The sequence below is a fragment of the Oryzomonas rubra genome (genome assembly GCF_008369015.1).
Lineage (GTDB): Bacteria > Desulfobacterota > Desulfuromonadia > Geobacterales > Pseudopelobacteraceae > Oryzomonas > Oryzomonas japonica.
Genome location: NZ_SRSD01000005.1, coordinates 1 through 57,671 on the forward strand (window position 1 = coordinate 1; position 57,671 = coordinate 57,671).

55 protein-coding genes and 1 riboswitch (1 of these 56 running past the window's edge) are annotated in these 57,671 nt (G+C 58.9%); of the genes, 14 read left to right on the forward strand and 41 right to left on the reverse strand.

What is annotated here, in order from left to right; all coding sequences use genetic code 11:
- Positions 1-283 precede the first annotated feature (283 nt).
- From ET418_RS08960 to ET418_RS08985, 6 genes are all read right to left on the reverse strand, one after another.
- Positions 284-667: a hemerythrin domain-containing protein gene (locus tag ET418_RS08960; RefSeq protein WP_149307275.1), complete on the reverse strand. Its 384-nt coding sequence runs from the start codon at positions 665-667 to the stop codon at positions 284-286.
- A gap of 28 nt (positions 668-695) precedes the next feature.
- Positions 696-1,010 carry a hypothetical protein gene (locus ET418_RS18650; RefSeq protein WP_246153010.1) on the reverse strand — a complete coding sequence of 105 codons (315 nt, stop codon included), beginning with the start codon at positions 1,008-1,010 and terminating at the stop codon, positions 696-698.
- The gene (locus ET418_RS08970) at positions 997-2,682 is read right to left on the reverse strand and encodes an FG-GAP repeat domain-containing protein (RefSeq protein ID WP_149307276.1); all 1,686 of its coding nucleotides are present in this window, start codon (positions 2,680-2,682) and stop codon (positions 997-999) included. The genes ET418_RS18650 and ET418_RS08970 overlap by 14 nt, the downstream gene beginning before the upstream one ends.
- Before the next feature lie 241 nt (positions 2,683-2,923).
- Complete coding sequence (locus ET418_RS08975; RefSeq protein WP_149307277.1) at positions 2,924-4,105, reverse strand: hypothetical protein; 1,182 nt, start codon at positions 4,103-4,105, stop codon at positions 2,924-2,926.
- Positions 4,106-4,245: 140 nt separating this feature from the next.
- Positions 4,246-5,784 (reverse strand): FAD-dependent oxidoreductase, encoded by a 1,539-nt coding sequence (locus ET418_RS08980; RefSeq protein ID WP_149307278.1) that lies wholly within the window; start codon positions 5,782-5,784, stop codon positions 4,246-4,248.
- A 126-nt stretch (positions 5,785-5,910) separates the two neighbouring features.
- Entirely contained in the window at positions 5,911-6,258 is a 348-nt protein-coding gene (locus tag ET418_RS08985; protein ID WP_246153011.1) for a cytochrome c3 family protein, read from the reverse strand.
- A 239-nt stretch (positions 6,259-6,497) separates the two neighbouring features.
- Between ET418_RS08985 and ET418_RS08990 the strand changes: the two genes are divergently transcribed.
- The 3 genes from ET418_RS08990 (at position 6,498) to ET418_RS09000 (ending at position 9,920) form a co-directional block, all read left to right on the forward strand.
- Positions 6,498-8,123 (forward strand): sigma-54-dependent Fis family transcriptional regulator, encoded by a 1,626-nt coding sequence (locus ET418_RS08990; protein ID WP_149307279.1) that lies wholly within the window; start codon positions 6,498-6,500, stop codon positions 8,121-8,123.
- A gap of 103 nt (positions 8,124-8,226) precedes the next feature.
- A riboswitch (cyclic di-GMP riboswitch) is annotated at positions 8,227-8,302 on the forward strand.
- 77 nt (positions 8,303-8,379) lie between these two features.
- Positions 8,380-9,354: a DUF4382 domain-containing protein gene (locus ET418_RS08995; protein ID WP_149307280.1), complete on the forward strand. Its 975-nt coding sequence runs from the start codon at positions 8,380-8,382 to the stop codon at positions 9,352-9,354.
- A gap of 116 nt (positions 9,355-9,470) precedes the next feature.
- Positions 9,471-9,920, forward strand: coding sequence for a hypothetical protein (locus tag ET418_RS09000; protein ID WP_149307281.1), 450 nt, complete (start codon positions 9,471-9,473; stop codon positions 9,918-9,920).
- 110 nt (positions 9,921-10,030) lie between these two features.
- Here ET418_RS09000 and ET418_RS09005 read toward each other — a convergent pair whose 3' ends face one another.
- The gene (locus tag ET418_RS09005; protein ID WP_246153012.1) at positions 10,031-10,534 is read right to left on the reverse strand and encodes a type II secretion system protein; all 504 of its coding nucleotides are present in this window, start codon (positions 10,532-10,534) and stop codon (positions 10,031-10,033) included.
- A 72-nt stretch (positions 10,535-10,606) separates the two neighbouring features.
- A complete protein-coding gene (locus ET418_RS09010) occupies positions 10,607-11,533 on the reverse strand; it encodes a LysR substrate-binding domain-containing protein (protein ID WP_149307282.1) in 927 nt (308 codons plus the stop codon).
- 336 nt (positions 11,534-11,869) lie between these two features.
- Here ET418_RS09010 and pal point away from each other — a divergent pair, with 336 nt between their 5' ends.
- From pal to ET418_RS09035, 5 genes are all read left to right on the forward strand, one after another.
- A complete protein-coding gene (gene pal, locus ET418_RS09015) occupies positions 11,870-12,457 on the forward strand; it encodes a peptidoglycan-associated lipoprotein Pal (protein WP_149307283.1) in 588 nt (195 codons plus the stop codon).
- A 45-nt stretch (positions 12,458-12,502) separates the two neighbouring features.
- Entirely contained in the window at positions 12,503-13,114 is a 612-nt protein-coding gene (locus ET418_RS09020; RefSeq protein WP_149307284.1) for a hypothetical protein, read from the forward strand.
- Between the two features lie 264 nt (positions 13,115-13,378).
- On the forward strand, positions 13,379-14,134 hold the full coding sequence (locus tag ET418_RS09025; protein WP_149307285.1) for a TSUP family transporter: 756 nt from the start codon (positions 13,379-13,381) through the stop codon (positions 14,132-14,134).
- Between the two features lie 4 nt (positions 14,135-14,138).
- Positions 14,139-15,149 carry a glycosyltransferase family 2 protein gene (locus ET418_RS09030; protein WP_149307286.1) on the forward strand — a complete coding sequence of 337 codons (1,011 nt, stop codon included), beginning with the start codon at positions 14,139-14,141 and terminating at the stop codon, positions 15,147-15,149.
- A 73-nt stretch (positions 15,150-15,222) separates the two neighbouring features.
- Positions 15,223-15,525: a DUF2288 domain-containing protein gene (locus ET418_RS09035; protein WP_149307287.1), complete on the forward strand. Its 303-nt coding sequence runs from the start codon at positions 15,223-15,225 to the stop codon at positions 15,523-15,525.
- Positions 15,526-15,777: 252 nt separating this feature from the next.
- Here the strand turns inward: ET418_RS09035 and ET418_RS09040 are convergent, their stop codons facing one another.
- The 14 genes from ET418_RS09040 to ET418_RS09105 form a co-directional block, all read right to left on the reverse strand.
- A complete protein-coding gene (locus ET418_RS09040; protein ID WP_149307288.1) occupies positions 15,778-17,235 on the reverse strand; it encodes an NADH-quinone oxidoreductase subunit N in 1,458 nt (485 codons plus the stop codon).
- Between the two features lie 33 nt (positions 17,236-17,268).
- On the reverse strand, positions 17,269-18,888 hold the full coding sequence (locus ET418_RS09045; RefSeq protein ID WP_149307289.1) for an NADH-quinone oxidoreductase subunit M: 1,620 nt from the start codon (positions 18,886-18,888) through the stop codon (positions 17,269-17,271).
- Between the two features lie 37 nt (positions 18,889-18,925).
- Positions 18,926-20,932, reverse strand: coding sequence for an NADH-quinone oxidoreductase subunit L (gene nuoL, locus ET418_RS09050; RefSeq protein WP_149307290.1), 2,007 nt, complete (start codon positions 20,930-20,932; stop codon positions 18,926-18,928).
- Positions 20,933-20,993: 61 nt separating this feature from the next.
- Positions 20,994-21,296: an NADH-quinone oxidoreductase subunit NuoK gene (gene nuoK / locus ET418_RS09055; RefSeq protein WP_149307291.1), complete on the reverse strand. Its 303-nt coding sequence runs from the start codon at positions 21,294-21,296 to the stop codon at positions 20,994-20,996.
- 15 nt (positions 21,297-21,311) lie between these two features.
- A complete protein-coding gene (locus ET418_RS09060) occupies positions 21,312-21,815 on the reverse strand; it encodes an NADH-quinone oxidoreductase subunit J family protein (protein WP_149307292.1) in 504 nt (167 codons plus the stop codon).
- Between the two features lie 11 nt (positions 21,816-21,826).
- Positions 21,827-22,231 carry an NADH-quinone oxidoreductase subunit NuoI gene (nuoI, locus tag ET418_RS09065; protein ID WP_149307293.1) on the reverse strand — a complete coding sequence of 135 codons (405 nt, stop codon included), beginning with the start codon at positions 22,229-22,231 and terminating at the stop codon, positions 21,827-21,829.
- 43 nt (positions 22,232-22,274) lie between these two features.
- Positions 22,275-23,342 (reverse strand): NADH-quinone oxidoreductase subunit NuoH, encoded by a 1,068-nt coding sequence (nuoH, locus tag ET418_RS09070; protein ID WP_149307294.1) that lies wholly within the window; start codon positions 23,340-23,342, stop codon positions 22,275-22,277.
- 53 nt (positions 23,343-23,395) lie between these two features.
- Positions 23,396-25,864 carry a molybdopterin-dependent oxidoreductase gene (locus ET418_RS09075; protein WP_149307295.1) on the reverse strand — a complete coding sequence of 823 codons (2,469 nt, stop codon included), beginning with the start codon at positions 25,862-25,864 and terminating at the stop codon, positions 23,396-23,398.
- Positions 25,865-25,906: 42 nt separating this feature from the next.
- Positions 25,907-27,682, reverse strand: coding sequence for an NADH-quinone oxidoreductase subunit NuoF (gene nuoF, locus ET418_RS09080; RefSeq protein ID WP_149307296.1), 1,776 nt, complete (start codon positions 27,680-27,682; stop codon positions 25,907-25,909).
- 36 nt (positions 27,683-27,718) lie between these two features.
- Entirely contained in the window at positions 27,719-28,231 is a 513-nt protein-coding gene (locus ET418_RS09085) for an NADH-quinone oxidoreductase subunit NuoE family protein (protein WP_149307297.1), read from the reverse strand.
- Positions 28,232-28,262: 31 nt separating this feature from the next.
- On the reverse strand, positions 28,263-29,435 hold the full coding sequence (nuoD, locus tag ET418_RS09090) for an NADH dehydrogenase (quinone) subunit D (RefSeq protein ID WP_149307298.1): 1,173 nt from the start codon (positions 29,433-29,435) through the stop codon (positions 28,263-28,265).
- Positions 29,436-29,484: 49 nt separating this feature from the next.
- Positions 29,485-29,973, reverse strand: coding sequence for an NADH-quinone oxidoreductase subunit C (locus ET418_RS09095; protein ID WP_149307299.1), 489 nt, complete (start codon positions 29,971-29,973; stop codon positions 29,485-29,487).
- Positions 29,974-30,023: 50 nt separating this feature from the next.
- Positions 30,024-30,539: an NADH-quinone oxidoreductase subunit B gene (locus ET418_RS09100; protein WP_149307300.1), complete on the reverse strand. Its 516-nt coding sequence runs from the start codon at positions 30,537-30,539 to the stop codon at positions 30,024-30,026.
- Positions 30,530-30,886 carry an NADH-quinone oxidoreductase subunit A gene (locus ET418_RS09105; protein ID WP_149307301.1) on the reverse strand — a complete coding sequence of 119 codons (357 nt, stop codon included), beginning with the start codon at positions 30,884-30,886 and terminating at the stop codon, positions 30,530-30,532. Before ET418_RS09105 ends, ET418_RS09100 begins: the two co-directional genes overlap by 10 nt.
- Before the next feature lie 250 nt (positions 30,887-31,136).
- Between ET418_RS09105 and hemL the strand changes: the two genes are divergently transcribed.
- The 5 genes from hemL (at position 31,137) to atpE (ending at position 34,292) form a co-directional block, all read left to right on the forward strand.
- Entirely contained in the window at positions 31,137-32,423 is a 1,287-nt protein-coding gene (gene hemL / locus ET418_RS09110) for a glutamate-1-semialdehyde 2,1-aminomutase (RefSeq protein ID WP_149307302.1), read from the forward strand.
- A gap of 95 nt (positions 32,424-32,518) precedes the next feature.
- Positions 32,519-32,761 (forward strand): AtpZ/AtpI family protein, encoded by a 243-nt coding sequence (locus tag ET418_RS09115; RefSeq protein WP_149307303.1) that lies wholly within the window; start codon positions 32,519-32,521, stop codon positions 32,759-32,761.
- Complete coding sequence (locus tag ET418_RS09120) at positions 32,736-33,119, forward strand: ATP synthase subunit I (protein WP_149307304.1); 384 nt, start codon at positions 32,736-32,738, stop codon at positions 33,117-33,119. Before ET418_RS09115 ends, ET418_RS09120 begins: the two co-directional genes overlap by 26 nt.
- A gap of 4 nt (positions 33,120-33,123) precedes the next feature.
- Positions 33,124-33,813, forward strand: coding sequence for a F0F1 ATP synthase subunit A (gene atpB, locus ET418_RS09125; RefSeq protein ID WP_149307305.1), 690 nt, complete (start codon positions 33,124-33,126; stop codon positions 33,811-33,813).
- 203 nt (positions 33,814-34,016) lie between these two features.
- Positions 34,017-34,292, forward strand: a complete 276-nt coding sequence (gene atpE, locus ET418_RS09130; protein WP_149211401.1) for an ATP synthase F0 subunit C — start codon at positions 34,017-34,019, stop codon at positions 34,290-34,292.
- Between the two features lie 275 nt (positions 34,293-34,567).
- Here atpE and ET418_RS09135 read toward each other — a convergent pair whose 3' ends face one another.
- The 19 genes from ET418_RS09135 to larB form a co-directional block, all read right to left on the reverse strand.
- Positions 34,568-35,347, reverse strand: coding sequence for a fibronectin type III domain-containing protein (locus ET418_RS09135; RefSeq protein ID WP_149307306.1), 780 nt, complete (start codon positions 35,345-35,347; stop codon positions 34,568-34,570).
- Positions 35,348-36,067, reverse strand: a complete 720-nt coding sequence (locus ET418_RS09140; protein WP_149307307.1) for a hypothetical protein — start codon at positions 36,065-36,067, stop codon at positions 35,348-35,350.
- Positions 36,068-36,077: 10 nt separating this feature from the next.
- On the reverse strand, positions 36,078-36,941 hold the full coding sequence (locus ET418_RS09145) for an ExeA family protein (RefSeq protein ID WP_149307308.1): 864 nt from the start codon (positions 36,939-36,941) through the stop codon (positions 36,078-36,080).
- Positions 36,942-36,947: 6 nt separating this feature from the next.
- Positions 36,948-38,324, reverse strand: coding sequence for an argininosuccinate lyase (gene argH, locus ET418_RS09150; RefSeq protein WP_149307309.1), 1,377 nt, complete (start codon positions 38,322-38,324; stop codon positions 36,948-36,950).
- Between the two features lie 126 nt (positions 38,325-38,450).
- Positions 38,451-38,741 (reverse strand): BrnA antitoxin family protein, encoded by a 291-nt coding sequence (locus tag ET418_RS09155; protein WP_246153013.1) that lies wholly within the window; start codon positions 38,739-38,741, stop codon positions 38,451-38,453.
- A 345-nt stretch (positions 38,742-39,086) separates the two neighbouring features.
- Positions 39,087-39,923 (reverse strand): RipA family octameric membrane protein, encoded by an 837-nt coding sequence (locus tag ET418_RS09160; protein WP_149307310.1) that lies wholly within the window; start codon positions 39,921-39,923, stop codon positions 39,087-39,089.
- 17 nt (positions 39,924-39,940) lie between these two features.
- On the reverse strand, positions 39,941-41,374 hold the full coding sequence (locus ET418_RS09165; RefSeq protein ID WP_149307311.1) for a hypothetical protein: 1,434 nt from the start codon (positions 41,372-41,374) through the stop codon (positions 39,941-39,943).
- A 538-nt stretch (positions 41,375-41,912) separates the two neighbouring features.
- Entirely contained in the window at positions 41,913-43,133 is a 1,221-nt protein-coding gene (locus ET418_RS09170; RefSeq protein WP_420819519.1) for an argininosuccinate synthase, read from the reverse strand.
- 307 nt (positions 43,134-43,440) lie between these two features.
- Positions 43,441-44,352: an ornithine carbamoyltransferase gene (gene argF / locus ET418_RS09175; RefSeq protein WP_149307313.1), complete on the reverse strand. Its 912-nt coding sequence runs from the start codon at positions 44,350-44,352 to the stop codon at positions 43,441-43,443.
- A gap of 12 nt (positions 44,353-44,364) precedes the next feature.
- The gene (locus ET418_RS09180; protein ID WP_149307314.1) at positions 44,365-45,561 is read right to left on the reverse strand and encodes an acetylornithine transaminase; all 1,197 of its coding nucleotides are present in this window, start codon (positions 45,559-45,561) and stop codon (positions 44,365-44,367) included.
- Between the two features lie 132 nt (positions 45,562-45,693).
- Positions 45,694-46,572: an acetylglutamate kinase gene (gene argB / locus ET418_RS09185; RefSeq protein WP_149307575.1), complete on the reverse strand. Its 879-nt coding sequence runs from the start codon at positions 46,570-46,572 to the stop codon at positions 45,694-45,696.
- A gap of 238 nt (positions 46,573-46,810) precedes the next feature.
- On the reverse strand, positions 46,811-47,923 hold the full coding sequence (locus tag ET418_RS09190; protein WP_246153014.1) for a hybrid sensor histidine kinase/response regulator: 1,113 nt from the start codon (positions 47,921-47,923) through the stop codon (positions 46,811-46,813).
- Positions 47,924-47,949: 26 nt separating this feature from the next.
- Entirely contained in the window at positions 47,950-50,595 is a 2,646-nt protein-coding gene (gene alaS, locus ET418_RS09195) for an alanine--tRNA ligase (protein WP_149307315.1), read from the reverse strand.
- A 32-nt stretch (positions 50,596-50,627) separates the two neighbouring features.
- Entirely contained in the window at positions 50,628-51,110 is a 483-nt protein-coding gene (locus ET418_RS09200; RefSeq protein ID WP_188055449.1) for a regulatory protein RecX, read from the reverse strand.
- Entirely contained in the window at positions 51,097-52,251 is a 1,155-nt protein-coding gene (locus tag ET418_RS09205) for a type IV pilus twitching motility protein PilT (RefSeq protein ID WP_149307317.1), read from the reverse strand. The genes ET418_RS09200 and ET418_RS09205 overlap by 14 nt, the downstream gene beginning before the upstream one ends.
- Before the next feature lie 97 nt (positions 52,252-52,348).
- A complete protein-coding gene (recA, locus tag ET418_RS09210) occupies positions 52,349-53,356 on the reverse strand; it encodes a recombinase RecA (protein ID WP_149307318.1) in 1,008 nt (335 codons plus the stop codon).
- Between the two features lie 211 nt (positions 53,357-53,567).
- Complete coding sequence (locus ET418_RS09215; RefSeq protein WP_149307319.1) at positions 53,568-54,818, reverse strand: competence/damage-inducible protein A; 1,251 nt, start codon at positions 54,816-54,818, stop codon at positions 53,568-53,570.
- Complete coding sequence (larC, locus tag ET418_RS09220) at positions 54,815-56,002, reverse strand: nickel pincer cofactor biosynthesis protein LarC (protein ID WP_149307320.1); 1,188 nt, start codon at positions 56,000-56,002, stop codon at positions 54,815-54,817. The genes ET418_RS09215 and larC overlap by 4 nt, the downstream gene beginning before the upstream one ends.
- A 1-nt stretch (position 56,003) precedes the next feature.
- Complete coding sequence (larB, locus tag ET418_RS09225; RefSeq protein WP_149307321.1) at positions 56,004-56,753, reverse strand: nickel pincer cofactor biosynthesis protein LarB; 750 nt, start codon at positions 56,751-56,753, stop codon at positions 56,004-56,006.
- 221 nt (positions 56,754-56,974) lie between these two features.
- Here larB and ET418_RS09230 point away from each other — a divergent pair, with 221 nt between their 5' ends.
- Positions 56,975-57,671 carry the 5' portion of a LysR family transcriptional regulator gene (locus ET418_RS09230; protein ID WP_149307322.1) on the forward strand. Its footprint extends 194 nt past the window's final position, so only the first 697 of its 891 coding nucleotides appear in the window; the start codon lies at positions 56,975-56,977; its stop codon lies off the right edge, out of view.

Below are 57,671 nucleotides of genomic sequence, written 5' to 3' on the forward strand. Positions count from 1 at the left end.
GAACAGGCCCCGGAACAGGTTACGGGTCTTCATGGTCTTCGTTCCTTTTCTTGCAATGCGCTTTTTTATTCGTTCCTTTGGCGATATATGGGGCACGACTCGAAATCATCGCCGCACAAAGCTACTATCTTGGGAATACTTCTACTTGATAAATCCGAACAGTAGCATTCGGCAAAAGGCTTCATCATGAAACGACATATATCTGGCCGGATCAACTGGCTGTTTTCATCACTGGCTGAGCAATCTATTTCAGTTCTCATCGCTGTGGGCCCCTCTTACCCAGCTAGCAAGCCAGGAACACTTCGAAAGCCCGGTCATGGACATGGATGTGCTCCATCCAGAGCAGGCGAACATCACTCAACTCTTCGGGCGTTATCTCCTGCCCCTTGCTGATGCGGTAATGCAATTCGGCCGTTTTGGTGCAGATGAACTGGTGGTGGAGACCGTGCTGCGCGGCTTGGGGAAAGCCCACCATCCTCATGTAACCATTCTCGTTATCGATATGCTCCATCATGGTGTCCAGCAGCCGGTCAATGTCTGCTCCAAGATCTTTATCCGGCTTATGCAAAAGTTGTTCGAACATGGCATCCAGTTGACCGACTATGTTCCGGTAGCGGCTGTCGCTGACGGTCATGCCCCTACTCAGCATGCATGAATCATTGTTCATGGCCTTAAACTGTCTCTTGAATTGATGGTTATTTTGAACTTCCATACCACGTCCTCGTCTTACAGGTTTGCCAGCAGGTGGCCCAGTTTTCCCGTTTGGTCCTCATGTAGCGGATGCGGATCCCGGCGGACGGGATTTCCAGGGGGACCCGTTCCACAATTTCCAGGCCGCGGCCCTGCAGGCCAACCATCTTCTCGGGGGTGTCGGTTAAAAGCCGAATCTGGCGGGCGCCTGATTCCACCAGCCGGTACCGCGACCTTCCTGGCGCAGGTAGAGGACGATACCGTTCCCGTGGGCGCAGGTCAGTTCGCAGCCGCCGCACATCGGATTCAGGGAAGCTCATATACGTGCAGTACCGCCCTGCGAGTCGAAAAAGGGCTATAATCGGGAAAGGCAACAGCGGTTACAAGCGCCTTGACTCCTCGGTTATTCGCATCCGCCAAGCGAAAGTCGGCCACGTAGCTCTTTTCCTGTGTCGAGTGCCATGCCTCGCGCAGGGTCGAGCCGTCCCACGTCATGGCCTTCATCTCCGATTTCGAAAACACTCGCACACGCGAGAGCAAGCTGAAACCGCTGTTGACCGGAACCAGTATTTCCCCGTTTTCATTCACCTCGATGCGGGCAGGAATGTATGAAATCCGGCTTTCTCCCCCACTCGGTACATCTTCGTTCATCTCCAGGTATGATTCACTTCCGCCCATCTTGTCGACGCTGCTTCCCATTATCTGACCGTCCGGCGTGACGATATTCAGATAGCCGTCATCTCCTAGACAGGCAAACAGGTTCCGCTCTTTGGTGGGAAGGAGGACAAAAGCGTACAGATTCGTTTTAGAGGGCACTTCCACCGCCGGACCTTCAACGAGCTCGCCGCCGGCCAGTTTGACCCGGAATATGGGGCCGGCGAATTCACGGCCCTGGAGCCCCATCTTCTGGGCAAGCAGGACAAGGCCCTCGCCCGGCATCGTCAAGCGGCGCAGGTGCCAGGGGATGTCTTTCCGGGTGATGCGGTACTGGCCGTCCTGTGATTCTATGATGAGACCCGACAGGTTCCCGGCGTTTGTGACGGCTGAAACGAAGAGTTGCGATCGGCCATTTCCCTTCAGGTCGAAACCATCGAGATGATAGGCCCTGATCGCAGTGCCGAGTGGAACCGTGGCCAGTTGTTGATAGTTTTGACCGGCCAGGCGGTAGATTTCTATCCTGTCGCCGAAGGCCACCGCAATCTCCTGCTTGCCGTCCCCATCGAAATCCCCTGTTTCCACGCCGACCGGCATACCCTTCATAGGGGGGCTGGTCCAGTAGGTTTCCGAGCCCGGGGCGGACCCGCGGCTGATCATGGCGGTGTCCTGCTTCACCGATGCCGGCTCGATGGCTGAAGCCGGAGCGGTTCGGGCCTGGTGCAGGTCGAAAACCGGGTAACTATGAATAGTTTCGAAATCGGATGAGCGTACATCCAAACCCAGGTTGGTGAGGACGAAGTAGAGGGCGGGAGGCCTTCCCGGAGGAAGAGCCGGGGTTGCAGGCCTGTTCTTCTGGGATGCCGTATAGCCTTGCCATGGGAGTTGGGGCAGAGCCGCGTGTAATTCCTTGAAGAGCTGTTCCCCGTGGCCGGTATAGTCCCAAAAATCAACATCAATATTCTGGAACCGGCGAATGACATCTCCATTCCGGATGGCGGATACGGACCCGAGGGGGCGGCAATAGGAGTAGCCCGCCTTGATGCGGGTAACCTGCAAAATGCCTTTCACGGTATCCTGGGTTCCGAGCACCTCCTTTGTCACCGGGTGAACAATCTTTTCACCGGGGGTCACGACGCTGAAGATGTCGCCGACGGCAATCTGCTGCCGCGCATCCAGATCGATGATGAACTCGCTCCCGGCCGGTTGGATGACGTATCCCGAAACCGGCGCGAAATCACGGATCAGCGCCTCATTGATGGCCGCCGAAGCGTTCAGGGCGGGAATCAGCAGGAAAAAGGCGAGTACAAGGGAAGGTGCCCGTAGTGTAGGTGACATACCTGTTCTCCTTTTGGACAGCAGGGACGATGGTGTCTGTATGGTTTCTCTACCACCTGGCGGACTGGACGTGGACAACAGAACCAAGACATAGCGGGCATCGGCCCATAAAAGCTTTTGATGTCCAGATACTTAAACAGCAAAGAGGGCTAACCGCTAGCCCGGCTGCACGTAAAAAGCGGGGGGATTGCTCCCCCCCATTACATGAAGGAGGCCCTTGAGGTGAGCCGTGTGGAGCTGTTTAAAAGGCCATTTCCCATTTGGCGCCGGCGACGAATGTTCTGGGTTCTTTTGCACCGGTCGTGCTGGTCATGTCATTCATGAAGTCTATTTCAGGCACGATCTTGAAGTTCTTGCTGACTTGGTACTGGGCATTGACGAAGGTACCCAGGCGCTCGTCGGCGTGGGTCTTGCGGTTGTCGTCCGCGACATAGGATGCGCCGGCATAGAGCTTGAGTTTGTCGTTCACGGTATAGCCGACCTGGCCCCAGCCACCGTAGCTGAAGGCGTTTGCTTTGTTGGTGACATCATAATATGCGCCGGTGCCGGCACCGTTGGGGTTGGCGCCGCTCGTGACATAGGCGCTGGCGGCAGTGCTCATCAGATCGCCCAGGTTGCGGCCGGTAAAAACGTTATAGGATAGCTCCACTGGCGCCAGATCGATCTTGCCGTGGAAAAAGACCAGGTAGGAGTGGATGTCCGTTTTGACAGGGTTTGCCGTTGCCGTAGCGTATGTTTCTACGTTGTACATATTGTAGGACACGCCGCCGCCATAGGTCCACTTGTCCAGTTTGCCCTCGTAGCCGGTTACAATCTTTGGCATTATGGTGTTATAGTTGGTGTAAGCCGCGGTGGGATAGAGGTTCCCGGTTTGCGAGGCGGCGGCAGTGGCGTCGCTACTTGTGACGTTGCCGGTGTTGTTGGCTTGGGCGCCGACCCTTGGCTGCATGAGGGTAAAGTAGAAGCCGTTGTTCATGGTCAGCTTGATATTTGCATAACGGCCGTCCCACAGGGAACCGTAAGCGTTAAAACCGCCGTCGCTGTCCCATACCTGCTGGGTGCGGTAGACATAGGGGCTCGGGGTCTTGCCGATGCGTAGCTTGCCGTTGCCGAAATTCCATTCGCCGAACAGCAGACGGAGTTCAAGGCCTTTTGAATACGCCTTGGGGTTGTAGGCCCCAAGTTCCGCGACTGCGGAGAAGTCGCCTTCCTTTGCGCGCACGCCGACCAGACTGTCGCCCATCAGGTCAAGACTGAAGTCGCTGTCGCTTCTTTTGGCACCCGCAGCATTGTAGTACTGGTTCTGTTGCCAGAAGGTCCCCAGCCTGATTGCGCCGTACCCGCTAAAGTCGATGGCCATGGCGGGAACCGCAAGCGCCACCGCCGCACCAAAAGCTACCACTCCGATCATACCTCTCTTCATTCTTGTCTCCTTATGCTCATTTTACCGATTGGCTGGTGCCAATTGGGTCTACACGGGTAATATGCACCACAAATAATCCATGTCCGTCTGCTCAGGCTCCCCTCTTCCCCCAGTGGGGCGGGGGAGCCAAAGCAGAAGTGTTATTTGGTGATACCTGCGTATTTCAGGGCATTTTCAGCAGCGATCCGGCCGGAATTGATGGCATAGCCGGCGGTACCGCCGCCGAGCAGCAGGTCATAGCTGTCGCCGTACATACCGCCGGAATCGGTGCCGACGGCGTACAGACCGGGGATGGGGACGCCCTTGGTGTTGACGGCTTCAGCCTCGGCCGTCACCTTAACGCCGCCCAGCGTACCAAGGTGGCGGGGCAGGAGTTTGGTTGCATAGAAGGGAGGAGTGGCGACCGGGCGGAGGAACTTGGCCTGCTTGTTGAATTCGGTATCCTCACGGGTTGCGGCGGCCTTGTTCATTTTCTCGACGCTGGCCTTCAAGATGGTCGCGTCCATGCCGAGCTGCTTGGCAAGGTCTTCGATGGTATTGGCCTTGAAAACATTGCCCCGCTTGCGGGCCAGTTCCTTGTTGAAGGCATCTTCCCACTTGGTAAGCTTGGTCCCCTGGAGAACCCATTCGCCCAGGGGCATTTCAATGCCCTTTTCAACGGCAAACTTCCGGGTGGCATCATCGTAGATGGCGTATGTCGTGCCGCCAACCCTGGTCAGCGCATTACCGGCATAGGGCCAGTATTCGATGCTGGATTCGTCGGTGTAGCGTTCGCCGCGTGGGGTCACCCAGAAATAGGGCTGAACAGCCAGGGCGATCATCTGGTCCGCCGGGTGGAAGCCGGCCAGTCCGGGGCGGTACGCCTGGACGGTGGACATGCCCTCGAGGGAGGCGCCAACCGCTTCGGACATCCTGATGCCGTCGCCGTCTTTGCCTATTTGACCAACCGGGATGACGTCAGGATAATCCTTCACATATTTCTTCATCATCTCCTTGTTGTTGGCGAAACCGCCGGTAGCGACCACAACTGCTTTGGCGTTGATTCTGATCTTTTCGCCGGATTTGTCCTTGGCTACGACGCCGACTACCTTGCCATTCTCGGTGATAAGCTCCGTGCCCGGGGTCTCAAGGAGGATCTTGCCACCATGGTCGAGGACGTATTTGTTGAAGACGTTGATCATCCTCTGGCAATGGAAATCGCGTGGATCTTTGACCAAGTCCGGGCCGGGGGCGATGACATGCCAGGTCAGAGGACCGCCAAAACCGCCAACCCCCACATACTCGATCTTGACACCCAGGTCATCGAGCCAGTCGATGGTTTCGGCCGACTTGTCCACAAAGGCCTTGGCCAGCGCGCCGTTCGCCTTCCAGTGGCTGTAATTCATGATGAGTTTGAAGGCGAAGGATTTGGACACGTCAATGCCGATACGTTTCTGAATCTTGCTCTCTGCTGCGAAGACCCCTTCGCAGAAGCTACCGGTACCGCCGACCTTGGGCTGCTTCTCAAGGACAATGACCTTGGCCCCGCCCTGCAGCGCCTGGACGGCGGCGGCCAGGCCCGATGTGCCTGCCCCGATGATGGCAACATCGGTGTCCATGGTTTTTTCCGCCAGAGCCGGTACAGCCATGGCTGTCACCAGCGCCAACGCCAAGCCAATCTTTCCGAAAAATCCCTTCATTGCTTCCTCCTCGTGTGGTGTGGTATGCCCCTTAAGGGCACCCTGATCTCTTGTCTTCACCCCGAATCCGGCACCTGTCATCTCGAACACGATTAAATAATTTGGAATATGATTATTAATTGTTTATTATTTTATCTTGAACTCAAACTCGCTATGACACTCCAGGCATACGATCTCGCTCGGTTTGTGTATGCCGTGGCACTTGGTGCAGGCGAGTTGCCCCAAGTGGGAATCGTGCGGATTGGCGTGCAAGGACTTGGTCAGGGCTGCAACCTTGCCATAATCGCCATGACACTCCAGGCAGACATCCGGCGTCGCTGCCGAGACCGGCTTAGCCACCTTGTGGCAATCGACGCACTTCAGCCCCTCCTTGGCATGCTTGCCGGAAAGTTCGTGCGCTTGCGCACCGGCCGACATGAGGATAACGCCCGCGATAAGCGCAGCAGCGCATGTTCTCAGTTTCAGTTTGTTCATCCCCTTCACCTCCTTTGTCTTAATGGCTCCCAACTGTTGCGGCGGTTGCGGGATGGTTATCCGCCGTACGCTTGCTCCGGAAGTTGGTTTCTGTTCGTCACACAGACGTAGCATCCGCCATGCCATTTGTTAAAAAAATGTAACAATGTGTTATTATTGACTTTGCAAATGTATACATAGACAGGGGTTTCTCGTTTTGATACAGGGTTTATCATTATGAAAAAATGTGTGGGGGCGTCATGAAGATTGAGAGTCTGGACCTGCGTGAGCTGCTTTCGTTCGACCCCAAGGGCGGGGTGATACGGCTCATGGGACAAAGGGCGCTTTTGTTCGATGCTGCCGCCATGGGACTGCTCCGCAAGGAGCTGATCGATACCCTGGGAACGTTCGCCGCGCGGAGCATTCTCACCCGCTTCGGCTATGCCTACGGCTGGCGGGCTGCCGAGAACATCCAAGCGACGTTTCCGGAGGTATGGCAGGATGCACGGGGAAAAGCGGGACCGAAGTTCCATTCATTGACAGGCCTGGTCAATGTCACGCTCAACATACGAACCAATGGGGAAGGCGACGAACCGTTGGTCGACTCGACATGGGATGACAGCTACGAAGCCGAGCAACATCTTCTGCATATCGGGCGGGCGGAGGGACCGGTTTGCTGGACGCTGGTCGGCTACGCCAGCGGGTTTGTGTCCCAGATAGAAGGCCGGGAGGTGTATTTCATTGAAGACCGGTGCTGCGGCAAGGGGGATGCCGCATGCCACGTTATAGGGCGTTTCAAAGAAAAATGGGGGGCGGAGATCGAACCCCATCTTCTCTATTATCGAATGGAATCCTCTTCGGCAATCTTGAAGGAGTTGAGCGACAAACTGCGTTGTACGGAAAAACGACTGAAGAGGCGGCAAGAACAGCTTGAGTTTCTTGAGGGCGTGGAAGACACCTCTCCGTTCATCATGGCCCGGAGCCAGGCGATGCGGGATGTGGTGGATATCGCCCGACGTGTCGCCAAGGTCGACTCTTCGGTGCTCATAACCGGGGATAGCGGCGTCGGCAAGGAGCGCATGGCCCGTTTCATACATGACCAATCGGCGCGGGTATCCCGGCCATTTGTGGCCGTAAACTGCGGCGCGCTCACGGAAACGTTGCTGGAGAGCGAACTGTTTGGACATGCGAAAGGGGCATTTACCGGGGCGGACAAGGACCGTCTGGGACTCTTCGAGGCGGCTACCGGCGGAACGCTGTTCCTGGATGAGATTGGCGAGGTGTCCCCGGGCATGCAGGTTAAGCTGCTGCGCGCCCTCCAGGAGCGGGAGGTGCGGCGTGTGGGTGAGAACAGGTCCCGCGCCATCGACGTGCGGGTCGTGGCCGCCACGAATCGCAACCTGACCGACGAGCTGAACGCCGGACATTTTCGCAAAGATCTTTATTATCGCCTGAGAGTGATCGAGGTGCGGGTCCCCCCACTGCGTGAGCGCTATGAAGACATTCTTCCCTTAGCGCGTTTTTACCTCAGTAAGATCACTCGCAATCAAGGGTGCGACATAACCGGGTTCACTCCGAACGCCGCCGCTCAGTTGCTTCGTTACGAATGGCCGGGCAATGTCCGGGAACTACAGAACGCCGTCGAGTATGCCGTTGCCATGTGCCAGGGCAATCAAATCGATATCGCCGACCTGCCATGCGAGTTGCGGGCCCTGTCATTGAAACCGGTGGTCTCGGGCTGCATTCGTCCTCTGGATGAAATAGAGCGTGACTATATCCTGGGGGTGCTGCACGCCGTTGGCGACAACAAGGCACGGGCCGCGGAGGAACTGAATATCGGATTGGCCACGCTCTACCGGAAGCTCAAGGAGTACGAAACGCAGTGAACTGCCTGGTGCGATTCCAGGGGCATTGATCTATAAAGACAACGGGGTATAATTTTTTTGACTTTTCAATTTCATCGTGTAGAGTTATTCCTAGATTTGAGATAGACGATAATACTCAACCATCCGCGAGGATGGGGCGGAAAGCCCAAGGGTCTTACTGAGACAGCCGGGTTGCCGAAATATCACACGATATCGGCAACCCGGCTTTTTTCGTATGGTCTTTAGATGTCAAAAACAGTACGGAGGACTACAGCTCATGAATAAGAACTTCCTAACGTGCATTGTATCGTCGGTTCTTCTTGTGGCGGCTTTTCTGGGGCTGGGGCAGATGCAGGGATGCAGCGGAGGCGATTCCACATCCACATCCGCAAACACGGGAACGCTCAAGGTTGGGATCACGGACAGCCCCGCCTTCCCGAATTTAGACAGTGTCCACCTGACGATCGACAAGGTTGTGGTTGTCCCAACCGGCAAGGAAGGCTTGGCGGATAACGATCCCGGCCTGCCGGTGATCGCCACCTTCCCGGGAGGCGTAGGCGTTGACATCCTCAATCTGCACTTCCTGCCGCAGATCCTGGGGACCACCGCAATCCCCGCCGGCAGTTACAGCCAGGTTCGCCTCATACTGGCGCCCAACAGCCCGACGCTCAACAACTATGTCACCCTGTCGGCCACCCCCGCCCAGAAGCTTCCCCTGACCACACCGAGCGCCCAGGAGAGCGGGCTTAAGATCAAGGGCAACTTCACGGTAACGGCAGGGGCCTTGAATACCATCGTCCTCGACTTCAACCCGAATGACGCTATTGTCTTTGCGGGAAATTCAGGTAATATCAACCTCAAACCGACCGGTGTCCGCATCATCCAGGTTTTCAACTCCCTGACCAATGCCGGTTCACTATCGGGAACGATCCGCTCGCCGCAGTTCACTACGTGGTCGAGCGCCTCTGTTACGGTTGTGCCCCGCGACCCCGCCGGTAGCGCGGTCACCTCCGGGGTCGTCTTCAGCAACTTCAGCAGCCCGAGCGTCTGGAAGACAACCTTCAGCGCGTTTGTGCCGCCGAACAACAGCGCCGTCATGCCCTCGGCGCACTACAGGGTATTTGTGCGAGCGTTCAGGGACACGCTGTCGACGGTCCCCACGTTCAACCTCTACTCCTCGCCACTCCTGACCGTGACCGGGGGGATTGATACGGCTGTTCCGCCAAACGGCCTCATCCAGCTAGGGCCGTAGTGCAGAAAATTCGTTCCTTGAAAGGGGGCCTGCCGGAAGGGGCCCCCTTTCAAGGGGCAAAGACTCTATTTTATCCAGACCATCTCACTCCTAATCGACCGGGGAAGGAATTCACAATGAAAATGATTTACCTTGCAGCAGTGGCAGTTCTTCTCGCATTCAGCCCAGCTAGTGCATCAGGGGGCCTCGAAGGTTTTCTTTCCAACCTCAATATCCAAGCAAAGGCCGATATGAATGGTTTTACTGCCAGGCTTAGTACCCAGTTTGGCGTTCCCGGGGCCCAGGTCAGTGCCGTAATCAGCACGGTCAAGGAGCCGGCCGATGCCTTCATGGTCTATCAGCTCGGTCAAATGACCCGGCAGGCTCCTGATGCAGTTGTCCGCACCTATCAGAAAAATCGCGGCAAAGGGTGGGGAGTTATTGCCAAAGAAATGGGAATCAAACCGGGTTCACGAGAATTCCATGCCCTTAAACGGGGCGATTTTTCCCTTACCGGCAATCCTGAAGGAGGAGGGAGTGATGGGCCCGGCAAAGGGAAAGGGAGGGGAAAAGGACATAATAAATAGCGCCTGACAAGGTATCGGCATGAGACATAAAAAGGGGGGGCAGCATACGCCGCCCCCCCTCCGATTATCTTCATATCCATGAAAACGCCGTAACCCCGGCAAGCGCCCCCTCACGGGGACTGGGGAGTGACGGTTGCCAGGTTCGCCCCCGGATCGGTCCCGAACACGAAACGCCATTCGCTGTACTTCTTTTTGTCGGTAAAGGTGTCGAGGCCGGAATATTCCGAGAACGAGGTCTTGAGCGGGACATCGTTACTGGTGCTGGCCACTCCGATAATCCCCTTCACGCCGGTCGTGTCTCTAATGAGCGTCCACTCCTTGCCGGTCATGGGGTCTTTGTAGAGCTGCCGCAGATATTTCTTCTTCTCCAGGGAAGTGGGATCCAGCAACAGGAATTTCAAGTCATTGAGCGGAGTAACTTTTGCAGACTTTGCATTCCAGGCCGCAATGGCGCTCCTGATCTGGAGGCCGCGGAAGAGCAGTTCCTGTTCCCGCTCGCGCTTCATGATCGTTTTCCACGGCTGCCCGGTAAGACCGAGCATAATCCCCATGATGACCACGATCATCAGCGCGGCCAGGAAGGTAAAACCGTTTTGGTTGAGCATCTTTTTCATGGAAGAACAATACCACAAAGAGCCGTTTGTTTGCAAAACGTTAACCACGCCCCCACACACCGTGTCGTTCCGCTATCCGGGAGGACCGGTAGCGATCTTTGCAAAATCGGCACCATCCCACGTCCCCTCCGCGACATCGAGAAATGCGGATAGCAGCGGCGTGCGGAAACTTTCACGGCGCCTGATGAGCGCCAGGGAACGCGTGAGCGCCAACGGGCTCGCAATCGGAACGAGCCAGCCATGCTCGAGTTCGCGATGGACGGCCAGGCGCGAAAGGCAGCTTACCCCAAGTCCGGAGGCGACACCGTTCTTGATCGCCTCGGTATGGCCAAGTTCCAGCGCTATGGAATAGTGAATCCCAAGGCTATCCATTGCTGTTTCAAAAACTTCACGGGTTCCCGAGCCCCGTTCCCGCATGATCCAGGGAGCCGAAGCCAGCATCTCCGCCGTAGCCCGGCTCTCGCCGCCCCAGGCATGTTCCGGCCCGGCCACCACCACCAGCTCATCGTCGCGCCAATGGGTGGTGATCATCCCGCGGCTGTGGCACGGACCTTCGATAAAGGCGATATCCAACCGTCCCTCCTCCATCCAGGTCACCACCTGTTGGGTGTTCCCCACCCGCAGCTGAACCCTGGTTTTGGGGTACCTCCGGGCAAAAGTGCCCAGGAGCGCCGGGAGCAGGTAGTTGCCGATGGTTGTGCTCCCCCCAACCAGCAACTCGCCGGTAAGTTCCCCGCCATTTTTCTGGAGCAGTTGTTCCATCCGCCGGACCGCCTGGAGAATCCCCCCGGCCTCCGCAAGCAGCAAACGCCCGCGGTCATTCAGGATCAACCTCCGGCCGGAGCGTTCGAACAGGGGAGCACCGGTGAACTGCTCGAGCTGCGACACGGCCATACTGATGGCCGATTGGGTCAGCAGAAGCTCTTCCCCTGCCCGGGTGACATGCCCGGTCTGGGCGACCTTCTCGAATATTTCCAGCTGTCGAAACGATATGGCCATGGAATCAATAAGAACTATTTATTATTTTACAATTTTCATTCATTTCTATTTATATCATTCGCAAAATCGAATGGCAACAGATGAAGCCGGCGGAAAGAAAGGGGCACGGTGCGCCGCGATTCTTCCGGGCAGGATCGATTGCATCGCTTTCCGAAACGGTTATTTTGCCGACAACCACCAGGACGGCATCACCGGCACAGGTTCCTTCGACGCTCCGCACCCGTCAAGCGGTGCACATTTCTTTAAATATCTGATTGACTTATTAGTTAGTATACAAATATAATCAGTTAAAATAATGTGTACTAGAAACATTCATCATTCCCAAAGGAGAAGACAATGAAACCCGTTGTAGGAACTACAATGATGGCCTGTTGTGTGTCTGTGTTCATGATCGCTGGTTGCGCAAACAAAGAGGTCGTAAAGAGCGATGAGCCTATCGTTCAGAAGACCGAGGCAGCCAAACCGGCAGCCCCGGCAGCGGCAAAGGCGAACGCATCCGGCGCAGCCCAGAACCAGGCAGCGCAAAAAACGGCTGAACAGGCCAAGCAGAACGCAGGCCAGTCCGCGAAAGCAACGACACAACAGTCCAGCTTTGAGACGATTTACTTCAATTTCGACCAGTCTGACCTCAGCCAGGCGGCTCGCGATGTCCTGAGCAAGAATGCCGCGGCCATGCTGAAAGCGCAACCCAATGCAAAGATCAAGATCGAAGGAAATTGCGATGACCGCGGCTCTGCGGAATACAATCTGGCCCTGGGTGAGCGGCGCGCCAATTCCGCCCTGAAATACCTGGTGACCATGGGCGTATCTGCGGACAGGCTTTCGGTCGTGAGCTACGGCAAGGAACGTCCGGCAGTGGCTGGACATGACGAGGCGGCCTGGGCAAAAAACCGTCGTGACGATTTTGTCATAGCAACCCCCTGATAACCGGCGCCCGGTGGGCACACTCCGGGCGCAATGAGGGACCCAATGAACAAGGTACTGTCCAAATTTGTAGTGCTCGGCTTGGCGGCGGCACTCCTGCTGACCGGCTGCATGCCGACCGCCCACAAGGTCGATGTACTGTATAACCCGTTGGCGGTGTATCGCGGCGGCAGCGGGCAGGTGACCCTGGTTGCGGAGGCCGCGCACCAGGAGCAACAGGCTTCCAATCCCGCAATACGCTGGGTATTGGGCCAGATAAAGGATAGCGACGGCGCCGTACGGGGCGATGTGATCAGCGATTATTCGCCCCAAAGCGTGATCGCCGACGCCATGAAACGGGAACTTTCCGCAGCAGGTTACCGGGTGGACCAGACGGAATCGCGGAAAGACGGTCAGGGCAGGGTTATCGTCCTGACCGCCGTTACCGTGGCCCTGAATGAGGTTGTCTCCCTGGCCAAGCTCGAATCGTCGTGTAACCTGGTAGTGAAGGTGGAACTGTGGAATAACGGGCAGGTCATCAAGCGTTCCGAGTATCACTCCAAGCTGTCCGATATGGCCATCAAGGACCGGGACGTGCTACCGCAACAACTGTTTCAGGGAGCGCTCGGCGAGATAATGCAGCAAGCGGTCCCCGACATCATCCGGCAGTTCAACTAGCGCTGCCCTCCAATACTTTTATTTTTTGTCATTCCTTATCGGCGCGCCCCACGGTGCGCCGATCTTTTTTCCTCCACCAACAAACCAAACCGGTACAGCACGCCAACCGCCCTCAGTCGGGCAGAATAGCTTGACAATCGGCGCGGAATCGCGAGAATGGTTCCGTGCGGCTTCGCACCCCGGCGCAGCCTGCCCCCCCTGCCGAAAGCTGCAAAGCCGGCTCCCGCCGGCCGCCATCACTTCGAGAATCAGAGACGATACCCTATGCCTGCGTTACTCCTCTTGCCCCTCCTCTTCCTCACCGGCCTTGTCGCCGGACTGGTTGACTCCATTGCCGGTGGCGGCGGACTGATCACGATTCCGGTGCTGCTGGGCGTCGGTCTGCCGCCCCAGGTTGCACTCGGCACCAATAAGCTCCAGGCGAGCTTTGGCTCGGGCAGCGCCATGCTGACCTTTGTCCGTTCGGGAACCGTGCGCTTGAACGATTGCTGGACCGGGATCGCCTATACCGCCATTGGAGCCGCCCTCGGCACCATTACGGTGCAGATGCTCGATCCCGCGCTCCTGCGCCACGTTATCCCCTGGCTGCTGGTCGCCATTGTGCTCTACACCCTGCTGACCCCCCGCCTGGGGTATGAAGAGATCCGCCCCCGCGTGAAACCGGGCCCCTTCTTTTTTGCGGCCGGCCTGATCCTGGGCTTTTACGACGGTTTTCTGGGACCGGGCACCGGATCGTTCTGGGTGATGGCGCTCATGCTCGGCCTGGGGTTCACCATGACCAGGGCGACCGGCTATACCAAGGTGATGAATTTCACCAGCAATGTGGCTTCGCTGGTCCTGTTCATCTGCGGCGGTTCCGTGCTCTGGCGGGAGGGGTTGATCATGGGGATCGGCCAGTTCGTCGGAGCCCGTATCGGCGCCCGCATGGTAGTGCGCAAGGGGACGCGCTTCATCCGCCCGGTCTTCGTCACCATGGTCCTGGTCATCACGGCCAAGCTCATCTGGCAGAACGTTCGTTGACCCCATGAGCCGACCGCCCCGCGTTTCCATCCTCATGCCGGTGCGCAACGAGGCCCAATACCTGCCGGCCGCCCTCGACTCGCTGTTCCGGCAGACCCTCCCCGATTGGGAACTGGTCGTCATCGACGACGGCTCGACCGACGCTACCCCCGCCCTCCTCGCTGCCGCCGCCCTCCGTGACCCGCGCGTACGTGCAAAACGATGCGAGGGTGGCGGCCTGGTCGCGGCGCTCAACGAGGGGTTGGCCGCCTGCCGCGCCCCCCTCATCGCCCGCATGGACGGGGACGACATTACCCACCCCCGCCGTCTGGAGTTGCAGGCAAACCTGCTGGATGCCGAGCCGGGGACCGGACTTGTGGCCTGCGCCTTCCGCCACTTCCCCCGCCCTGCCCTCAAGCAGGGCATGCTGGCCTATGAGGCGTGGCAGAACGGGCTCCACGACCACGAGATCATCATGCGCGACCTGTTCGTGGAGTCCCCCTTTGTGCACCCCAGCGTAATGATGCGCCACGACCTGTTGGTCGGTGTGGGCGGGTATCGCGACTGCGGCTGGCCCGAGGACTACGATCTCTGGCTGCGCATGGCCGCTGCCGGCGTCCGTTTTGCGCGCCTGGAACAGCCGCTCTTCTTCTGGCGCGACCACCCCGAGCGGGCGACCCGCATCAAGGCCGAGTATGCCGCCACCGCCTTCCGCGCCTGCAAACTCCATCACCTTGTACCCGGCTTTCTGGCCGGCCGAAAAAGCGTCGTCATGGCGGGAGCAGGCCTGGAAGGGCGTGCCTGGCAGCGCCTGCTGGCGGCGGAGGGTATCGGGGTATCCCGCTGGCTCGATGTGGACCCCCGCAAGATAGGACGCCAGTTACACGGTGCGCCGGTCATCCATCCGCACCAGTTGTGCCTGTCCGGAGAGAAGATGCTGGTCGCCATCGGCGTTCGCGGCGCTCGCGAGGAGTTCAGGCGCCTGGCCAGCCCCCTGGGACTGCGGGAAGGACTCGACTTTATCTGCGTAGCCTGATACAAGTAAATCATCACTGAAGTACGACACATCTCTTACCGTGCACGAAGTGGTGCGGGGGAAAGGGCATCTAATGGTACTGAGCAAAGAGGAGCTGGCGCTTTCCATCGACGAGGCGGAATGGGACTGGCTGCGCGCCCACCTGGAGCGCGGCGGCATCATCCTCGTCAACGACAACATCGATCTGGCCGATGCCGCCTTGCGGGTGGCCGGCGACGATACGGAGATCATTGCCGACTGGATCAGCACCGGCATGATCGGCAAGCCGTCCGAGTCCCAGATTCAGGCCTGGGACAGCAATCGCCACAAGAAGTTTTCCATGCTGATCGTCAACCCTTACGTCCTTATTCAGGAGAAGACCCCTACCTTCCACTGATGCCCCGTTTGCTTTTCTGAATCCGTGACGCCGCGAGCGGCATGCCTGAGGCCAACGCCGCCCATGCGGCATCATGCCGGATGGGCCGTATCCCCTCCGTCACGATGCAGATACGACCGGCAACCGGAACGGAGGCATGGCAAGCGAGGGTAGCCGTGAAGGCGACACGGATTCAGATTTTTGCAACGAAAGGAAAAGGGCGGCCCCACATTGCGGGGCCGCCCTTTTCCTTTTCGTGACTGCAACCAGCAATCAGATCAGTTTTACCGCCTGCTCGGCGAACTGGAGGATGACCGACGGCACGATGCCGGGGATCAGCGTACCGGCCACGGAGATGAGCAGGGAGAGGGCGATGGGGGGGGTGACCCGGGTCCACTCGAAATCCTCGGTCGGCTCCTTCATATACATGTAGACCATCACGCGCAGATAGTAATACACCGAGGCGGCGCTGTTGAGAACGCCGATCACGGCCAGCCAGATGTACCCCTTCTGGACGGCGCTGGAGAACAGATAGAACTTCCCGATGAAACCGGCCGTGGGGGGGATGCCGGCCAGGGAGAACAGGAACACCGACATGGCCACCGCCAGGGCGGGTTGTTTGAAGCCGAGGCCGGCAAAATCCATGACCGTACCGTTGGATTCACCCTTTTTGCCGATCAGGATAATCACGGCAAAGGCGCCGATGTTCATGAAGGCGTAGGAGAGCATGTAGAACAGGATACCAGCGGCGCCGGTACCGTTACCGGCGGCGAAACCGACCAGGGCATAGCCGGCGTGGGCGATGGACGAATAGGCCAGCATGCGTTTGATGTTGTCCTGGCGCAAGGCGGTGATGTTGCCGACCGTCATGGTCAATACGGCCAACACCCACAGGAGCTGGCTCCATTCGACCTGCAGGGTGGGCAGGGCCACCAGGAAGATCCGCAGGAGGGCTGCGAAGCCGGCGGCCTTGGGGCCGGCCGACATGAAGGCGGTCATGGGGGTCGGAGCCCCCTCGTAGACATCGGGGGTCCACATGTGGAACGGCGCAGCCGCCACCTTGAAGGCAAAACCGGTGAGCATCAGCAGCATGCCGGCCACCAGCATGATATTGGCGGAAGGCACCGTCATCTGCCCCACGATTGCGGCGATCTTGGCAATGCGGGTGGTGCCGGTGGCGCCGTAGGTCAGGGCCATGCCGTAGAGCAGGAACCCGGTGGAAAAGCACCCCAGCAGGAAGTATTTGAGCCCGGCCTCGTTGGATTTCAGGCTGGCGCGGTTGAAACCGGCCAGGACATACAGGGCCACCGACATGACCTCCAGCCCCAGGAAGATGGTCATCAGGTCGGTTCCCGCCGCCATGAGCATCATCCCCACCACGGTGAAGAGGATCAGGGGGTAGAGCTCGCCATGGTTGCACCCTTCCCGCTCCATGTACTGGTCGGAGATCAGGATCGCCAGACCGGCCGAGACCAGGAAGATCATCTTGAAGAAGGTGGCGAAGTTATCCTGAACAACCGAACCGCTGAAGCTCTCAATCGGCACGCCCCAACCGGCGCCCACCAGAACCCCTGCCGCCACGACGCCGACGAAACTGATGTACCCCAGGTAGGACTTCTGGCCGCTGGGAATGAAGACGTTGATCAAAAGCAGGGCCATGGCGAGCACGGAGAGGAATATCTCCGGCAGGATTGGGGTCATGTTGACGGCTGGAATAGTAATCATGTCCATCTAAGAAATCCTCCGGTCGGTTGACTCGTTTTGTTACTTGACTTCATTCGGATCGGCAACAGCCGGTGCAGCCTGTTCAACTGCCGGTACAGCCATACCGGGTATCGCCGGATGCCCGGCGGGCAGTCCCTGCATCTGCATGGCCGGCATCTGCCGGGCCGACATCCCGAGAGGCTTGGTTTGGGCAACCAGCTTCTGGACGGCCGGGTCCATCTTCTCGATGAACGGGTTGGGGTAGACGCCCATGATGAAGATCAGGGCGAGCAGCGGCAGCATGATGGCGATCTCACGGGCATTCAGGTCGGCAAGCTTCTGGTTTTTGGGGTTATCCAACTCGCCGAACATGACCCGCTGGAACATCCAGAGCATGTAGACGGCCGAGAGGATCACGCCGCTGGAAGCGACCACCGCCCACCAGCGCAGACTGCTCTCAAAGGAACCCAGGAGTATCAGGAATTCTCCCACGAACCCGTTGGTGCCGGGCAGGCCGATGGAGGAGAGGGTTACGATCATGAAGATGGTGGCAAAGATCGGCATCTGCTTGGAGAGGCCGCCGAAATCGGTGATCAGACGGGTATGCCGGCGTTCGTAAATGAAGCCGACGATAAGGAACAGCGCGCCGGTGGAAACGCCGTGGTTGAGCATCTGCAGCATGCCGCCGGTGATGCCCTGGGTGTTGAAGGCGAAGACCCCCAGCATGACGAAGCCCAAGTGAGCCACCGAGGAGTAGGCCACCAGTTTTTTCACGTCCTCCTGCACCATGGCCACCAGTGCGGCGTAGATGATGCCGATCACCGCCAGGGTGGCGATCAACGGCGTGAACCGGTGGGCGGCATCGGGGAACAGCGGCAGGGCGAAGCGGACGTAGCCGTAGGTACCCATCTTCAGCAGGATGGCGGCCAGGATCACGGAACCGGCCGTGGGGGCCTCGGTATGGGCATCCGGCAACCAGGTGTGCAGCGGGAACATGGGGACCTTGATGGCAAAGGCCAGGGCAAAGGCCAAAAACAGCCAGGTCTGGGTCGCCGGGTCAAGCCGCAGATCGAAGAACTGCAGCAGGCCGAAGTTGCTGAAGCCGGCATCCAATCCCTTGAAGTAGAGGAAGATCAGGGCCACCAGCATGAGCAGCGAACCGACCATGGTATAGATGAAGAACTTGACGGCCGCGTAGATCTTGTTCTTGCCGCCCCAGATGCCGATGATGAAGTACATCGGGATCAGCATGACCTCCCAGAAGATGTAGAACAGGAACAGGTCCAGGGAGATGAAGGCACCCAGCATGCCGGTTTCCAGGAGCAGCAGACAGATCATGTACTCTTTGACCTTCTCCTCCACGGCGGTCCAGGTGGAGAGCACGGCCAGCGGCATGATGAAGGTGGTCAGGATGACGAGCCACAGGCTGATACCGTCGATACCCACATTGTAGCGCATGACGAATGGGCCGGCGGCAATCCAGGGTACGTTCTCCAAAAACTGGAACTCGGCATTGGTCTGGAAGCCGGTCAGGATCGGCAACGACACCAGGAAGGTCACCACGGTCACCGCCAGGGCGACGCCCCGCAGCACCCCCTTGCTGTCCTTGGGGATGAACAGCAGCAGCAAGACACCCAGTATCGGCAGGAATGTCGTCAAGCTCAGTAGGTGGTTACTCATGAATTCATGCTCCTTTATGCAAATTGCAAAGTGACGATTACTTGAAGACGTAGTAGCCGAGAATCACCACCACACCGAAGGCCATGGACCAGGCGTAGTTGTAGATATAGCCGGACTGCATGTACCGGAACACACCGCTGAAGGCCATCACCACGTTGGCGACGCCGTTGACAGCCCCATCAACCACCACCACGTCGAACCCTTTCCAGAGGAAGCGGCCCAGCGCCTTGCAGGGGTTGACGAACAGGTAGTCGTACAGTTCGTCGATGTACCACTTGTTGTAGACGGCGCGGTGCAGTGCCGGGAACGTGGCCACGAACCGCTTGGGCAGTTCCGTGTTCTTGACGTACATGGTGAACGCGATAGTGATGCCCACGAGGGCGACCAGGACCGACAGCCCCATCAGGCCCCACTCCAGGGTGGCGCTATGCTCGGCGGCATGGGCCGCATGCTGCGCCATATATTCTTCCGAATACTTGAAGACCGGCTCCAGGTAGTGCTCGAAATAGTTGGGGATACCGCCGAACAGTTCGCCGATCACCTTGGGCAGGCCGATGTAACCGCCCACCACCGACAGGGCGGCCAGCACGATCAGGGGGATGACGATCACCATGGGGGACTCGTGCAGGTGGTCCTTGGCCTTGGGGGTGATGCGGCATTCGCCGAAGAAGGTCATGAACACCAGACGGAACATGTAGAAGGCGGTCAGTCCGGCGGCCAGAGCGCCCATCCCCCACAGCAGGTAGTTCAATTGGCCGTGGTGCGGGTTGGAGAAGGCCTGCCAGAGGATCTCGTCCTTGGAGAAGAAGCCGGAGAAGCCCGGTATCCCGGCAATGGCGATGGTCGCCAGCAGGAACGTCAGGAAGGTCAGGGGCATCTTGGATCGCAACCCGCCCATATTGCGCATGTCCTGGGCGTCGTCATGGGAGTGGACGTGGTGCAGGGCATGGTGCATGGAGTGGATCACCGCGCCGGAACCGAGGAACAGGCAGGCCTTGAAGAAGGCGTGGGTCATGAGGTGGAAGATACCGGCGGCAAAGGCTCCGGTCCCCATGGCCAGGAACATGTACCCGAGCTGGGAGACGGTGGAGTAGGCCAGCACGCGCTTGATATCGTTCTGGGCCGTGCCGATGGTGGCGGCGAACAGGGCCGTACATCCACCGACCACGGCGACGACCATCAGGGTTTCAGGCGAGCGGATGAACAGGTAGTTCATGCGGCCGATCATGTAGACACCGGCAGTGACCATGGTGGCGGCATGGATCAGGGCTGAAACCGGGGTCGGGCCTTCCATGGCGTCCGGCAGCCAGGTGTAGAGCGGGATCTGGGCCGACTTGCCGGTCGCCCCCAGGAAGAAACAGAGGGTGATCGCGGTGACGATGCCGCCGGTGGGCAGGAGATGGGAGTTGGCGGCCAGGTCGGTGAACTTGATGGTCCAGACGTTGTGGGCCTGTCCCATGTACCAGTAGAGGGTGAAGGTGCCCAGCAGAAACCCGAAGTCGCCGACGCGGTTCATGACGAAGGCCTTCTTGCCGGCGTCGCCGGCCGACTTCTTGTGGAAATAGTAGCCGATCAGCAGGTAGGAGCAGAGGCCCACACCCTCCCAGCCGACGAACATCAGGAGCAGGTTGTTGCCCAGCACCAGGAGGAGCATGGAGAACATGAACAGGTTCAGGTAGGCGAAGAAGCGGTAGAACCCTTCCTCACCGTGCATGTAACCGATGGAGTAGACATGGATCAGGAAGCCGACGCCGGTGACGATCATGATCATCACGCAGGAGAGCGGATCGATCAGGAAGGCGATGTCGGCGTTGAAGCTGCCCGAGGTGATCCAGGTGAACACCTTGACATTGGCCACCCGTTCCTCACCCGGCAAGGAAAGGAGAGCAAGTATGGTCTTGCAGGAAACTAAGAACGAACAGAGTACGGCAAGTGCGCCGATACCGCCGATGACGGTCTCGTTCTTGATCTTTTTCCCCAATAGGCCGTTGATCAGGAAGCCGATGAAGGGGAAGAGCGGGATCAGCCATACGTTGTCAAACATGTAAGACTCCTTTTATGCAATCGTTAAACGTTGTCTACTTTCCGGTTGATGCGACGACCTGCTACCACTTCATGATATTGATGTCTTCCACGTCGATGGATTCCTTGTTGTTGTAGAAGGCGATCATCAGGGCCAGGCCGACGGCAGCCTCGGCGGCGGCGACGGTCATGACGAAGAACACGAAGATCTGGCCGTCCAGGTTGCCCAGGTGACGGGAGAGCGCCACGAAGGTCAGGTTGACCGCATTGAGCATCAGTTCGACGCACATGAAGATGACGATGGCATTCTTGCGCGTCAGCACGCCGATGGTCCCGATGGAGAAGAGGATGGCGCTCACGATGAGATAGCTGTTCAGGTTTTCCATTGTATATGCCCTCTGTTAGAGTTTTTTCTTTGCCAGGATGACCGCACCGATGATGGCCACCAGGAGCAGGATCGAGGTGATCTCGAAGGGGAGCAGGAAGGTGGTGAACATCTCACGGCCGATCAGCTCGGTGTGTCCCTGCTGCCGGATCATCTCGCCGGTCAGCGGCCCGTTGGGCATGGCGACGCGGCTCCTCATGATGATGAAGGCGGTGTTGATCAGGGTAAAGAAGCCGATGATGGACCCCAGCACGATCTTGTGGGAGTGCCTCTTGGTTGCATCAACCCTGATGTTGAGCAGCATGATGGTGAACACGATCAGGACCATGATGGCACCGGCATACACCATGACCTGCACGGCGGCCATGAAGGGAGCATCCAGCATGACGTAATAGGTTGCCAGGCAGAAGAAGGTCATTACCAGCGCCAGGGCGCTGTTGATCGGGTTCTTGCAGGTGACCACCAGAAGCGCCGACACGATGGCCACCAGCGTAATGATGAGGAAGAAAAGGGTTTCCATGCACTGCTCCTTTATTTCTTTTCTAAGAGGCGTTCCTTGTCATAGACAAAGTCCGAGCGATGGTAGTTGGCCAGTTCGAACTCGCCGGTCATCCTGACGGCGTCCACCGGACAGGCCTCCACGCAGTAACCGCAGAAGATGCAGCGCAACAGGTCGATCTCATACCTGGCAGCATACTTGTCGTGGTTGGCGTCCTCGCCCGCCTCTACCGTGATGCACTTGGCCGGGCAGACCGTGGGGCAGAGGTAGCAGGCCACGCACTTTGCCTTGTCATGGGAGACATTAAGGGCGTGCAGCCCTCGGAAACGCTGGGCGACCTTGGGGCGCTCGGTCGGGTACTGCAGGGTGACCGGCTTCTTGAAGAGGTGTTCCAGGGTGATCCTCAGACCATTTATGATCGGCGTAATCGGATTCATGATTCCATCCTTGTTCTTGGAATTACGTGGTGTCGTATGCTTCTTAGTTAATGAAGTAGCCGATGATGCCGGTGGCCACGATGTTCAACAGGGAGAGCGGCAACAGGACCTTCCACCCCAGGTGCATGAGCTGGTCGTAGCGGTAGCGGGGCAGCGTGGCGCGAATCCACATGCAGACGAACATCAGGAAATAGACCTTGGCCACGAAATAGACCGGCCCGAGCAGGGGTATGGCAACGGCCATCGGGCCATTCCAGCCGCCCAGGAAGAGTGTGGTGGTCAGGGCGCAGACCGTCACCATGTTGGCGTATTCAGCCATGAAGAACATGGCGTATTTCATGCTGGAGTACTCGGTGCAGAAGCCGGATACCAACTCGGTCTCGGCCTCGGGGAGGTCGAAGGGGGTACGATTGATCTCGGCCAGGGAGCAGATGAAGAACATGATCGCCGCCAACGGCTGTTTGAAGGCGAACCAATTGAACCCGTTGTAGGCGGACTGCTGGGAGACGATCTCGTTGAGAGACAGGGTGCCGGAGAGCATGAACACCGACACGATGGCCAGACCGGCCGAAAGCTCGTAGGAGATCATCTGGGCCGAGGCGCGCAGGCCGCCCAGGAGGGAGTACTTGCTGTTGGATGCCCAACCGGCCAGGACGATGCCGTACACCCCCAGAGAGGACATGGCCAGGATGTACAGGACGCCGACGTTGATGTCGAAGACCCGGCCGGCGGCCGTATCGAAGTAGCTGGCGATCTGCAGCGGAATCTTGTAGCCACCCACCTCGATGACGCCGCCGAAGGGGATGACCGCAAAGGTGATAAAGGCCGGGATGAGGGCGACCAGCGGCGCAAGAAGGTAAGCGAACGTACTCGCCTGGGAGGGGATGATCTCTTCCTTGAAGAAGAGCTTGACCCCGTCGGCGATCGGTTGCAGCAGGCCGTGCCAGCCGGTGCGCATCGGTCCAAGGCGTACCTGCATGTGGCCGATGATCTTGCGCTCGGCGTAGGTGGCGTAGGCCACGGTCAGGAGCACGAAGACAAATGCCACAAGGACCTTGGCGACCATGGCGATGTAGTACATCATCGGCAGTCCTAAAATCTCGATTCCCATCTGTCCCTCTTTTCTTGCGAGTATGAAATAAGTCCGAGAACGTTGGTGTCAGGCTACTTGGTCACGGTCACCCAGGTGACCGGAGCGCCGCTCCAGACCTGGTTGACGGCGGCCGCGCCGAAGTGGTACGGGCTGAACAGCACCCCCTCGGGCATGCGCGGGGTGATCCTGGCCTTCAGCTTGGTCGAGCCGATCGCGGAGGCCACGTTCAGCAGGTCGTTTTCCTGGATCTTCAGCTTGGCGGCGTCAGTGCGGGAGAGTTCCAGGTACCCTTCCGGGCAGACATGCATGGGGCCTTCGCCGAACTGGGACAGGGTGCCGTTGTGGTACAGGGCGCTGCCGGTAACCAGGGCCAATTTGCCCGCCACCGGTTCGACAGCGACCGTCTTGGGCACAACGAATGCGGCCGTGACGGCAACCGGCGCAAAGGCGCCCGTCTCTCCCAGGGAAGCGTAGGACATGCCGGCGTATCCCGGGGCAGAGGCCGCAATCTCGCCGAATACCGTCGCCGGCGTGGCGGGGGCCTGTCCGCCCAGCTTGGCGATCAGCTGCCCAAAGATCTCGAAATCGGTGCGGCTTTGGCCGATCTTCCCAATGGCCGGCTTGATGTGCTGGACACGGCGGTCGACGCTGGTGAAGGTCCCTTCCTTTTCGGCAAAGGAACAGGCCGGCAGCACCACATCGGCCATGGCCGCAGTCTCGGTCATGAACAGGTCGGAAACTACCAGGAACTCGACCTTGTCCAGAGCGGCCGAGATGGCGGTTCGGTTCGGGTAGGAAACCACCGGGTTCTCGCCGGCTACGAACAGGGTCTTGATGGCGCCGCTGGCGCAGCCGTCCATAATCTGGCCCGCATTCAGGCCGCTGGTGGCATAGAAACCCATGTCCACGGCACCCTGGCTGTTGTTCTTCTCGGCCATGCAGAGGACGCCGCTTCCCTCCGTACCGAGCTTGCCGGTCAGGAGGGCCAGGTTGGCCACGGCGCTGGCCAGGTCGGCGTTGTGACCGGGGTAGGCGTTGCCGATGGGGAACAGGATCAGTGCCTTCTCGGCCTTGGCGTAGTCGTTGGCAAGCCGCTTGATGGCGCTGGCCGTAAGGCCGCTCTGTCCGGCGACCGCCTCGGGGGTGAAACCGGCCAGGGCCTTTTCCAGGTCGGCGTAACCGGGGATCGCAGCGGCTGTGCCGGCGGCCAGTTTGTCGTCCAGGATCGTCTTGGCCAGGGCGTTGATAACGGCGATCTCGCTGCCGGGGGTATGCACCAGGGTCTGGGCGTCGGGCAGCTTGGAGAGCTTGCCCCGCTTGTCGGAGAGGATGTTCAGCTTGACGCCCTTGTTCTTGACCGCCATGTTGATCTCGAAGCCGATCACCGGGTGGGTCTCGTAGCTATCGGTCTTGATGACCAGGAGCAGGTCGCTCTTCTGGATATCCAGGATGGTCGCCGGTGAGGCCGCGGCCCCGAAGCTCCGGGCGAAGCCCTCGGTCAGGGCGGCATGGGCATAACCGGCCGAATGGTCGTAATTGGCCGAACCGGCGGTCTCCATCAGCCTCTTGAACAGCACCAGCTCCTCGTTGGTCAGGCGCGGCGTGGCCAGGGCGGCAGCCGATGAGCCGGCGTCTTTCAGACGGGCGGCGACCAGTTCCAGGGCCTCGTCCCACGTCGCCTCCGTCAGGGAGCCGTTCTTGCGCACCAGCGGGGTGGTCAGGCGCTTGTCCGAGTTGATGAACTGGTAGCCGAAGCGGCCGCGGCAGCAGAGCTGGCCGTTATGAAACCCCTGGTTCTCGTCGTAGACCGTGGTCAGAACCTTGTTGTCCTTGACCCCCAGGGTCAGGTTGCAGCCGGTGCCGCAGTACCCGCACACGGACTTTTGATTGGTGAGGGCCCAGAAGCGCGCCTTGAACTTGAAGGGGCGGGCCAGGAGCGAACCGACCGGGCAGACGGAGACGCAGGAGCCGCAGAACTCGCAGTTGAGCGAGCCTTCGAACTCGCAGCCGATCTTGGTTTCGATACCGCGGCTGATAAAGGTCAGGGCACCGAAGGAGACGATCTCGTCGCAGATGCGGGCGCACTTTCCGCACAACACGCAACGGTTCATGTCACGCTCGATCAGCGGGTTGCTGTAGTCGATCTCGTGGTGAAACTTCTCGTCGCTGAAGCGGTTGGCGTTCACCTTGTATTCGTAGGTCAGATTCTGCAGATCGCAGTCCCCACCCTTATCGCAGACCGGGCAGTCGATGGGGTGGTTGAGCAGCAGGAGTTCCAGCACCATCTTGCGGGCCTTGATGATGTCCGGGGTCGAGGTGCGGATGATCATGCCCTCGGTGATCGGCGTGGTGCAGGCCGGAACCTGCCGCCCCCTCATCTGTTCCACTTCCACCAGGCACATGCGACAGGCGCCGAAGGGTTTCAGCTTCTTGTCGTGGCACAGGATCGGGATCTTGATCCCGTTGATCTTGGCGGCATCGTAAATGGTGGAGTTCTTGGGAGCCGTAACCTGCTTGTCATCTATCGTCAGATTTACCATCTCAACCTCTATCAGTGAGTTTGACTCTGTAAGAAACCGGTTCTATTCGATCGCCATGAAACGGCAGGCGTCATAACAGGACTTGCACTTGGTACATTTTTCCTGGTCCAGGAAGGCGACCTGCCCCTTTTCCCAGACAATGGCATCCACCGGGCAGGCCTTCTTGCAGGCCCCGCACTTGACGCACTTGTCTTCCACGACCTGCCAGAGGAGCAACTCCTTGCAGCAGTTGGAGGGGCACCGCTTGTCGTTGATGTGGGCCTCGTACTCGTGGCGGAAATAGTTGATGGTGGAGAGGATCGGGTTGGGAGCCGTCTGGCCGAGGCCGCACAAAGAGGCCTTCTTGATGGCTGTCCCCAGATCCAGAAGGGTATCCAGGTCGGACGGTTCGCCGCGCCCCTCGGTGATGCGCTCCAGGATATCCAGCATGACCTTCAGGCCGATGCGACAGGGGACACATTTGCCGCAGGATTCCATCCTGGTGAAGGAGAGGAAGAAGCGGGCGACGTCCACCATGCAGGTGGTCTCGTCCATGACGACCAGACCGCCGGAACCCATCATGGCGCCGGCCTTGATCAGGGAGTCGTAGTCGACCGGGGTGTCCAGGATCTCGCCGGGAATACAGCCGCCCGAGGGGCCGCCGGCCTGGACGGCCTTGAACTTGCGATTATTGAGGATGCCGCCGCACACGTCGTAGAGAACCGAACGGACGGTCATACCGGCCGGAACCTCTACCAGGCCGGTGTGCTTGACCTTGCCGGTAACGGCGAAGATCTTGGTCCCCTTGGTGGTCTCGGTGCCGAGGGAGGCGTACCAGGCAGAGCCCTTGTTGATGATATGCCGGACGTTGGCGAAGGTCTCCACGTTGTTGATGTTGGTCGGCTTGCCCCACAGACCGCGCACGGCGGGAAACGGCGGACGGGGGCGGCTCATGCCGCGCTGTCCTTCGATGGAGGCCATCAGGGCGGTTTCTTCACCGCACACAAAGGCGCCGGCGCCCATCTTGATGCGCATGTCGAAGTTGAGGCCCCACCCTTTGATGTTCTGCCCCAGGTATCCCTGTTCGTAGCAGTCGTCGATGGCGCGCTGGAGGCGCTGCACCGCCAGGGGGTACTCGGCGCGGACATACACATAGCCGAAGTCGCAGCCGATGGCGTAGGCGGCGATCATCATGCCTTCGATGATGCAGTAGGGGTCGCCTTCCAGCAGCGAACGGTCCATGAACGCGCCCGGGTCGCCTTCGTCGGCATTGCAGATCAGGTATTTGTGGTCGCCCGGGGAGGCCTTGCAGAAGGACCATTTCATGCCGGTGGGGAAACCGCCGCCCCCACGACCGCGCAGGCCGGACTTCTTGACCTCTTCGATGACCTCTTCCGGCTTCATGGTCGTGATGCATTTTTCTATGGCCTTGAATCCGTCTTCCCCGAGAAATGCGTCCAGCGACTCGGGGTTTATCTGGCCGCAGCCGGACATGACGACCCGCATCTGGGCATCGACAAACGTGTTGTAGTACGGTTTCGCCTTCCGTTTTTCCAGGACCGTCTTGCCGACGATATGCTCGTTGACGAGCTGTTCGACCTCTTCAGGCTGAACGAAGTCGTAGGTGACCCGACCCTGCTCTTCGGTAATGATGTCTACCAGGACGTCGTTGGCGCACAGCCCGCGGCAACCGGTGTGGATGACCTCACAACGCTTGCCCACCACCGCGTCAACGCCCTTTTCCTGGAGCACCCGGCGAAATTCCGCCTCAACCTTTTTCGCACCGGCCGAAATACCGCCGGTCCCTTGACATATCAGAATTTTTATTGCTTCGCCCATAACGCTTTGTCCCCTGCTGGAATGGTTGAGTCGGTTCTATTTCATCGGCCGCTGGTTGTATTCGGCAATTATCTCGTCAACCTTCTGGACCGTCATCTTGCCGAAGGTGTCATCGTTGACCATGGCCAAGGGCGCCATGCCGCAGGCGCCCAGGCAGGCGACCTTTTCAAAGGTGTAGCGCAGGTCCGGCGTGGTCTCGGCGTGGCCGATGTGCAGTTTATCGAAGAAGGTTTCAACGATACGCGGAGCGCCCGAAACGTGGCAGGCGGTCCCGACGCAGACCCGGATGATGAACCGGCCGCGGGGTTTCAGATGAAACTGGGCGTAAAAGGTGAGGACGCCGTAGATCTGGCTGGGGTAGACGTTCAACCGCTCGGCGACATAGTCGGCAACCTTGCGGGGCACATACCCGTACGCATCCTGGACCCCTTGAAGGACCGGCATCAGGTTGCCCGGCAGATCGATGTATTTATCGATAACCTTATCGGCTATGGAGAGGTCTACTTCCGGTTCCTGTTCTTCTGCCTGTTGCGCAACTGCTTCACTCATTCGCGCCGTCTCCTTTGAATCGTTACGGGAGTTATCTGTCTATTTCGCCAAGAACGACGTCCAACGTTCCGATTACAGCCACCAAGTCGGCAATCATGGCCCCCTTGGCCATCTTCTCGATGGCCTGGAGGTTGACGAATGAGGGCGGCCGGATCCTCATGCGGTAGGGCTTGGAACTGCCGTCGCTGACGATGTAGTAACCCAACTCGCCCTTGGGGTTTTCAACCCCCTGGTAGACTTCGCCTTCCGGTACGGGATAGCCTTCGGAGGCGATCTTGAAGTGGTGGATCAGACCTTCTATGGAGTTGTAGACGTTTTCCTTGGGGGGGTAACAGACCTGAGGGCAATCGGCCAGCACCGGGCCGGGTTTGAGCCGGTCGAGGGCCTGGGTGACGATCTTGCAGGCCTCGCGCATCTCCACCAGGCGCACCTTGTAGCGGTCGAAGGTATCGCACTTTTCCCCCACCGGGATCTGAAACTGGTAGTTCTCGTACCCGGAATAGGGATTGTCGCGGCGCAGGTCCCAATCAACGCCGGAACCGCGCAGGGCCGGGCCGGTAATGCCCATGTCGATTGCGTCCTCGGCGGAGATCACGCCGTTGCCGACCGTACGCTTGAGCCAGATCGGGTTGGTGGTCAGGAGCCCCTCGTACTGGTCCAGATTACCGGGCATGGCATCGATGAAATCGCGCACCTTCTTCTCGAATTCGGGCGGCACATCCTGTGAGAGGCCGCCGGCGCGGAAGAAGTTGGAGGTCATGCGGGCGCCGGAGATCAGTTCATAGGTTTCCATGATGACCTCGCGCTCGCGGAAGGCATAGAGGAAGACCGTCATGGCGCCGATATCGAGGGCATGTGTGGCAAGCCATACCAAGTGGGATTCGAGGCGCGTCAACTCGGCCATGATGATGCGGATGGTCTGGGCCCGCTCCGGGACCTGGATATCCAGCAACTTCTCGACCGTCAGGATATACCCCAGATTGTTGTGCATGGGGGCCAGGTAGTCGAGGCGGTCGGTCAGCGGCAGGACCTGGTGGTAGGTGCGGTGCTCGGAGAGCTTCTCCACCCCGCGGTGCAGGTAGCCGATGTCCGGGGTGATCTTGGTGATCACCTCGCCGTCCAGTTCGAGAACGAGCCTGAGAACCCCGTGGGTGCTGGGGTGCTGCGGCCCCATATTCAGCGTCATCTTTTCCGTAGTAGCCATATATCGCCTCTTCTATGATCGTAGATACGAAGTACGTTGGTGCGGGAACTTACGACAGGCGGCCTTTATAGGGTTCCCGGTCCGGCCCCTGAAGCGGGTAGTCCTTGCGCAACGGATAACCTTCCCAGTCGGGCGTCATCAGGATGCGCCGCAGGTCGGGGTGGTTGTCGAACGTGATGCCGAACAGGTCGTAGACCTCACGCTCCAGCCAGTTGGCGGCAGCCCAGACTTGGGTCGCGCTCTCGATATGGCACTCCGCCTCGGAAACGGCCGTCTTGATGCGCAGCCGATCCTTGTTGGGGATGGAGTACAGCAGGTAGACCATCATGAAGCGCTCTTCCTTCTTGCCCAGATAGTCAATCGCGGTCACGTCGGTGAGCAGATTGTACTGAAGGGCCTGCTTCAGAAAGGCAAGAACGGCCAGAAGGTCTTCCTTTTTGATCGTTACCGTCACTTCACCGCGAAACTCGACGACCTCGATGATGGAAGAGGCGAATTTCTCTTTCAACTTGACTACTGCGCGATTGTTCTCTGCCATGGCATTCAACCCTTTGTCTGGGATTTGATATATTCAGTGTACCCGGTGACTTACGCTGCAGCCGACTCGATCCTGTTACCCAGGCCGATGGCGGAGCCAAACGAGTTCTTGTCATGCATGATCTTATCCTGTAGTTTCATAAGACCGTACAGGAGCGCCTCGGGGCGCGGCGGGCAGCCCGGGATGTAGACATCCACCGGCAGCGCCTCATCGATCCCCTGCACAACGCTGTAGGTATCGAAGATTCCGCCTGAACAGGCGCAGGCACCCATGGCGATGACCCATTTCGGCTCGGGCATCTGCTCATAGACAGTCTTGATGACCGGCAGCATCTTCTTGGTGACCGTGCCGGCGATGATGATGCAGTCGGACTGCCGGGGGGAGGCGCGGAAGATGATGCCGAAACGGTCGAGGTCGTAATGGGAAGCGCCGGCGGCCATCATCTCGATGGCGCAGCATGCCAGGCCGAAGGTCATGGGCCAGATGGACGACTTCCTCGACCAGTTGACGAGCGCATCCAGGGACGTGGTTATGATGTTGTCGCCAAGCGGATTGTCTACTCCCATTCCAGTGCTCCTTTTTTCCAGACGTAAATGTAACCGACAAAGAGAATGACGATAAAGGTCCCCATCTCGACCAGGCCGAACACGCCGAGCTTCTTATAGAGAATCGCCCAGGGATAGAGGAACACAGCCTCGATGTCGAACAGGATGAACAACATGGCGATCAGGTAGAACTTGATCGAGAAACGTTCCCGGGCCGTTCCGACCGGCGTGCAGCCGCTCTCGTACGGAGCCAGCTTGACGGGGGAAGGCTTCTTCTGGCCGATGAGCGAGGACAGGACGATGGAAACCAGCCCGAACAACACGGCGACTATGACCAGGAGAAGTATGGGGAGATATGCACCAAGCATCGGAAACCCTCCTAATTACTTGCGGTATACTGTATACAAAACGTTGTCAAAATAGGTTATTTGATTTTCTTTGTCAAGCAGATTTTTCCCCCTTTCTCAGGCCGCGCAAAATACCCCGCCATTACCCCCAACATACTAAAATCAAAATAAAAAACCTTCTTTGAGATTGACAAAATCGAGGATGGTGTGCTATTCAAAACACCCCATTGGCAAGCTCATTTCAAAATAAAGTATGAGGGGTCCTTCCACCATGAACCACACCCGTTCCAGCGCTCTCTTCCAGCAGGCCAAAGCAGCAATCCCCGGCGGTGTCAACAGCCCGGTCAGGGCGTTCAAGTCCGTGGGAGCAGACCCCCTTTTCATCAAAAAAGCGGCCGGGAGCGCCATCTACGATGAAGACGGCAATGCCTTTGTGGACTACGTCGGTTCCTGGGGGCCCATGATCGTGGGGCACTGCCACCCGCAGGTGATCGAGGCGGTCAAGAGGACCATGGACAACGGCGCCAGCTTTGGCGCGCCGACGGAGCAGGAGACCGTCCTGGCCGGCATGGTGATCGAGGCCGTCCCCTCCATAGAGATGGTGCGCATGGTCAGCTCCGGGACGGAGGCCACCATGAGTGCCATCCGCCTGGCCCGCGGCTATACCGGGCGGGACAATATCCTCAAATTTTCCGGCTGCTATCACGGCCACGCAGACTCCCTGCTGGTCAAGGCCGGCTCCGGCGCGGCCACCTTCGGCGTGCCCGATTCGCCCGGCGTGCCTGCCGATTTTGCCAAACACACCCTGACGGCGGAATACAACTCCCTCGACTCGGTCAGAAAACTGGTGGCCGAGAACAAGGGCACCATCGCCTGTATCATCGTGGAGCCGGTGGCCGGCAACATGGGGACCATCCCCCCCCGTGAGGGTTTCCTGGAAGGGCTGCGCGAGATCTGCACCAACGAAGGGATCATCCTGATCTTCGACGAGGTCATGTCCGGTTTCCGGGTGGCCTACGGCGGCGCCCAGTCCCTGTTCGGCGTCACCCCCGACATGACCACCCTGGGCAAGATCATCGGCGGCGGCCTGCCGGTGGGCGCCTTTGGCGGCAAGCGCGAAATCATGGAAAAACTTTCTCCGTCCGGCGGCATCTACCAGGCCGGCACCCTCTCCGGCAACCCGCTGGCCATGTCGGCCGGCATCGCGACCCTTACGCTGCTCAAACAGCCCGGCTTCTATGAAAAGCTGGAAGAGAAGAGCCGCCAGGTGGCGGAGGGCATCGCCGCGGCCGCCAAGACAGCCGGCTATCCGATCTATTCCACCCGGGTCGGCAGCATGTTCTGCGCCTTCTTCAGCAAGAACGAGGTCCACGATTGGCCGACCGCCTCCGCCTGCGACACCAGGGCGTTCGCCACATACTTCCTGGCCATGCTGGATGAAGGGATCTACCTGGCGCCGTCCCAGTTCGAGACCGCATTCGTGTCGGCCGCCCACAGCGATGCCGATATCGAAAAAACCATCGCCGCCGCGGCTAAATGCTTCCGGCTCATCGCCTAGGTCAAACGTTATTCTGTTATTTTGTTTGACATTACGAACGCTGCCATGCTAAGGAATATCGATTTTGGTATCAACTTCGGACGGGGGTTCTGACCATGGATCGTGACAAACGCGATCTGCTCAAGAGCCTGTCCATGGTGTCCAGCATGGGCATCTCGGTCGTCCTGGCGATCGGGATCGGTGTCTGGTCCGGCCTGGCGCTCGACCGGTGGCTTGGCACCAAGCCGTGGTTCTTTTATATCTTTTTGTTTATCGGGATTGCGGCCGGTTTCAAGAATATTTACGTGATAGCCGGCAGGGAGATCCGCAGAGATGACGACAGCGATCAACGAAGATAACCTCTTCGCCGTCATCATCAAAGGGAGCCTGGCCCTGCTGGCGGTTCTGAGCATCGGGGGATTCGCCCTCTTTTCGGCCAAGGCCGGGATGGGCATCCTGGCAGGCGGCATCATTGCCATTTGTAATTTTGCCTGGCTGCGCAACGTGCTCCAGCGCATCCTCGGCCTGATGCCGGTCAAACCGAATCTGTACGCCCAAATCCGGTTCGTGGGCCGCATGGCCGTCACCGGCTTGGTACTGTATGTCATCATCACTTCGGGATGGTTCTCGCTGGCAGGGCTGCTGGTGGGATTGTCCGTTATCGTTGCCAACATAATTGCACTTTCATTATATAGTGCCTTGCGCACGGGAGGTTAGCTCCATGGTTCATCCTTTACTGTTTCTCGAGTTTTTCCGCAACCTGCTGGCGCCGCTGCATCTCAACGAGGCCAGTGCCGATGCCATCGCCTACACCTGGCTGATCATCGTGCTGCTGCTGGTACTTTCCGTACTGGCCACGTCGGCGCTCAAAGCGATCCCCGGCGGCCTGCAGAACTTCATGGAAGTGGTTGTCGGCGGCATTGAAAACATGATCGTCGAGACCATGGGCGAACATGGCCGTCCCTACTTCCCGCTGATAGCCACCCTGGCGATCTTTATCCTGGTCTCCAACCTGACCGGCCTGATCCCGGGTTTCTTTCCCCCCACCGCCAACATCAACACCACGGCCGCCTGCGCCGTGATCGTCTTTCTCTCGACCCATGTGGTCGGGATCAAGCACCACGGCCTGCACTACCTGAAACACTTCATGGGCCCCATCGCCTGGCTGGCCCCGGTCATGTTCTTCATCGAGGTCATCGGTCACTTGAGCCGCCCGGTTTCCCTCACCCTGCGTCTCTTCGGCAACATGAACGGCCATGAACTGGTGCTGATGATCTTCTTCGGACTGGCCCCCTTTCTGGTACCGCTGCCGATGATGCTCATGGGCGTGCTGGTTTCCTTCATCCAAGCCTTTGTTTTCATGCTCCTGGCCATGATCTACATCCAGGGATCGCTGGAAGAGGCACACTAAGAGGTTGTTGAAAAACAGCCATCAGGCCTTCGTCCTCGAAAGCCCTTTTGTGCGGCGTAGCGCTGCTACACCTCCGCAGGGCTTTCTGCGGGTGCGACGATCTGACTATCTTTGAACAACCTGAATTTTCAACAGCCTTTGAAGAGTTTATAAGATCCTATACTGTTTAGGATAACTACCATAAGAAGAGAGGAGAAGTAACAATGAGCTTTTTCACAATGTGCGTTCTGGCAGCAGGTATCGGCATGGCACTGGGCACCCTGGGTACCGGCATCGGTCAGGGTCTGGCAGTTAAAAGCGCCGTAGAAGGCGTTTCCCGTAACCCCGGCGCTTCCGGCAAGATCCTGACCACCATGATGATCGGTCTGGCCATGATCGAGTCCCTGGCCATCTACGCCCTGGTTGTCTGCCTGATCATCCTGTTCGCCAACCCCTACAAAGAAATCGCCACCAAGCTGGCCGAAACCGTCGCCAAGTAATCTTTCCGGCACCGGTAGCGTAACAAAAAGGGCATCCCTGCGGGATGCCCTTTTCTGTTTCTTTCACCTTTCAACCCCGCTCTTATCAGGTTGTTCAAAAATAGTCAGATCGTCGCACCCGCAGAAAGCCCCGCGGAGGCGTAGCAGCGCTACGTCGCACACTTTCACTTGTGAAAGTGGACCGCGAAGGCGCCCGAGGGGTGAAGCCAAAGGCTTCAGTCACAAAAGGGCTTTCGAGGACGGCGGCGAGATGGCTGTTTTTCAACAACCTGCTATTATTCCTCTTCCTTCAAAGCCCCTTCCGCCTCGTTGGAGGCCCCGCTCTCGGCGACCCCACCCCACGGCATACGCACCACCGTCCTGACCACATAGCGGTAGACCGTCTTGCGCTCCAGCCCCGAATCGGTGTACGTGGTGCCCGTAAGCGGTTCCTTGTTCAGCGGGAGATAGGGCATGGGCTCGTTCTTGGCGGTACGGTAGAGGTTATACCCCACAAAGGAACCTTCCTCGGGCGGAATGGCCACGAATTCCAGCTTGATTTCCGTGGGTGCCGGCAGGACCTGGAGCACCGGGGGGAACGGCTGCAGCGTGACCCGAACGCGTACCGGCGCCGAGCTTGCCCCCACGGAGTTGTCACGGGCAAAGGGGACGACGTAGTAGCTGTAGGCGGTATTCCTGCGCGTCTCGCTGTCCAGGAGCACCACCTTGTTGCCGTAGATCTGGGTGGCATCGGGCAGATCGAGATAGAGCTTGCGAAACAGTCGGAAATCATCGGTGCAGGCGGGACAATCGGGTTGTTGCAGCGACGATTCCACCCGTTTGAAGACGCTTACGCCGGCCAGATCCCGCAGCGAACGCCCGGCCATGTCCTTATCCGGCAACTCAAAGGCGATCTTGACGCTGGCGCCGCTCTGGTTTGCCGTCAAGGCGGTCACAGCGGCCGGGACCAGCATGTCGGGATAGAGCAGCGGCCCCTTCTTCCCGCACCCGGAAAGCAGTGAAAACAGTATGAAAAGCAACAGAAAGCGCATGCCCACGCGAACCTCGATACCCATCTATTTCGGCGCTGCCGGCAACCCGGTGGCAACCAGATACACTTCGAAGGTGCCAGTGCCTGAACTGAAACGGACCTTGTTCTGGAAGATCTCCACAATCCTGGCGCCGGAGACCGTATTGCCCTCCCGCAGGAGGAAGCCATTCACCACCGCCCGGGACGCACCGCGACGTTCCTGCCAGGCGATGCCCGACACCTTGATATCGGCGGGAGCGGCGACAAGGGCAGCGGCCGCGGGCCGGGCAGGCTCCGCGGGGGCGTTTTCCTCGGCTGCCGGTGCAACAGGTCGTGCCGGCCGGGCAACCGGAGGGTGCCGGGGCACGGGCGGTTTCTTGACGGCTTTCGGCACCCGTGCCGGAGGTGGCGCGGCTTTCTGCGGAGCAACCGCCGCAGGCGGACCGGGCGGCGGCTCGGGCATCGCCGGTTTGGCGGGAAGCAACGGCGGTGCCGGCGCAGGGGTCACCGATGGCGGGGGCATCACAATTGGAGAAGCGGCATGCCTTTTCCCCTTGCCCCCATGCAGGAGCAGGAAGGTCGCGCCGAAGGTTATGAGCGATGCCAGCAGCACAAGCCCCAGGACAATGGGCCAGTTCCTGCGTTCCTTTTGGGGGGCCGGACCGTTTTTGAACAGTTCCCCGGCAATGTTGATCATGCCGCTGCCGCGGGCCTTCCGTTCCTTCTCGCTCTCCAGTTTTTTCAAGGCATCGAGGATATAACTCATAGATTTCTATTCACTTTCCCGAGAAGAATAGTCCGGTGATTCGTTCCCACAATCCCCTACGCGGGGCCACGGCCCCTGCTTCGGCTATGACCCGGGCGGCGATGTCCGGCGTTACCGTCAGGCTTTCCCGCGTCCAGGCCAGGAGTAGCGCCTGTTCGCAGGCAACGTTGATAAGGCGGGGGATACCGCCCGAAAAGCGGTAGATCTGTTTCACCGCACCAGGGGAGAAGAGACGGGGGATGCGGCTTCCGGAGATCTTCACGCGATGGCTGATATACTCCTTCGTGTCGTCCAGCCCCATGGGCGACAGCCTGCAGCGGACCGTGATGCGCTGGTTGAGCTGCCGCAGGTCGTGGCGGTTGAAGACGTCGTCGAGCTCGGGCTGCCCGGCCAGGATGATCTGGATCAGCTTGTCCCGCTCCGTCTCCAGGTTGGAGATGAGGCGCACCTGCTCCAGGACCTCCGGTGCCAGGTTCTGGGCTTCATCGACGACCAGCACCAGGGTGCGGCCGGCGGCATTCTGCTCCAGCAGGTAACGGTTGAGGGCCTCCAGGTAGGCAAAACTGTTCTTCTCGGCGGCCTCGATGCCGAAATCGCGGCAGATGCTGGCCAGGAGCTGCTCGCCCGAAAGACAGGGGTTGAAGATCAGGGCGCTCTTGTACTTTTCCGGGTCCAGTTGCGACAACAGGGTACGCAGCACCGTGGTCTTGCCGGTTCCCACCTCGCCGGTCATGGCGATGAAACCGGCATGACTGTCGATGCCGTACAAGAGGTGGGCAAACGCTTCCCGATGGTTGCCGCTCAGGTAGATAAAGTGGGGATTGGGCGTGATCGTAAACGGCTTTTCGGTGAATCCGAAAAAATCACAATACATCGGACGCTACTTTCCCTCTCGCGCGGCGCGAATTTCGCTCTCAACCCGCGCCCTGGCGGTGCCGCCGGGGACATTGCGGGCATTGACGCTGGCCTCGACGGTGATGGCCGCGAAGATATCATTGTCGACCTTGGCCGAAAACAGTTGCCATTCGGCCAGGGAGAGATCGGTGATGTCCATCTCGTTCTCCACACAGTAGGCCACCGCCTTCCCCACCACCTCATGGGCGTCGCGGAAGGGAAGCCCCTTGCGCACCAGGTAGTCGGCCACGTCGGTGGCGGTGGAAAAACCGTAACCGGCGGCACGGCGCATGGTCTCCCCGTTGATCCGCATCTCCCTGATCATGTCGGCAAAGATCTTGAGGCTCCCCTTGACCGTGTCGATGGTGTCGAAAAGCGGCTCCTTATCCTCCTGCATGTCCTTGTTGTAGGCCAGCGGCAAAGACTTCATCACCGTCAGGAGCGCCATCAGGTTGCCGTAGACCCTGCCGGTCTTGCCCCGGACCAGTTCGGGCACGTCCGGGTTCTTCTTCTGGGGCATGATGGACGAACCGGTGCAGAAGCCGTCCGACAATTCGATGAACCTGAACTCGCTGGTGGACCAGAGGATCAACTCCTCGGAAAAGCGAGACAGGTGCATCATCAGGATCGATGACGCGGCCAGGAACTCCAGGGCAAAATCCCGGTCCGAGACCGAGTCCAGAGAGTTGCGGGTAATGGCGGGGAAGTTCAGTTGCTCGGCCACGTACTCCCGGTCGATGGGAAAGGTCGTACCGGCCAGGGCGCCGGCTCCCAGGGGGAGGACATTGACCCGTTTCAGGCAATCCTCCATGCGCCCCTTGTCCCGCGTAAGCATCTCCACATAGGCCATCAGGTGGTGACTGAACAGGATCGGCTGGGCGGTCTGCAGATGGGTGAAGCCGGGCATGATCACATCCAGGTTCGCCTCGGCCTGCCCCAACAGGGCGTCGATCAGCAGATCCAGATAGGTGGCGATATCCACAATCTCGTCTCGCAGGTAGAGGCGGATATCCAGGGCCACCTGATCGTTGCGCGAGCGGCCGGTATGCAGGCGTTTGCCCGCCTCGCCGATCTTGGCGGAGAGCCTGGCCTCGATATTCATGTGGATATCTTCCAGGGCGATGGAGAAGTCGAACTCGCCGGCCTCGATCTGCTGCAGGATCTGCTGCAGGCCGTGGACGATCTGCTCCACATCCTCCATGGGGATGATCCCCTGTTTGCCCAGCATGCGGGCGTGGGCGATGGAGCCCCGGATATCCTGATGATAGAGGCGCTTGTCGAACTGGATCGAGGCGGTGAACTCCTCGACGAACTTATCGGTGGGCTGGGTGAAGCGGCCGCCCCACAGCTTGTCTTTGGACATGGTATCTCGGTTCCTCGTATTTGGGAGTAAAGTTGATGTCGGGCGCTACTATACGTGAAAAATGGACAAAATCAAAGCGGAGAGTCTTCGGGGGTTTTGATGGTGGGCAACGGAATATTGCGAGACTCACCTGGTTACACTGGCTCTTTTCTTTGCTGACTTCTCCTGCGATTCCATGACGGTGCGAAGAATCTTGTTGGTGCGGGTCTGGTAGCCTCTCCCGTTCCTTTTAAGCCATGCCACAACATCAGCATCAAGCCGGATCGTTACAAGCTGTTTGGCGGGAACAAAGGTGGCCTGTTCAAAAAGATCGTCGCCTAGTTCCGGGATGTCGGCATAGTCAATATCCTCGTCCGTCATGGCGTCAATCCGCGCCCAATCAGTTTTTGATTGTTTTTTCAAATCTTGCTTTTTCACGGCTGTTTGCCTTTCGTAGAGAAATTATCCTTATATTTCCCGATGGCCTTTGACCTCATCCCACTCGTATTTCATATAGCCTAATTGTAAATACATTTGTATTTACAGTCAAACAATTTTGCCCAACGGCTTCAACCCTTAACGGTTGCCAACGGACCAGATGTTGACCGGGTTCATCGGTCTGCCCGTTTGGTTGGAACCTCGCATTTATTTCCCATTTTCATTTTTGTCCTGTGTCAAGGGCAGACCCCGCAGGTTGTTCATGCAACGGCTGAGGAGAACACCGGCGGTTTTAAGGCCGGTGCCTCTGCCTGGTTGGGCCCTCTCAGTTCACTTATTCTCATGTCAGGGGCAGACCACTTTCGGAGGTTGAGGGCAGACCTCTTTGGATGGCTGAGGACAAGAGTATTTACCTGGTAGAATCTTCGTTTTTGTGGTTGTAGTTCTATTGATTGATGTGCTGTTGGCACTGATAGAGCGTTTTTCTACTACACTGGTCTTATCCGGAGTTGCTCCTCGCAAAGAAGAGCTATTGACAAATACAGATATTCGGGCGCTGGCAGGTAAATTCCCCGAGAAATTTATTGAATTGCTCTGCATCAGCGATGGAGGGTTATAATGAGAATATATCGCGAAGCAAGCACCGCAGAAGCCAACAAAAGCATAAACGACGAATATCATATTAAAACTTTTTGAATGGCTTATCTGTTTTTTCAAAAATGGTACATTTTTTTGGTCGTTTAATACATTTTCAGTTTGTGCTACTTCATGCAAAAACATTTGGATTGGATGTGGGTTATGTTGGCAGCACCCTTCAAGTTCATATTTTTTTTCAATTTCTTTTATTGCATTTTCACCTATCCTTGTTAAAAATTTGTTTCTTTCGTCAACCTTCCAAAATATAAATGACAAAAATACTTGCATAAACCCTATAGCAACACCTACTGCGTGAGCTCTGAATTGCGGATGAAATGTAGTTATTAGTCCTGTTGTCATAAATGATGAGAACAAAACAAAAAAATTAAAATAAGAAATACGCTGTGACGCATGTTGTTGGAAATATTTCCAGGCAATATCAAGAATTTCTTTTTCTGAAATACATGATTTTACTTTATTATTCTTTTCTTCTCTTCTTACAGTTCGTTTTGTAGATATGCTGCTAGTCAAACGGGCAACGTTCATTTCTGCCCCCCTCTTTTTTAAGCTGAAATTTTAGGGAAGGCACCATGATAGTGATTCCAAAACGTTTCACTCAATAGGCGATCACCTGACTGCAATCGTACTACTGAATCAGTTAACGCCTCTTTAAGGCGTATATTGCCAGGCTTTACTTGTTCCAACCGATATTCCATTTTGTTATGAAATATGCGGTACAAAAGTTCTGAAACATCAGAAATAGAATCTGTGACCATTGCCCCAACCGCCGCGCCACTTTTGAAATCAATCAACCGACTGAGAGGGTGGACATCCCGATAAAAACTACTTCGTTGTTCATGGTCGCAATAAAAAATTACTGGCTTGCCTTGACTCAGCGCCATAGCAGCTTCCGCATCTTTGCCATAACTTTCTTTTTCACCGGCGCAGTAAACAAGCACTTTTGCACACTTTACCATTAGACATTCAATTAAACCTTTGTCCTCATGGCCTTCTGCAGCGCTTAAGGTTGGGTCAAAATATCGAAGTTGAAGTTGTTTCAGGCGCTCATCCCCAAAAATTGTTTCGCATGCAGAAGCCATATTCCTAAAATCTTGGCGGGTACGCATGCTGGTAGCAACGTAGACATCAAGTTCACTAACCATCGAAAGGTAATAGCGTGTATTTACAAGTGCTGATTGCCTTGCTTGGAAAAAGTGGTGGGCTACTGATTCATACCGTTGCTCAAGATCATTCTGTGATTCAAGTGGCTGATCCAATAGCTCATCAGCAGAAAATACAAAACCTTGCTGCATATCGACATAACGATCAGTAATTACTTTCCCGCTTAAAAGGCTCTTTATGGTCGTTGTGCCACCACCACTTTTCTGATGATCTTTGTAGGCTTGAATCAGGGCCTTTTTTAGTTCACCGGGGGAGCCCTGTTTATCTCCGTATGATTTACAGGCCATTTCTGAAATGAGATATCTATGGTCTTTGGGAATATCATTTAACGAAAGTGCCGGACCGCGGCCTTTGATTTTTTCTGTGTCTAAACAAAGTTCAAGATAGAATGTGTTAAGCTCTTCCTTCGACATATTTCGTAAAGTTCTAAATGCTTGACGAACGTTTCCAAACCACAACATGCCATCAGTGAACAATCGGTAAAGCCCCCATTTGAGGTGTTCTAAAGAGACAATATGCCTCTGTTCATTGAACCATGTGGACTGGAATCCAGGTAATTTCTCGACATCATAAGGGTGAAGATTGGGGCACGATAGCCAATAGTAATCGTAGAAATCATCACTTACTGGGGCCTCGTGCCCCAGAACTAGCAATTGGTTGAATTGGACTTTTGTTAGCGGTTCTTTATCTATTTTACATAAACGAGTAAATACCACTTCGTCTGTATCTGGCGTTAACCAACCACCGATACCACCGATACCAATTGAAAATAGTTCGAATTCTTTAAGGATTATTTCTTTTGTAAGCTGCGCCACTCTGTCCTCCTTAACTCATCGGTTATCAATTATGGTTCAACTCGTTATTGACCGGTTAAAACCATGGAGGGCTTCAGGGGCAGGCATGAAAGAATGAAACATTCCTGATGCCTCAAGACCAGCCTTTTGCCTAATTTAATCCCAGCCTGTAACTACACGAAAAAAACTCCACAAACACGCTCGTCTCCTTTTCTACATGACAAAAACACAATTTTCAACGCAATTTCAAAGTGTTAATAAAATCAACACTCTTCGACTATTCTTTCCATCCTCCCGTTTTAACACAGAAAACAGCAGAAATGACACTGCCAAATTTTTCTAATTATATCATTTCGATACAAATATTTTTATATTGGAGTACAGACGGAAAGGGATAGATAGTTCAAGGTTCAGAGTTAAAAGTTCCAAGACTCATCAAACTCGGCGGAGGGAGCTTTGGGAGGACAGCGGACGGCGCGGGAGGGTCAACACAAGAAGAGAAAAGGGGCATACCATAGCATGCCCCCTCGTATCCAACAGACATCCTGTACCGGAAACCCTATTTCTTCCGGTTGGCCTGCATCAGCGACCTGATCCTGAGCCGCAGGGAATTGATCTTGATGAAGCCTTCGGCGTCGGCCTGGTTGTAGACCTGGTCCTTCTCGAAGGTGGCGAAATCCAGATTGAAGAGCGAGTCGGTATCGGACTTGCGCCCCACGGTGCGGCAGAGGCCCTTGTACAGCTTGACGCGGGCCACGCCGTTGACGCACTTCTGGGAATCGTCGATCAGGGTCTGGAGCATCTGGCGCTCGGGGGAGAACCAGTAGCCGCCGTAAATCTGCCGGGCGTACTCGGGGATCAGGCTGTCGCGGATGCGCAGGACTTCGCGGTCCATGGTGATCTGCTCCACCGCCGAGTGGGCTTCGCGCAGGATGGTGCCGCCGGGGGTCTCGTACACGCCCCGGGATTTCATGCCCACCGAGCGGTTTTCCAACAGGTCCACCCGGCCGATGCCGTGCTGGCCGCCCAGGAAGTTGAGGTGTGCCAGCAACTGGGCCGGCGTCATCTGCTCACCGTCCACGGCCACGGCGTTGCCGTTCTTGAACTCGATCTCCACGTACTGCGGCTTGTTGGGGGCCTTTTCCGGCGACGTGGTCAGCACGTACATCTCTTCGGGCGCCTCGGCCCAGGTATCCTCCAGGATGCCCCCCTCGAAGGAGATGTGGAGCATATTGCGGTCGGAGGACCAGGGGCGCTTCTTGGTGACCGGGATCGGAATGCCGTTCTTCTTGGCGTATTCGATCAGGGCCTGGCGGCTGTTCAGGTCCCATTCGCGCCAGGGGGCCACGACCTTGATGGCCGGGTTGAAGTGGTAGTAGGCCAGCTCGAAACGGACCTGGTCGTTCCCCTTGCCGGTGGCCCCGTGGGAGACGGCATCGCATTTTTCCTTGGCGGCGATCTCCATCTGGCGCTTGGCGATCAGCGGCCGGGCGATGGAGGTCCCCAACAGGTAATGCCCCTCATAGATGGCGCTGGCGCGGAACATGGGGAATACGAAATCCCGCACGAACTCTTCCCGCAGGTCGTCGATGTAGACCTTGTCGGCGCCGGTGGCCAGGGCCTTCTCGCGGATCGGCGCCAGTTCGTCGCCCTGCCCCAGGTCGGCCGAAAAGGCGACGACCTTGCAGCCGTACTCGTTTTTGAGCCATTTGAGGATGATGGAGGTATCCAGGCCGCCCGAGTAGGCCAGGACGATCTTCTTGATTTCCTGTTTCTGAATTTTTGCCATGTGCTTCTCCTTTAACGGATTAGTATGAATATCCCAAAAAACGTCGCTGTTTCGTCAGGCCAGGGTGCCAAGGGAAATCAGTGCAGGCGTGGCAGCGCCACATCACACAAGGGGTTCCCGCAGGGCAACGCCGAGATGGCGGAAAAGCGGTGTTTCTACCCCCTATATAAATTCCCCAAAGAAGCGTCGATTTTTCGTCAGGCCAAGGCGCCCAAGGGGACCCGCGGAGGCGTGGCAGCGCCACGTCGCACAAGGAGTTCCCGCAGGGCAACGCCGGCATGGCGGAAAAGCGGCGCTTCTACCCCATGAGTGTGGCCATGATCGCCTTCTGTATATGCAGCCGGTTCTCCGCTTCGTCCCAGACCACCGAGTTCTTCCCTTCGATGACCGAGTCGGCGATCTCCTCGCCACGGTGGGCGGGGAGGCAGTGCAGGACGATGGCGTCCGGCTTGGCCAGGGCCAGCAGGGCGTCGTCCAGACAGTAACCGGCAAAGGCCCGTTCCCGCTCCTTCTGCTCAGACTCCTGCCCCATGCTGGCCCACACATCGGTGTTGATCACGTCGGCATCCTTGACCGCCGCCTTCGGGTCGTCCGTCACGGTGATCCTGCCTGGGGCCTTGGCATCGGCCCAGGCCAGCACCGCCTGGTCAGGCCGGTAACCGGCCGGGCAGGCCAGGGCCAGGTCGAAGCCGAAGATGGCCGCCGCCTCGATCCAGGTGTTGGCCATGTTGTTGCCGTCCCCCACCCAGGCGAATTTGAGCCCCTCGTAGGTGCGCTTGTGTTCCAGGACCGTCAGCAGGTCGGCCATGATCTGGCAGGGGTGGAACAGGTCGGTCAGACCGTTGATGACCGGCACGGAGGCGTAGCGGGCGAATTCATCCACGATCTCCTGGCCGAACGTCCTGATCATCACGCCGTCGCAGTAGCGGGACATGACCCGGGCCGTATCCCTGATCGGCTCGCCGCGCCCGATCTGGGAATCCCGGTTGGAGATGAAGAGGCCGTGGCCGCCCAGTTGAAACATCCCCACTTCGAAGGAGATGCGGGTCCGGGTGGAGGACTTCTCGAAGATCATGGCCAGGGCCTTGCCGTCCAGAAGCCGGTGGGGGACGCCCTGTTTCTGCTTCTCCTTCAGCTCCCGCGCCAGGGTCAGCATGCCGTCGAGTTCTGCCTTGTCGTAATCGTGCAACGCCAGAAAGTGCCGCGCCATTCTCTCCTCCGTTTATGCCCCGACCTCGGCCAGAATGCCGTCGAGGATCGCTATCATTTGTGTTATTTCCTGTTTGGTGACCACCAAGGGCGGCACGAAACGCAGCACCGTATCATGGGTCACGTTGAGCAGCAGGCCGCGGCTGTGCCCCTTCTTGACGATCTCGGCGCCGGGGATCGTCAGGCTCATGCCGATCATCAGGCCGATGCCGCGCACCTCCTTGACAAAGGGATACTTCCTCCCCAGGGCTGCCAACTCGCCCAGCAGGTACTCGCCGATCTCCTCGGTGTGGTTGAGGATGCCCTCTTCCAGGATGGTGTGCACCGTGGCGATGGCCGCCGCGCAGACCAGCGGATTGCCGCCGAAGGTGGAGCCGTGGGTGCCGGGCACAAAGGCGGCGGCAAACTCGTCCCGGGCCAGCATGGTGCCGATGGGCGCACCGCCGGCCAGGGCCTTGGCCAGGGTCATGATGTCGGGGAGCACGTCGAAGTGCTCGTAGGCGAAGAGTTTGCCGGTACGCCCCATGCCCACCTGTACCTCGTCGAAGATCAGGATCAGGCCGTGCTGGTCGCAGATGCGCCGCACCTCCCGGAAGTAATCGGGTGACGGCATATTGACGCCCCCTTCCCCCTGGATCGGCTCCAGCATGACGGCGCAGGTGTTGGGCGTGACGGCCGCCTCCAGGGCGGCGACATCGTCGAAGGGGACGTGCTTGAAGCCGTGCAGCAGCGGATCGAAGAAACGCTGCACCTTCTCCTGGCCGGTGGCGGAAACGGTCGCCATGGTGCGGCCGTGGAACGACTCGGCGGCGGTAATGATCTCGTAGCGTTCGGGGCCGAACTTGTCGCGGCTATACTTGCGGGCCAGCTTGATGGCCGCCTCGTTGGCCTCTGCCCCGGAGTTGCAGAAAAAGGCCTTGTCGGCAAAGGAATGGCTGCACAACAACTCGGCCAGTTCGATCTGTTGCGGGATCTGGTAATAGTTGGAGCAGTGGATCAGTTCGGCGGCCTGTTTTTGCAAGGCAGCGACGACCGCGGGATGGCAGTGCCCCAGGTTGTTGACCGCGACTCCGCCGAGGAAATCAAGGTATTCCTTGCCGTCGGCATCCCACAGGCGGCACCCCTGCCCCTTGACCGGCACGATGGGGTAGCGTCCGTAGGTCCTCATGATGTATTTGTCCGACTTTTCTATCCATTGTTGTGTGTTCATTGCGTTTCCAATCTATGAAAAGCGATTTTTTCGTCAGGCCAAGGCGATCAAGGGATGACGAGGAGGCGTAGCAGCGCTACGCCGCACGAGGAGGACCGAAGATCAACGCCGGCATGGCGGAAAAGGCGCTTTTCACTTCACGATCTCCGTGCCGATGCCGCCGTCGGTAAAAATCTCCAGCAACACGGCGTGCTCCACCCGGCCATCGATGATATGGGCCTTTTTGACCCCTTCGTTCAGGGCGTCGGCGCAGCAGACCACCTTGGGGATCATGCCGCCGGTAATGGCCTCTTCCTCGATCAGGCGGTGCATGTCGGCCACGGCGATGCTGCCCAGAAGCGTGCCGTTCTTGTCCTTGACCCCCTCGATATCGGTCAACAGGATCAGTTTCTCGGCGTTCAAGGCGGCCGCCACCCGGCCGGCCACCAGGTCGGCGTTGATGTTGTAGCTCTCCCCTTCCGGTCCGACCCCCACCGGGGCGATCACCGGCAGGTACTTCCCGCTCTCCAGGGTCCTGATCAGGTCGGTGTTGACCTTGACCACATCCCCCACATAGCCGATGTCCACCAACTCGCGGGAGCCGTCCTCCGCCTTGGCCTCCAGAAGCAGCTTCTTGGACAAAAGCAGGGTGCCGTCCTTGCCGGAAAGCCCGACGGCCCGGCCGCCGTGATGGTTCAGGTAGCCGACGACCTCCTTGTTCACCTGGCCCACCAGCACCATCTCCACCACCGACATGGTTTCGGCGTCGGTGACCCGCATGCCGCGGACAAACTCGGACTCGATCCCGTAGCGCTTGAGGGTCTGGTTGATCTGCGGGCCGCCGCCGTGCACGATGACCGCGTTGATCCCCAGGGACTTGAGCATGATCACATCCAGGGCGAACGAGGCCTTCAGCCTTTCGTCCGCCATGGCATGACCGCCGTATTTAATGACAAAGGTCTTTCCCGAAAAACGCCTGATGTACGGCAGCGCCTCCATCAGCGTATTGGCCTTCCCTATCAGGTCTTCCATCATCATAGAGCCGTACCTTGATCCCCTAAAAATAAAACTGCCGACCGGAAAGGTGGCAGTTTACCGTAAAGCGGGCAAAATCTCAAACAGGTTGTTGAAAAACGTCATGAGGAAGGCCGGATGCCAGGCGCCCGGAACGGAGCAGCCGAGGCATAACAGCCAGTTATGCCTCTGTTGCGAGTACCGCGCAACGCCGCAGACGGCTCTCCGCAATAGTTTTTCAACAGCCTGCAAAAGGTTATTGCAGCGGCAACGTCACCGTAACCGTACTTCCCCGCTGGGGCTCGCTGTCGATCGTAATGGAGCCGCCATGCTGGTGCACAAACTCGCGGGCGTAGAACAGCCCCAGACCGAAGCCCCGCACCTGACCGGCATTATCCGGGTCGGCTTGATAGAACTTCTCGAACACCTTGGACAACTCCTCCCGGGGGATGCCGATGCCGGTATCGGCGACAACCACGTGCACGGCGTCTCCGGTGGTGCGCAACGTGATGGACACATGCCCGGTTTCGCCGGAAAACTTGTAGGCGTTTTCAATGACCTGCTGAAAGACGAAGGTAATCTTCCCCCGGTCAAGCCGCAGTACGGGCAGCGGCGATGGGTTGAACTCGGTTTCGATCCCCTCTTTGCGTTGCGTTCCCCCTATGACCTCCACCAGAATGCTGTTCAGGTCGCACGGTTCCAGGTTCAGCCCCTCACGCCCCTCCATGACCTTGCTGAAGGAGAGCAGGTCCGACACCAGACGCCCCAGATACTCGGCCTCGTTATTGACGAGCTTGATATTCTGGTGAAAACCCTGGTCGTTCTGATCGTAGATCCCCTTTTCCACATTCTGTAGAAAGAGCGAGATCGCGGTAATCGGGGTGCGCAGTTTGTGGGAAATCAGCGAGAGAAAGTTGCTTTTGAAGCGATCGAGCCGTTTGAGGCTGGCTAACTCCTCCCTGAGCCGTTTTCTGGCCAGGGACTTTTCCACGGCGGTCCGGAGCTGCAACAGGTTGAGGGGTTTGTTGATGAAATCGTCCGCTCCCTCCCTGAGGGCATTGAGGATAATCTCCTTCTGGGAAAAGCCGGTCATGATGACCACAACCGCGTTGGGGTCCAGCGTCTTCACCTGGCTGAGCAGGTCGATACCCGACCCACCCGGCATCATCACATCGGTCAGGATCAGGTCGCAATGTTCCTTCTGGTAGATTTGCAGCGCCTCTGCGCAACTGCCGGCCTGAAGGATATGATACTCCTTGAGGACCTTTTCGCACAACTCGCGGATAACCCGTTCATCATCCACGATCAGGACCGTTTCCGGCCTGTCCGACGACGGGGAGTCCCCGTTATGCAGCATCTGCAAAGTCATTCCGCGACCTGTCCATCCTGTTCAGATTATGACCCCACCAGCTCCGACAGCATCTGTGCGGCGGCAGACAAGGCTTCTTCGAGCTTTTCGGGCTGGGACCCGCCGGCCTGGGCCAACTCGGGTTTCCCCCCCCCGCTGCCTCCGATGAGAGGCGCCAGACGCTTAATTATATCACCGGCCTTTACGGTGGCAATCAGGCCTTTGGTGACCGCCACCAGCAGGTTGGCCTTGCCCCCGATGGCGGCGCCCAGAACCACGACCCCCTCGCCAATACGGTCTTTCAACGTATCGGAGAGATCGCGCAGCGCCTTGACATCCTCCACCGCCACCTTGACGGCCAAAAGCTTCATGCCCTGCACCTCCACGACCTGCGCGAGCAGATCGCCCGAGGCGGCGGCGTTGAGCTTGCCCTGCAGGGCCTCGATCTCCCGCTGGAACTCCTTCTGCCGGGCGAGGAGCCGTTCAAGCCGTTCCAGGGGGTTACCCCCCTCGGCCTTGAGCAGCGCGGCCATGGCCCGCTGTTCATCCTCCATCTGCCGGACAAAGGCAAGGGCTCCGGTGCCGGTCAGGGCTTCGATGCGGCGCACCCCGGCGGCGATGCCGGTCTCGGCGACGACCTTGAACAATCCGATATCCCCGGCAGCGCGCACATGGGTGCCGCCGCACAGCTCCATACTGACGTCGCCGACCTTGACCACACGCACCGTGTCGCCGTACTTCTCGTCGAAGAGCGCCGTAGCTCCGGCCTCGATGGCTTCCGCTATCTGCATCTGGTTCGTGACCACCTGGTCATTGCCCATGATGTAGGCGTTGACCATGTCCTCGACCCGGCAGATCTCGTCGGCGGTCATGGCCGAGAAATGGGTGAAGTCGAAGCGCAGGCGATCGGCGGAGACCAGCGACCCGGCCTGTTTGACATGATCGCCCAGGACCTGGCGCAGTGCCGACTGGAGCAGGTGGGTGGCGGTATGGTTGCGGGCCGTGGCGTTCCGGGTGGTCTGGGCCACCTTCAGGTCCGCGGCGTCCCCCTTTTTGAGCGCCCCCTCCTTCACCACGCCATGGTGCACGATCAGATCGGGGTAGGGACGGCTGGTGGCGCATACCTCCAGATGGGCATTGCCGGTGGAGATGATCCCCACATCGCCCTTCTGCCCCCCGGAGTCGCCGTAGAAGGGGGTCGTTTCCGTGATCACCCCGACCGAGTCGCCGGCGACCGCGGAGTCTACCTCGACCCCATCCCTGACGATGGCCACCACCGGCCCGTAGGCCGACATCTCGTCGTATCCCACGAAGGTGCTGCGCACCCCGCAGTTATGAAGTTCCTTGAACACCTGGGCGATCCCCTCTTCTCCCGACCCTTTCCAGTGTTCCCGGGCCTGTTCCCGCTGTTTTTCCATGCAGGCCTCGAAGCCGGCCTCGTCGATGGTAAAACCCTCGCTCTCCACGATGTCCGCGGTCAGGTCGGTGGGGAAGCCATAGGTATCGTACAGTTTGAAGAGCGTGTCGCCCGGTATGACGTTCTTCCCGGCGGCGCGCAGGGAGGCGACCTCATCGTTCAGGATGGCCAGGCCGCGGTCCAGGGTTTCCGCGAAACGTTGCTCCTCGGCCAGGACGACCTTTTTGATGTAGGCCTCCCGCTCCAGCAGTTCCGGGTAGGCGTCACCCATCATGTCGCGGACCGCATCCACCGTATGGTAGAGCATCGGCTCGGCAAAGCCTAACATCTTGGCATGGCGTGCGGCACGGCGCATGATACGGCGCAGCACGTAACCGCGCCCCTCGTTGCTCGGCAAGGCCCCGTCGCAGATCAGGAAGGTTGTGGCCCGCGAATGATCGGCGATGACCCGCATGGAGACATCGTCCCTCTCGTTGGCCCCGTATTTTTTCCCCGACAGCCGCTCCACGTGTCTGATGATGCCCTGCATCAGGTCGGTGTCGTAGTTGGTGATGACCCCCTGCATAACCGCAGAGATACGCTCCAGCCCCATCCCCGTATCCACCGAGGGCCTGGGCAGCGGCGTCAGAACGCCGTCGCTCGACCGGTCGAACTGCATGAAGACGTTGTTCCAGATCTCCATGTAGCGATCGCAGTCGCAGCCAACGGTGCACTCCGGGCTGCCGCACCCCGCCTCGGGTCCCTGGTCGTAGAAGATCTCCGAGCAGGGGCCGCAGGGGCCGGTGTCCCCCATGGACCAGAAGTTGTCCTTCTCGCCGAAACGGAAGATCCGCTCCCGGGGCACCCCCTCCTGGAGATGCCAGATGTCGGCCGCTTCGTCATCCTCCTTGTACACGGACACATACAGGCGGTTCTTGTCAAGCCCCAGATCCCTGGTCAGAAATTCCCAGGCATAGGCGATGGCCTCCTTTTTGAAGTAATCGCCAAAGGAAAAATTGCCCAGCATCTCGAAGAAGGTATGGTGGCGCGCCGTGCGCCCCACGTTTTCCAGGTCGTTGTGTTTGCCGCCGGCGCGCACGCATTTCTGCGAGCTGCACGCCCGGCTGTACTCCCGCTTTTCCATCCCGAGGAAGCAGTCCTTGAACTGGTTCATCCCGGCGTTGGTAAACATCAGGGTCGGGTCGTTCTTGGGGATGATGCCCGAACTGGGCACCACCGTATGCCCCCGATCGGCAAAAAACTTCAGAAAACGTGCGCGAATCTCATTCCCTGTCATCGGTCTCCTCATACACAGCACTCACGGTAATTTTAATAAATTTCTTCAACCTTCAAAATCTTCATGATCGCCCCGAGCCCGAAACCGCGGCGCTGCAGGAAGGCGATTACCCGGCGTTTTTCACGGTCGTCGGCCGCGGCAAAGGAGAAACCGGGATACCGGCGCTCCATCACGCTCCGCAGGTCGTCCTGTTCGTCGCGTTCCTGGCGCAGACGCCCCAGGGTCTCCTCGACCAGTTCGGCCGGAACCCCGTGGCGGCGCATCTCCAGGCGCAGGCGCGGGCCGAAAAAACGGCCGCCGTTCACGGCCATCTCGGCGAAACGCTCGGCAAAACGGCGATCGCTGAGCCACCCCTGGCCCTCCAGACGGGCCACAGCCTCCTCAATCGCCGCTTCGTCAAATCCCCGCCGGGCCAATTTCTCCCGCATCTTCGCTGAAGTATAATCCCGTGGGGCAAGCAGCTTCAGCGCGTCCTGAAAGGCCCGTTCCGGGGACGACGGTTCAGAACTTTTCAATGTCGAGCTGCCGGGGCTCACCGGCCTCTTCCTCCTGGGACTCGAAGCTTTCCCAGGATGCATCCGAGGTCGAGGAGATGCCGGATATCTTGAGGGCGAAATCGTCCGGGTTCGTGCTCTGGCGCAGGGCCTCGTCGTAGCTGATCAGTTTGGAGGTGTACAGTTTCATCAACGACTGGTCGAAGGTCTGCATGCCGTAGGTTACAAACCCCTGGGAGATGGCATCGTGGATCTGTTTGGTCTTTTCCTTGTCGTCGATGTACTCCTTGACCCTGGCCGTACCGAGCATGACCTCCACTGCCGGGACGCGCCCCTTGCCGTCGGCCCGCGGCACCAGCCGTTGGGAGACGACCCCCTTGATGATCCCGGACAACTGGATACGCACCTGGCGCTGGTGGTACGGGGGAAAAACGCCGATGATACGGTTGATGGTCTCGGCCGCATCCATGGTGTGCAGGGTGGACATGACCAAGTGGCCGGTCTCGGCGGCGGTCATGGCGGTTTCGATGGTCTCGTAATCGCGCATCTCCCCCACCAGGATGACGTCCGGGTCCTGGCGCAGGGCGCCTTTGAGCGCCGCGGAGAAGCTCGGCGTGTCGGTGCCGACTTCCCGCTGGCTGATGATGCTCTTATTATCCCGGTGGAGAAACTCCACCGGGTCTTCGATGGTGATGATGTTGGCGGTGCGGTTCTGGTTGATGAAATCGATCATGGCCGCCAGGGTGCTCGACTTACCGGAACCGGTGGTGCCGGTCACCAGGATCAGGCCGCGCTCCTCCTGGCAGATCTTCTTCAGGACCGGCGGCAGGTTCAGGCCATCCAGCGACGGTATGGTGAAGGAGATGGTACGGAATACCATGGCCACCGTGCCGCGCTGGCGGTAGGCGCTGACCCTGAAGCGTCCCAGCCCCGGCACGGCATAGGCCAGGTCCACCTCCGAGTTTTCCTCGAACAGGCGCCGCTGACGGTCGTTCATCATGGCCTGGCACATATCCACGACCAGATCCGGCGAGAGGCGCTGGGTGTTGGGAATGGGGTGCAGTCGCCCATCGATGCGCACGATGGGAGGAAGGCCGGTTTTGATATGAATATCCGAGCCCTTGGCCTTGACGGCGATAGTCAGAATTTCGTCCAGATCCATGCGTGTCTCCCCAATTCAGGTCTGCCGTGCCGGCGTGGTTTGAAGCCGATGAGCAGCAGGCGAAGCCAGCTATCTCAGCACACGAATGCCGGCCGTATCAGGCGGCCTCTACAGGCGCCGGCCCCTTGACCAGTATCAGCAGTTTCCCTTCGATCTCGGCCAGGGTTTCAGGGTGTTCGGTCAGCCAGGTGCGGGAATTCTCCCGGCCCTGGGCGATCCGCTCCTTGCCGTAGGAAAACCAGGCGCCGCTCTTTTCGATGATCCCTTTGTCCACCGCCAGGTCCAGCACGTCGCCGGTGCGGGAGATCCCTTCGCCGTAGAGGATGTCGAATTCGACCTCCTTGAAGGGGGGGGCGACCTTGTTCTTGACCACCTTGACGCGGGTGCGGGAGCCGATCACCTGGTCCCCCTGCTTGAGGGTGGCGATCTTGCGGATATCCATGCGCACCGAAGCGTAGAATTTGAGAGCATTCCCGCCGGTCGTCGTTTCGGGGTTGCCGAACATGACGCCGATCTTCATGCGGATCTGGTTGATGAAGATGACGCAGCAGTTGGACTTGCTGATGATGCCGGTCAGCTTGCGCAAGGCCTGGGACATGAGGCGCGCCTGGAGCCCCACATGGGAGTCGCCCATCTCGCCCTCGATCTCGGCCTTGGGAACCAGGGCCGCCACCGAGTCGATCACCAACACGTCGATGGCGCCGCTGCGCACCAGGGTCTCGGTGATTTCCAACGCCTGCTCGCCGGTGTCCGGCTGCGATACCAGCAGGTCATCGGTTTTGACCCCCAGTTTGCGGGCATAGCCGATGTCCAGGGCGTGCTCGGCATCCACAAAAGCCGCGATACCGCCGGTTTTCTGGGCTTCCGCCACAATATGCAGCGCCAGGGTGGTCTTGCCGGACGATTCCGGGCCGTAGATCTCCACCACCCGGCCACGGGGCACCCCGCCGACCCCCAGGGCCAAATCCAGGGATATGGCGCCGGTCGAGATCGCCTCCACGCCCGGCAACGCCTCGTCATTACCCAAACGCATGATGGCGCCCTTGCCGAACTGCTTCTCGATCTGGCTCAGGGCCAGTTCAATCGCCTTGTTTTTTTCCTGCATGGTTGTATGTCTCCTGAAAGTGGGATGAACGTGGATGAATGGGGGGTGTTACGGTAGCATATCCGGCGGTTTTCCCGCAAGGTTTTATACCGATTTCAAATCAAGGATGAAATCAAGGCGGCGAGGCTTGTGGCGACGAAGGCGTACAAAGTAGTACGTTGAGGAGCCGAAAACGAGCCAACGAAGATAGCGCCTTGATTTGGAATTGGTATTATACGGGAAACGGACTGCCGTCGGCCAGATAGCGCCTCACCCAGTCCAGGGCCGTCCAGGCGGTCAAGGTGCGCACATCCTCCCGGTTGCCGCCGAACCGGAACCCCTTGGTCCAGCAGCCGTCCGGCGTTGCCAGGGAGATGAAGACCGTACCCACCGGTTTGTCCGCCGTGCCGCCGTCCGGCCCGGCAATGCCGGTCACGGCCAACCCCACAGCGCTTTCCGCCGCCGCACGCATCCCGGTGGCCATGGCGACGGCGCACTCGGAACTGACCGCTCCCCGGGTATCCAGGACCTCCTGCGGCACCCCCAACAGGCGCTGTTTGGCGGCATTGCTGTAGGTCACCGCCCCCTCCAGGAAAAAGGCGGAACTGCCGGGCACATCGGTGAGCCGCTTGGCGATCAGGCCGCCGGTGCACGACTCGGCCAGGGCCAGGGTCAAACCGCGCCGGCCGAAGAGTCCGGCCACGACCTGCTCCATGGTCTCGTGCCCTTCGGAAAAGATCGCTGCCCCCAGCCGTTCCCGCACCAGCTCCACCGCATCCTGGAGACGGGTCCGGGCCGCTGTTTCCGTATCCCCATCGGCCCGCAGGGTTACGCGTATCCAGGGAAAGGTGACGCAGATACTCATCTGCACGGCATGGTTGCCGGAGAAGGCCCCCTTCAGCAGCCCGTCCACCTCCGGCTCGGAAAGGCCATAGACGTTCTGGAACGAAGAAAGGATCACCTTTTTGTGCATCACCCGTTCGCAGAGAAACGGCAGTACCGTATCGCTCAACATCGGCTCCATCTCCGAGGGAACGCCGGGGAGAAAAAAGAAAAAGCACCCCCCGTGGATGAAATGGAAACCGCAGGCGGTCCCGGTCGGATTGGGGATGATCGTCGACTTGGTGGGGATCATGGCCTGCCGGTCGGAGGCATGGCCGCCGCCCAGTTTGGCCGTAAAGCTGCGGATATGCTCCTTCAACTCCTCGTTGACCACCAGGCGCCTGCCGGTGGCGTGGGCTGCCGCCAGGGCCGTCACGTCGTCCACCGTGGGCCCCAGGCCGCCGGTAACGATGACGGCGTCGCTTTTCAGGGCAAGTTCATTCAGGGCCTCGCCGATATCCGGCTCCGAATCCCCCACAACCATATGGCGCAGCACGCGAAGGCCGCATCCCAGCAGGAGTTCGGCGATGCGGCCGGCATTGGTATCGGTCACTTCGCCGCAGATCAACTCACTGCCGATGCTCAGGGTGGAAACCCTCATGACGCCCCCCCGCCGGCCTGCCGCCACGCCACCACCTGCTCCATGACCTCGCGGCAGGGGATGCCCCGTTCCCGGGCGATGCGGCGGCAGTCCTCGTATTCCGGGGCGGCCCGCAACAACAGGCCGCCATCGGAGACCAGCTTGAAGCGCACGGGGCCCAAAGGGGTCTGCAGTTCCTCAACCCGCCGCTCCAGGACGATGCGGCCGGCAGGATAATGGCGCAGGCCGATGGCCGAGGTCTCGGCCAGCACCAGCCGCGCCAGGTTTTCCAACTCTTCCGGCCGGCAGAGGAAGGAGAGTTGCGTTGCCGGCCGGTTCTTCTTCATCTGCACCGGCGTAAAGAACACATCCAGCGCCCCCTCCTCGAAAAGCCGCTCCATCACGTACCCCAGGACCTCGGGCGTGGAATCGTCGATGTTGGTCTCGGCCACCATGACCGGGTCGTCGCCGCCCGCCGCTTTCTCAACCGTGCCGAGAAAGGCCCGCAGGATGTTGGGGCAATCGCTGAAATCCTTGCCGCCGGCACCGCTGCCGATCCGTTCCAGGCGCATGGCCGGCCTCTGCCCCGTCCCTGCGGCCAGGGCGGCGATGATGGCCGCGCCGGTGGGGGTGACCCGTTCACCGTCGCCGCAGTCGCCATGCACGGCCAGGCCGTGCAGCAGTTCGGCCGTTGCCGGGGCCGGCACCGGCAACCGGCCGTGGGCGGTCTCCACGAAACCGCCCCCCAGGGGCAGCGCCGCGGCAGAGACCTCCGTAACGCCCAGGTAATCCAGACAGATGGCCGTGCCGACGATATCGACGATGGAGTCCACCGCCCCCACCTCGTGGAAATGGACTTCATCCAGGGGTACGCCGTGCACCGTAGCCTCGGCCTCGGCCAGGCGGCGGAAAATCCGCCGCGCCCGCTCCTTGACCGAATCGGCCAGGGAGCTTTCGGCGATCATTGCGTCGATGCCGCCGTAGTGGCGGTGGGTGTGGTGGTCGTGCACGGCCACGTCGAACTTGAGGGCCGGAATATGGCGCCGTTCGGCGCGGCTTGTGGAGAGGACGTAGGAGCCGGGGGGGAGTGGGAGCTTTGCCAGTTCTGCTTGCAGGTGTTCCAACGGCACCCCCAAATCCAGGAGCGCCCCCACGGTCATGTCGCCGGAGATGCCGGCGTAGCAGTCAAAATAGACGATTGTCATATTAGGCCCTGTTGATCAGCGAAGCCGCGCAGGCCGCGCCGAAACCGTTGTCGATGTTGACCACCGTAACCCCGGCGGCGCAGGAGTTGAGCATCCCCAGAAGCGCCGCGATGCCGCCGAAGGCTGCTCCGTAACCGATGGAGGTCGGCACGGCGATGACCGGTTTGTCCACCAGCCCGCCCACCACCGTGGGCAGCGCCCCCTCCATGCCGGCCACCACGATGATCACCGAAGCGGCGGTAAGCTCTTCGTGCCGGGCCAGCAGGCGATGGATGCCCGCCACGCCCACGTCGTAGATATGCTCGGCCTCGTTGCCCAGAAAACGAGCCGTGACCAGCGCCTCGGCCGCCACCGGCAGGTCGGAGGTCCCGGCCGAGACCACCAGGATCGTCCCCCTCCCCTTGGCCTCCGCCGGCCTCTGTTCCAGGGTCAGGCACCGGGCATTGGCGTGGTACAGGGCGCCGAAAAAGGTCCGCTGGATCCGCTGCGCCTTGTCCGCATCGATCCGCGTCACCAGGACGTTGCTGCCGTTTTCCGCCATGGCGCCCATGATGGCGATGATCTGCTCGTCTTTTTTCCCTTCGCCGAAGATGACCTCGGGCATGCCCTGGCGCAATTCCCGGTGATGATCCACCTGGGCGCACCCCACGTCCTGGAACGGCAACTGCCGCAGCCGCTCGATGGCCTGCTCGACCGGGACGGTACCCTCTTTGACGGAATCCAGCAATAGTTTGAGTTGATCGGGTGTCATAGTCATTTTACCTCTCGAACCTCGTTTATACACCACGCCCCCAACGCTTTCCACCTGAAATTTCCGTGAATTGCGACAGGGGAAAATCCGGATTATTTGCAAGGGCAGAGGCTGCGGATAAAAATTGTTGTTGCATGTCGGGATATTGGTTTACTGTTATGCCCGGTCCAGGGAACCGGGCGGTCCAGGCCGCCGGGAATAGAGCGGACCAGCGAGACACCATGATTATCGACCCCTTGTCACTCAAACTGTTCGTCACCATCGTGGAAGAGGGCACCATCGCAGGGGCGGCGGAACGGGAGCATATCGCCGCGTCGGCCGTCAGCAAGCGGATCAGCGAGTTGGAGGAGGGCTTCGGGACCCCCCTGCTCCACCGGACGAACAAGGGGGTTGCCCCGACCGATGCGGGGATTACCCTGCTGCAACTTGCCCGGGGGGTTCTGCACGACATGAACAACCTCTACGTGCAGATCAGCGAATACTCCAGCGGCGTGCGCGGCCACGTCAGGTTGTGCGCCAACATCTCGGCCATCAACCAGTTCCTGCCGGCGGAGATCAGGTCGTTCATGGACCTGCACCCCCAGATACACGTGCACCTGGAGGGGGCGATCAGCGAGACCATCATGAAATCCGTGGCCGAGGGGGCTGCGGACGTGGGCATCATCACCATGGGGACCTACCGCCAGGATCTGGAATTCCTGCCGTACCACTCGGACCAACTCATCGTCATCACCCCCAAGGATCACCCCCTGGCCCAGCGGAGGTCCGTTTCATTCCAGGAGACTCTGGAGTTCGATTTTGTCGGCCTGACCGTGGGGAGCGCGCTCCACAACCAGGTGCTGCGGGCCGCCCAGGAACTGGACCGGACTCCCAAGCTGCGTATCCAGGTGAACAGCTTCGATGCCCTCTGCCTGATGG

Coding starts and splice junctions, on each gene's coding strand:
- ET418_RS08970 (WP_149307276.1), bottom strand. CDS start 2,682: ATGTCACCTACACTACGGGCACCTTCCCTTGTACTCGCCTTTTTCCTG.
- nuoD (WP_149307298.1), bottom strand. CDS start 29,435: ATGGCTACTACGGAAAAGATGACGCTGAATATGGGGCCGCAGCACCCC.
- ET418_RS09035 (WP_149307287.1), top strand. CDS start 15,223: ATGGTACTGAGCAAAGAGGAGCTGGCGCTTTCCATCGACGAGGCGGAA.
- ET418_RS09205 (WP_149307317.1), bottom strand. CDS start 52,251: ATGGATCTGGACGAAATTCTGACTATCGCCGTCAAGGCCAAGGGCTCG.
- ET418_RS09045 (WP_149307289.1), bottom strand. CDS start 18,888: ATGAGTAACCACCTACTGAGCTTGACGACATTCCTGCCGATACTGGGT.
- larC (WP_149307320.1), bottom strand. CDS start 56,002: ATGACAATCGTCTATTTTGACTGCTACGCCGGCATCTCCGGCGACATG.
- pal (WP_149307283.1), top strand. CDS start 11,870: ATGAAACCCGTTGTAGGAACTACAATGATGGCCTGTTGTGTGTCTGTG.
- ET418_RS09160 (WP_149307310.1), bottom strand. CDS start 39,923: ATGAACGTTGCCCGTTTGACTAGCAGCATATCTACAAAACGAACTGTA.
- ET418_RS09025 (WP_149307285.1), top strand. CDS start 13,379: ATGCCTGCGTTACTCCTCTTGCCCCTCCTCTTCCTCACCGGCCTTGTC.
- ET418_RS08960 (WP_149307275.1), bottom strand. CDS start 667: ATGAACAATGATTCATGCATGCTGAGTAGGGGCATGACCGTCAGCGAC.
- ET418_RS09040 (WP_149307288.1), bottom strand. CDS start 17,235: ATGGACATGATTACTATTCCAGCCGTCAACATGACCCCAATCCTGCCG.
- ET418_RS08990 (WP_149307279.1), top strand. CDS start 6,498: ATGAAGATTGAGAGTCTGGACCTGCGTGAGCTGCTTTCGTTCGACCCC.
- nuoF (WP_149307296.1), bottom strand. CDS start 27,682: ATGGGCGAAGCAATAAAAATTCTGATATGTCAAGGGACCGGCGGTATT.
- ET418_RS08980 (WP_149307278.1), bottom strand. CDS start 5,784: ATGAAGGGATTTTTCGGAAAGATTGGCTTGGCGTTGGCGCTGGTGACA.
- ET418_RS09105 (WP_149307301.1), bottom strand. CDS start 30,886: ATGCTTGGTGCATATCTCCCCATACTTCTCCTGGTCATAGTCGCCGTG.
- nuoL (WP_149307290.1), bottom strand. CDS start 20,932: ATGTTTGACAACGTATGGCTGATCCCGCTCTTCCCCTTCATCGGCTTC.
- ET418_RS09060 (WP_149307292.1), bottom strand. CDS start 21,815: ATGGAAACCCTTTTCTTCCTCATCATTACGCTGGTGGCCATCGTGTCG.
- ET418_RS09120 (WP_149307304.1), top strand. CDS start 32,736: ATGACGACAGCGATCAACGAAGATAACCTCTTCGCCGTCATCATCAAA.
- atpB (WP_149307305.1), top strand. CDS start 33,124: ATGGTTCATCCTTTACTGTTTCTCGAGTTTTTCCGCAACCTGCTGGCG.
- ET418_RS09215 (WP_149307319.1), bottom strand. CDS start 54,818: ATGAGGGTTTCCACCCTGAGCATCGGCAGTGAGTTGATCTGCGGCGAA.
- ET418_RS09180 (WP_149307314.1), bottom strand. CDS start 45,561: ATGAACACACAACAATGGATAGAAAAGTCGGACAAATACATCATGAGG.
- ET418_RS18650 (WP_246153010.1), bottom strand. CDS start 1,010: ATGAGCTTCCCTGAATCCGATGTGCGGCGGCTGCGAACTGACCTGCGC.
- alaS (WP_149307315.1), bottom strand. CDS start 50,595: ATGACAGGGAATGAGATTCGCGCACGTTTTCTGAAGTTTTTTGCCGAT.
- recA (WP_149307318.1), bottom strand. CDS start 53,356: ATGCAGGAAAAAAACAAGGCGATTGAACTGGCCCTGAGCCAGATCGAG.
- ET418_RS09005 (WP_246153012.1), bottom strand. CDS start 10,534: ATGAAAAAGATGCTCAACCAAAACGGTTTTACCTTCCTGGCCGCGCTG.
- nuoH (WP_149307294.1), bottom strand. CDS start 23,342: ATGGGAATCGAGATTTTAGGACTGCCGATGATGTACTACATCGCCATG.
- argB (WP_149307575.1), bottom strand. CDS start 46,572: ATGGAAGACCTGATAGGGAAGGCCAATACGCTGATGGAGGCGCTGCCG.
- ET418_RS09145 (WP_149307308.1), bottom strand. CDS start 36,941: ATGTATTGTGATTTTTTCGGATTCACCGAAAAGCCGTTTACGATCACG.
- nuoI (WP_149307293.1), bottom strand. CDS start 22,231: ATGAATCCGATTACGCCGATCATAAATGGTCTGAGGATCACCCTGGAA.
- ET418_RS09190 (WP_246153014.1), bottom strand. CDS start 47,923: ATGACTTTGCAGATGCTGCATAACGGGGACTCCCCGTCGTCGGACAGG.
- ET418_RS09100 (WP_149307300.1), bottom strand. CDS start 30,539: ATGGGAGTAGACAATCCGCTTGGCGACAACATCATAACCACGTCCCTG.
- ET418_RS09020 (WP_149307284.1), top strand. CDS start 12,503: ATGAACAAGGTACTGTCCAAATTTGTAGTGCTCGGCTTGGCGGCGGCA.
- ET418_RS09075 (WP_149307295.1), bottom strand. CDS start 25,864: ATGGTAAATCTGACGATAGATGACAAGCAGGTTACGGCTCCCAAGAAC.
- nuoK (WP_149307291.1), bottom strand. CDS start 21,296: ATGGAAAACCTGAACAGCTATCTCATCGTGAGCGCCATCCTCTTCTCC.
- hemL (WP_149307302.1), top strand. CDS start 31,137: ATGAACCACACCCGTTCCAGCGCTCTCTTCCAGCAGGCCAAAGCAGCA.
- ET418_RS08975 (WP_149307277.1), bottom strand. CDS start 4,105: ATGAAGAGAGGTATGATCGGAGTGGTAGCTTTTGGTGCGGCGGTGGCG.
- atpE (WP_149211401.1), top strand. CDS start 34,017: ATGAGCTTTTTCACAATGTGCGTTCTGGCAGCAGGTATCGGCATGGCA.
- argH (WP_149307309.1), bottom strand. CDS start 38,324: ATGTCCAAAGACAAGCTGTGGGGCGGCCGCTTCACCCAGCCCACCGAT.
- ET418_RS09140 (WP_149307307.1), bottom strand. CDS start 36,067: ATGAGTTATATCCTCGATGCCTTGAAAAAACTGGAGAGCGAGAAGGAA.
- ET418_RS09000 (WP_149307281.1), top strand. CDS start 9,471: ATGAAAATGATTTACCTTGCAGCAGTGGCAGTTCTTCTCGCATTCAGC.
- argF (WP_149307313.1), bottom strand. CDS start 44,352: ATGGCGCGGCACTTTCTGGCGTTGCACGATTACGACAAGGCAGAACTC.
- ET418_RS09115 (WP_149307303.1), top strand. CDS start 32,519: ATGGATCGTGACAAACGCGATCTGCTCAAGAGCCTGTCCATGGTGTCC.
- ET418_RS08995 (WP_149307280.1), top strand. CDS start 8,380: ATGAATAAGAACTTCCTAACGTGCATTGTATCGTCGGTTCTTCTTGTG.
- ET418_RS09095 (WP_149307299.1), bottom strand. CDS start 29,973: ATGGCAGAGAACAATCGCGCAGTAGTCAAGTTGAAAGAGAAATTCGCC.
- ET418_RS08985 (WP_246153011.1), bottom strand. CDS start 6,258: ATGAACAAACTGAAACTGAGAACATGCGCTGCTGCGCTTATCGCGGGC.
- ET418_RS09135 (WP_149307306.1), bottom strand. CDS start 35,347: ATGGGTATCGAGGTTCGCGTGGGCATGCGCTTTCTGTTGCTTTTCATA.
- ET418_RS09010 (WP_149307282.1), bottom strand. CDS start 11,533: ATGGCCATATCGTTTCGACAGCTGGAAATATTCGAGAAGGTCGCCCAG.
- larB (WP_149307321.1), bottom strand. CDS start 56,753: ATGACACCCGATCAACTCAAACTATTGCTGGATTCCGTCAAAGAGGGT.
- ET418_RS09030 (WP_149307286.1), top strand. CDS start 14,139: ATGAGCCGACCGCCCCGCGTTTCCATCCTCATGCCGGTGCGCAACGAG.
- ET418_RS09085 (WP_149307297.1), bottom strand. CDS start 28,231: ATGAGTGAAGCAGTTGCGCAACAGGCAGAAGAACAGGAACCGGAAGTA.